Annotated in this window: 55 protein-coding genes (1 of these 55 running past the window's edge); 45 read left to right on the top strand and 10 right to left on the bottom strand. The window is 68.1% G+C overall.

The window, feature by feature from the left end:
* Positions 1-1,335, bottom strand: the 5' portion of a protein-coding gene (locus RLN94_RS09610) for an aldehyde dehydrogenase family protein (RefSeq protein WP_350132419.1). Its footprint begins 153 nt before the window's first position; the window shows 1,335 of its 1,488 coding nt (coding positions 1-1,335); its start codon is at positions 1,333-1,335; its stop codon lies off the left edge, out of view.
* Positions 1,336-1,601: 266 nt separating this feature from the next.
* Between RLN94_RS09610 and RLN94_RS09605 the strand changes: the two genes are divergently transcribed.
* The 27 genes from RLN94_RS09605 (at position 1,602) to RLN94_RS09475 (ending at position 30,706) form a co-directional block, all read left to right on the top strand.
* On the top strand, positions 1,602-2,516 hold the full coding sequence (locus tag RLN94_RS09605; protein ID WP_350132416.1) for a LysR substrate-binding domain-containing protein: 915 nt from the start codon (positions 1,602-1,604) through the stop codon (positions 2,514-2,516).
* Positions 2,517-2,584: 68 nt separating this feature from the next.
* Entirely contained in the window at positions 2,585-4,192 is a 1,608-nt protein-coding gene (locus RLN94_RS09600) for an FAD-dependent oxidoreductase (protein WP_350132413.1), read from the top strand.
* Positions 4,189-5,751 carry an ABC transporter substrate-binding protein gene (locus RLN94_RS09595; protein ID WP_350132410.1) on the top strand — a complete coding sequence of 521 codons (1,563 nt, stop codon included), beginning with the start codon at positions 4,189-4,191 and terminating at the stop codon, positions 5,749-5,751. The genes RLN94_RS09600 and RLN94_RS09595 overlap by 4 nt, the downstream gene beginning before the upstream one ends.
* A gap of 67 nt (positions 5,752-5,818) precedes the next feature.
* Positions 5,819-6,775 (top strand): ABC transporter permease, encoded by a 957-nt coding sequence (locus tag RLN94_RS09590; protein WP_350132407.1) that lies wholly within the window; start codon positions 5,819-5,821, stop codon positions 6,773-6,775.
* Positions 6,776-6,780: 5 nt separating this feature from the next.
* Complete coding sequence (locus RLN94_RS09585) at positions 6,781-7,611, top strand: ABC transporter permease (RefSeq protein WP_350132404.1); 831 nt, start codon at positions 6,781-6,783, stop codon at positions 7,609-7,611.
* Between the two features lie 2 nt (positions 7,612-7,613).
* Positions 7,614-8,609, top strand: a complete 996-nt coding sequence (locus RLN94_RS09580; protein ID WP_350132400.1) for an ABC transporter ATP-binding protein — start codon at positions 7,614-7,616, stop codon at positions 8,607-8,609.
* Positions 8,606-9,556: an ABC transporter ATP-binding protein gene (locus RLN94_RS09575; RefSeq protein ID WP_350132397.1), complete on the top strand. Its 951-nt coding sequence runs from the start codon at positions 8,606-8,608 to the stop codon at positions 9,554-9,556. The genes RLN94_RS09580 and RLN94_RS09575 overlap by 4 nt, the downstream gene beginning before the upstream one ends.
* Positions 9,553-10,299: an SDR family NAD(P)-dependent oxidoreductase gene (locus tag RLN94_RS09570; RefSeq protein WP_350132394.1), complete on the top strand. Its 747-nt coding sequence runs from the start codon at positions 9,553-9,555 to the stop codon at positions 10,297-10,299. Before RLN94_RS09575 ends, RLN94_RS09570 begins: the two co-directional genes overlap by 4 nt.
* 46 nt (positions 10,300-10,345) lie before the next feature.
* Entirely contained in the window at positions 10,346-12,388 is a 2,043-nt protein-coding gene (locus tag RLN94_RS09565) for an oxidoreductase (RefSeq protein WP_350132391.1), read from the top strand.
* A 91-nt stretch (positions 12,389-12,479) separates the two neighbouring features.
* Positions 12,480-13,208 (top strand): haloacid dehalogenase type II, encoded by a 729-nt coding sequence (locus RLN94_RS09560; RefSeq protein ID WP_350132388.1) that lies wholly within the window; start codon positions 12,480-12,482, stop codon positions 13,206-13,208.
* A 131-nt stretch (positions 13,209-13,339) separates the two neighbouring features.
* On the top strand, positions 13,340-13,861 hold the full coding sequence (locus RLN94_RS09555; protein WP_350132385.1) for a MarR family winged helix-turn-helix transcriptional regulator: 522 nt from the start codon (positions 13,340-13,342) through the stop codon (positions 13,859-13,861).
* A gap of 126 nt (positions 13,862-13,987) precedes the next feature.
* Positions 13,988-15,004, top strand: coding sequence for an ABC transporter substrate-binding protein (locus tag RLN94_RS09550; RefSeq protein WP_350132382.1), 1,017 nt, complete (start codon positions 13,988-13,990; stop codon positions 15,002-15,004).
* A 70-nt stretch (positions 15,005-15,074) separates the two neighbouring features.
* A complete protein-coding gene (locus tag RLN94_RS09545) occupies positions 15,075-16,133 on the top strand; it encodes an ABC transporter ATP-binding protein (RefSeq protein ID WP_350132379.1) in 1,059 nt (352 codons plus the stop codon).
* 32 nt (positions 16,134-16,165) lie between these two features.
* Entirely contained in the window at positions 16,166-16,990 is an 825-nt protein-coding gene (locus tag RLN94_RS09540; protein WP_350132376.1) for an ABC transporter permease, read from the top strand.
* Positions 16,987-17,775: an ABC transporter permease gene (locus RLN94_RS09535; RefSeq protein WP_350132373.1), complete on the top strand. Its 789-nt coding sequence runs from the start codon at positions 16,987-16,989 to the stop codon at positions 17,773-17,775. The genes RLN94_RS09540 and RLN94_RS09535 overlap by 4 nt, the downstream gene beginning before the upstream one ends.
* 10 nt (positions 17,776-17,785) lie before the next feature.
* Complete coding sequence (locus RLN94_RS09530; RefSeq protein ID WP_350132370.1) at positions 17,786-18,604, top strand: polysaccharide deacetylase family protein; 819 nt, start codon at positions 17,786-17,788, stop codon at positions 18,602-18,604.
* The gene (locus RLN94_RS09525; RefSeq protein WP_350132367.1) at positions 18,601-19,332 is read left to right on the top strand and encodes an SDR family NAD(P)-dependent oxidoreductase; all 732 of its coding nucleotides are present in this window, start codon (positions 18,601-18,603) and stop codon (positions 19,330-19,332) included. The genes RLN94_RS09530 and RLN94_RS09525 overlap by 4 nt, the downstream gene beginning before the upstream one ends.
* Positions 19,332-20,069 carry an SDR family NAD(P)-dependent oxidoreductase gene (locus RLN94_RS09520; protein ID WP_350132365.1) on the top strand — a complete coding sequence of 246 codons (738 nt, stop codon included), beginning with the start codon at positions 19,332-19,334 and terminating at the stop codon, positions 20,067-20,069. The genes RLN94_RS09525 and RLN94_RS09520 overlap by 1 nt, the downstream gene beginning before the upstream one ends.
* A gap of 17 nt (positions 20,070-20,086) precedes the next feature.
* Positions 20,087-21,481: an amidase gene (locus RLN94_RS09515; protein ID WP_350132362.1), complete on the top strand. Its 1,395-nt coding sequence runs from the start codon at positions 20,087-20,089 to the stop codon at positions 21,479-21,481.
* 322 nt (positions 21,482-21,803) lie between these two features.
* Positions 21,804-23,252, top strand: a complete 1,449-nt coding sequence (locus RLN94_RS09510; RefSeq protein ID WP_350132359.1) for a glycosyltransferase family 2 protein — start codon at positions 21,804-21,806, stop codon at positions 23,250-23,252.
* Positions 23,253-23,263: 11 nt separating this feature from the next.
* The gene (locus tag RLN94_RS09505; RefSeq protein ID WP_350132356.1) at positions 23,264-24,175 is read left to right on the top strand and encodes a glycosyltransferase family 2 protein; all 912 of its coding nucleotides are present in this window, start codon (positions 23,264-23,266) and stop codon (positions 24,173-24,175) included.
* On the top strand, positions 24,172-25,230 hold the full coding sequence (locus RLN94_RS09500; RefSeq protein WP_350132354.1) for a glycosyltransferase family 4 protein: 1,059 nt from the start codon (positions 24,172-24,174) through the stop codon (positions 25,228-25,230). Before RLN94_RS09505 ends, RLN94_RS09500 begins: the two co-directional genes overlap by 4 nt.
* Positions 25,227-27,296, top strand: a complete 2,070-nt coding sequence (locus RLN94_RS09495; protein ID WP_350132351.1) for a catalase — start codon at positions 25,227-25,229, stop codon at positions 27,294-27,296. Before RLN94_RS09500 ends, RLN94_RS09495 begins: the two co-directional genes overlap by 4 nt.
* Entirely contained in the window at positions 27,293-28,321 is a 1,029-nt protein-coding gene (locus RLN94_RS09490) for a glycosyltransferase family 2 protein (RefSeq protein WP_350132348.1), read from the top strand. Before RLN94_RS09495 ends, RLN94_RS09490 begins: the two co-directional genes overlap by 4 nt.
* The gene (locus RLN94_RS09485) at positions 28,318-29,400 is read left to right on the top strand and encodes an acyl-CoA dehydrogenase family protein (protein WP_350132346.1); all 1,083 of its coding nucleotides are present in this window, start codon (positions 28,318-28,320) and stop codon (positions 29,398-29,400) included. Before RLN94_RS09490 ends, RLN94_RS09485 begins: the two co-directional genes overlap by 4 nt.
* On the top strand, positions 29,397-30,122 hold the full coding sequence (locus tag RLN94_RS09480; RefSeq protein WP_350132343.1) for a PIG-L deacetylase family protein: 726 nt from the start codon (positions 29,397-29,399) through the stop codon (positions 30,120-30,122). The genes RLN94_RS09485 and RLN94_RS09480 overlap by 4 nt, the downstream gene beginning before the upstream one ends.
* Positions 30,119-30,706 (top strand): class I SAM-dependent DNA methyltransferase, encoded by a 588-nt coding sequence (locus RLN94_RS09475; protein WP_350132339.1) that lies wholly within the window; start codon positions 30,119-30,121, stop codon positions 30,704-30,706. Before RLN94_RS09480 ends, RLN94_RS09475 begins: the two co-directional genes overlap by 4 nt.
* Here the strand turns inward: RLN94_RS09475 and RLN94_RS09470 are convergent.
* The 7 genes from RLN94_RS09470 to RLN94_RS09440 form a co-directional block, all read right to left on the bottom strand.
* On the bottom strand, positions 30,688-31,494 hold the full coding sequence (locus RLN94_RS09470; protein ID WP_350132336.1) for a Crp/Fnr family transcriptional regulator: 807 nt from the start codon (positions 31,492-31,494) through the stop codon (positions 30,688-30,690). The genes RLN94_RS09475 and RLN94_RS09470 overlap by 19 nt on opposite strands.
* A 12-nt stretch (positions 31,495-31,506) precedes the next feature.
* Entirely contained in the window at positions 31,507-31,695 is a 189-nt protein-coding gene (locus tag RLN94_RS09465) for a hypothetical protein (RefSeq protein ID WP_350132333.1), read from the bottom strand.
* A 221-nt stretch (positions 31,696-31,916) separates the two neighbouring features.
* The gene (gene ligD, locus RLN94_RS09460) at positions 31,917-34,358 is read right to left on the bottom strand and encodes a DNA ligase D (protein ID WP_350132330.1); all 2,442 of its coding nucleotides are present in this window, start codon (positions 34,356-34,358) and stop codon (positions 31,917-31,919) included.
* A complete protein-coding gene (gene ku, locus RLN94_RS09455) occupies positions 34,355-35,221 on the bottom strand; it encodes a non-homologous end joining protein Ku (protein WP_350132328.1) in 867 nt (288 codons plus the stop codon). The genes ligD and ku overlap by 4 nt, the downstream gene beginning before the upstream one ends.
* Positions 35,222-35,480: 259 nt before the next feature.
* Positions 35,481-36,281, bottom strand: coding sequence for a phosphonate ABC transporter, permease protein PhnE (phnE, locus tag RLN94_RS09450; protein ID WP_350132325.1), 801 nt, complete (start codon positions 36,279-36,281; stop codon positions 35,481-35,483).
* Positions 36,274-37,077 (bottom strand): phosphonate ABC transporter ATP-binding protein, encoded by an 804-nt coding sequence (locus tag RLN94_RS09445; protein WP_350158460.1) that lies wholly within the window; start codon positions 37,075-37,077, stop codon positions 36,274-36,276. Before RLN94_RS09445 ends, phnE begins: the two co-directional genes overlap by 8 nt.
* 67 nt (positions 37,078-37,144) lie before the next feature.
* A complete protein-coding gene (locus RLN94_RS09440) occupies positions 37,145-38,002 on the bottom strand; it encodes a PhnD/SsuA/transferrin family substrate-binding protein (protein WP_350132319.1) in 858 nt (285 codons plus the stop codon).
* 105 nt (positions 38,003-38,107) lie between these two features.
* Between RLN94_RS09440 and RLN94_RS09435 the strand changes: the two genes are divergently transcribed.
* Positions 38,108-39,232, top strand: a complete 1,125-nt coding sequence (locus RLN94_RS09435) for an alpha-D-ribose 1-methylphosphonate 5-triphosphate diphosphatase (RefSeq protein WP_350132576.1) — start codon at positions 38,108-38,110, stop codon at positions 39,230-39,232.
* Positions 39,225-40,013, top strand: coding sequence for a GntR family transcriptional regulator (locus RLN94_RS09430; RefSeq protein ID WP_350132317.1), 789 nt, complete (start codon positions 39,225-39,227; stop codon positions 40,011-40,013). The genes RLN94_RS09435 and RLN94_RS09430 overlap by 8 nt, the downstream gene beginning before the upstream one ends.
* A 19-nt stretch (positions 40,014-40,032) precedes the next feature.
* On the opposite strand, the gene RLN94_RS09425 is transcribed toward RLN94_RS09430, so the two are convergent.
* Entirely contained in the window at positions 40,033-40,965 is a 933-nt protein-coding gene (locus RLN94_RS09425; RefSeq protein WP_350158995.1) for a LysR family transcriptional regulator, read from the bottom strand.
* 108 nt (positions 40,966-41,073) lie between these two features.
* On the opposite strand from RLN94_RS09425, the gene RLN94_RS09420 reads away from it, so the two are divergent.
* The 7 genes from RLN94_RS09420 (at position 41,074) to RLN94_RS09390 (ending at position 47,041) form a co-directional block, all read left to right on the top strand.
* On the top strand, positions 41,074-41,544 hold the full coding sequence (locus tag RLN94_RS09420) for a TRAP transporter small permease (RefSeq protein ID WP_350132311.1): 471 nt from the start codon (positions 41,074-41,076) through the stop codon (positions 41,542-41,544).
* Positions 41,541-42,839, top strand: coding sequence for a TRAP transporter large permease (locus tag RLN94_RS09415; protein ID WP_350132308.1), 1,299 nt, complete (start codon positions 41,541-41,543; stop codon positions 42,837-42,839). The genes RLN94_RS09420 and RLN94_RS09415 overlap by 4 nt, the downstream gene beginning before the upstream one ends.
* Positions 42,840-42,872: 33 nt before the next feature.
* Positions 42,873-43,865, top strand: coding sequence for a TRAP transporter substrate-binding protein DctP (gene dctP / locus RLN94_RS09410; RefSeq protein WP_350132305.1), 993 nt, complete (start codon positions 42,873-42,875; stop codon positions 43,863-43,865).
* 61 nt (positions 43,866-43,926) lie between these two features.
* Positions 43,927-45,027 carry an NAD(P)/FAD-dependent oxidoreductase gene (locus RLN94_RS09405; RefSeq protein WP_350132302.1) on the top strand — a complete coding sequence of 367 codons (1,101 nt, stop codon included), beginning with the start codon at positions 43,927-43,929 and terminating at the stop codon, positions 45,025-45,027.
* Positions 45,002-45,310, top strand: a complete 309-nt coding sequence (locus RLN94_RS09400) for a (2Fe-2S)-binding protein (RefSeq protein WP_350132300.1) — start codon at positions 45,002-45,004, stop codon at positions 45,308-45,310. Before RLN94_RS09405 ends, RLN94_RS09400 begins: the two co-directional genes overlap by 26 nt.
* Complete coding sequence (locus RLN94_RS09395) at positions 45,297-46,706, top strand: FAD/NAD(P)-dependent oxidoreductase (protein ID WP_350132297.1); 1,410 nt, start codon at positions 45,297-45,299, stop codon at positions 46,704-46,706. The genes RLN94_RS09400 and RLN94_RS09395 overlap by 14 nt, the downstream gene beginning before the upstream one ends.
* Positions 46,703-47,041, top strand: a complete 339-nt coding sequence (locus RLN94_RS09390; protein ID WP_350132294.1) for a RidA family protein — start codon at positions 46,703-46,705, stop codon at positions 47,039-47,041. The genes RLN94_RS09395 and RLN94_RS09390 overlap by 4 nt, the downstream gene beginning before the upstream one ends.
* A gap of 51 nt (positions 47,042-47,092) precedes the next feature.
* Here RLN94_RS09390 and RLN94_RS09385 read toward each other — a convergent pair whose 3' ends face one another.
* The gene (locus RLN94_RS09385) at positions 47,093-48,022 is read right to left on the bottom strand and encodes a LysR substrate-binding domain-containing protein (RefSeq protein WP_350132291.1); all 930 of its coding nucleotides are present in this window, start codon (positions 48,020-48,022) and stop codon (positions 47,093-47,095) included.
* 99 nt (positions 48,023-48,121) lie between these two features.
* Between RLN94_RS09385 and RLN94_RS09380 the strand changes: the two genes are divergently transcribed.
* The 9 genes from RLN94_RS09380 to RLN94_RS09340 form a co-directional block, all read left to right on the top strand.
* Positions 48,122-49,063, top strand: coding sequence for an SMP-30/gluconolactonase/LRE family protein (locus RLN94_RS09380; RefSeq protein ID WP_350132288.1), 942 nt, complete (start codon positions 48,122-48,124; stop codon positions 49,061-49,063).
* 61 nt (positions 49,064-49,124) lie between these two features.
* Positions 49,125-50,159, top strand: coding sequence for a TRAP transporter substrate-binding protein (locus RLN94_RS09375; protein ID WP_350132286.1), 1,035 nt, complete (start codon positions 49,125-49,127; stop codon positions 50,157-50,159).
* Between the two features lie 99 nt (positions 50,160-50,258).
* Positions 50,259-50,789, top strand: coding sequence for a TRAP transporter small permease (locus RLN94_RS09370; protein WP_350132283.1), 531 nt, complete (start codon positions 50,259-50,261; stop codon positions 50,787-50,789).
* Positions 50,786-52,051, top strand: coding sequence for a TRAP transporter large permease (locus RLN94_RS09365; RefSeq protein WP_350132281.1), 1,266 nt, complete (start codon positions 50,786-50,788; stop codon positions 52,049-52,051). Before RLN94_RS09370 ends, RLN94_RS09365 begins: the two co-directional genes overlap by 4 nt.
* Positions 52,052-52,096: 45 nt before the next feature.
* On the top strand, positions 52,097-53,788 hold the full coding sequence (locus tag RLN94_RS09360) for a thiamine pyrophosphate-binding protein (RefSeq protein ID WP_350132278.1): 1,692 nt from the start codon (positions 52,097-52,099) through the stop codon (positions 53,786-53,788).
* Positions 53,789-53,804: 16 nt separating this feature from the next.
* On the top strand, positions 53,805-54,572 hold the full coding sequence (locus RLN94_RS09355; RefSeq protein WP_350132275.1) for an SDR family NAD(P)-dependent oxidoreductase: 768 nt from the start codon (positions 53,805-53,807) through the stop codon (positions 54,570-54,572).
* Positions 54,569-55,456: an NAD-dependent epimerase/dehydratase family protein gene (locus RLN94_RS09350; protein WP_350132273.1), complete on the top strand. Its 888-nt coding sequence runs from the start codon at positions 54,569-54,571 to the stop codon at positions 55,454-55,456. Before RLN94_RS09355 ends, RLN94_RS09350 begins: the two co-directional genes overlap by 4 nt.
* Positions 55,457-55,599: 143 nt before the next feature.
* Complete coding sequence (locus RLN94_RS09345) at positions 55,600-56,556, top strand: Bug family tripartite tricarboxylate transporter substrate binding protein (protein ID WP_350132270.1); 957 nt, start codon at positions 55,600-55,602, stop codon at positions 56,554-56,556.
* 47 nt (positions 56,557-56,603) lie between these two features.
* A partial coding sequence (locus RLN94_RS09340) for a hypothetical protein (protein ID WP_350168862.1) occupies positions 56,604-56,792 on the top strand: 189 nt, incomplete at its 3' end.

The raw sequence follows: 56,792 nt of genomic DNA, 5'->3' as shown, positions 1-56,792 counted from the left end.
CAGCCGGTGCGCCAGCTTGTGCGCGGTCCCGAGGTGGGTCGAGAACACGCCCGCCGCCAGCCCGTAGGGAGTGGCATTGGCCCGTGCGACCACCTCGTCGATGCTGTCGAAGGGCAGGGCCGAGATCACCGGCCCGAAAATCTCCTCCCGCGCCACGGTCATCTGGTCGGTCACCCCGCCCAGCACCGTCGGCTGGTAGAAATGCCCGCCCTCCAGGCCCGGCCCCTCGGCCCGTGCCCCGCCGGTCAGCACCTGCGCGCCTTCCTGCGGGCCCTTGGACAGGTAGCCGGCGATGCGTTCGGCCTGCCGGGCCGAGATGATCGGGCCGATATCGGTCTCCTCGCTTATGCCATGCCCGATCCGCAGCCCGGCGGCATAATCGGCGACCCGCCTAACAAACTCGTCATGGATTTCCCGCGCCACGAACAGCCGCGAGCCAGCGATGCAAATCTGCCCGGAATTGGCGAATACCGCCATCGCCGCCACCGGAACGGCCTTCTCGATATCGGCATCCCGGCAGACGATCACCGGGGATTTCCCGCCAAGCTCCAGCGACACCCGTTTCAGGTTGCCGGTGGCCGCGCGGGCAATGGCCTGCCCGGTCGCGGTCGAGCCGGTGAAGACGATCTTGTCGACGCCGGGATGCTCGGCCAGCGCCGCGCCCGCCTCATGGCCAAGCCCGGTCACGACGTTCAGCACCCCGTCCGGCAGCCCCGCCTCCTGCATGATCCGCGCGATGATCAACACGGTCAGCGAGGCCTCCTCCGACGGTTTCAGCACCACGGTACACCCGGTCGCAATCGCCGGCGCGATCTTCCAGATCGACCCGGCGATCGGCGCGTTCCACGGGATGATGGCGCCGACCACGCCGACCGGCTCGCGCACGGTCTGGGAATAGATCTCACCGGGGAAGGAGTTGGGGATCGTCGCGCCGTGGATGGCCACGGCCTGCCCGGCATAGAAGCGCAGCATGCCCAGAACCCTGCGGCTGTTGGCCAGCGTCCGCTGGATCGGCATCCCCATGTCCAGCGTGTCCGACAGGCACAGGGTCTCCCATTCCGCCTCGACACGGTCGGCGATGCGCAGCAGAAGGTTCTGCCGCTCGAACGGCGTCCACTTCGCCCAAGGCCCTTCAAAAGCAGCGCGGGCGGCGGTGACGGCGGCGTGGATGTCGGGGGTGGTGGCGCGGGGGACGGTGGCGAGCAGGGAGCCGTCGGCGGGGTTGCGGGCGTCGATGGTTTCGCCGGATTGCGCGTCGCACCACTGGCCGCCGATGAACATCTGGCGGGGGGTGCCGGGATAGAGGGTGGCAGCGGCGGAAGACCAGTCTTTCATGAGGATTTCCCTTTGTTCCGGGCAGGGTCAGCGGCTGTTTACACCGGCGGTTTCGGGAAAGGCCAGCCGAAATTCCGGCCCCGGTTCCGTCCGGCAGGCCCCGCCCATAGGCGCCGATTTGGCACGTCGGTATAACGTCGGTATTTTGTCGGTATCACGTCGGTGCAGGTTCGGTGCCGCCGCCGGGCCGCGCCCCGGTGAAGACGGTATCAATCGGGCGGCGTCGGTCATAGGGTGGCGGGCGGGACAAGGCTGAGGAACGAGACATGCGGTGGCGGCAACTGACGGCATTCCGGGAAACGATGGTGACGGGCACGGCCAGCGGCGCGGCCGAGATCATGGGTATCTCGCAGCCCGCCGTCAGCCGGCTGATCGACGCGCTGGAAGAGTCGCTGAGCATCACGCTGTTCGACCGCCGCACCGGCCGCATGGTCCCCACGCTGGAGGCAGAGTTGTTCTACGCCGAACTGCAGAACGCCTTTGCCGGCTATGACCGGCTGGTTGCCGCGGCCGAGGATATCCGGCTGGGCCGCCGCGGATCGCTGCACATCGCCTCGATGCCGGCGCTGGGGCTGAACTTCCTGCCCGACGCCATCGCCCGCTTCCGAAAGGTCCAGCCGGACGTGAAGATCCGCTACGACCTGCAACTGTCGATGCGGGTCGAGGAATGGGTCTCGTCCCAGCAGGTCGACCTCGGGCTGGCGGAGTTCCCGTTCGAGCGGCCGGGGATCGAGCGCGAGAGCTTCTGCGAAACGCCCTACGTGATGGCGATGCCCGCCGATCACCGGCTGAGCGGCCGCTCGGTCGTGACGCCCGGCGACCTCGAGGGCGAGCGGATGGTCAGCCTGAGCCCCGAGACAGTCGCCCGCCGCCTGCTCGACACGTGCCTCGCCGAAGCCGGTGTCACCCCGCAATTCGTCTGCGAGACCACCTATGCGGCCGGGGTCTGCGCGCTGGTCATGCGCGGGCAGGGAATCGGGCTGACGGACATGTTCACGGCGACCGACTTTGCCGGGACGGGAATCGTCTTCCGGCGGTTCGAGCCCGAGATCGTGTTTCGCGTGGGCGTGCTCTATCCGCGGCACCTTCCGCGGTCGCGCGCGACGGGGGAATTCATGACGACCTTGCGCGCGAAACGGAACGAAATGATGTCCGGGGTCCAGCAATTACTGGCCGTATAACATAACGACATACAGCGTAAACCGGACGTAATTTGATCGGGAGGCATGGCTCTGCAATCCTGCACGGCATGCTTGAACACCGCTCACCCTCCGACCGGATCAGGGCCCTCGACGGGCAGGATTTCGATGTCGTCGTCATCGGCGGCGGCGCCGTCGGATGCAGCGCCGCCCGCGAGGCCGCGGCGGCCGGCTACTCGGTCCTGCTGGTCGAGAAGGGCGATTTCGCCTCCGGCTCGTCCAGCCGGTCGAGCCGCCTTCTGCATTGCGGCCTGCGATATTTCGAGGCGCCGAACCCGGTACGTTACTTCGCCCGCCACCCCGGGCGCCTGCTGACCTCGCTCAGCATGGCCCGGCAGGCGATGCAGGAACGGCGCGAACTGGTCCGGACCTCGCCCGAACGGGTGACGCCGATCGACTTCTTCTTCCCGATCTACGCCGACGGCCCGTATCGCCCCTGGCAGGTCGACATGGCCTTCAAGCTGCTGAAGCGGCTGGCGCCGGATGACGTGCCGCTGGGCTACAACCGGCTGAAGACGCCCGAGGCACTGCAAAAGCCGATGGTCGCGGCGCTGGGCAACCGGGACAGGCTGGAAGGCGCGGCCCAGTTCACCGAGTACCAGTTCAACTGGCCCGAACGCATCTGCCTCGATGCCGTGCTGGATGCCGAGGAGGCGGGCGCGGTGGCGCTCAACTATACCGAGGCCCGGATGGGCGACATGCAGAACGGCACCCGGAAGGTCACGCTTACCGGTCAGGACGGCGCGCGCGCCACCGTGCGGGGCCGCCGGGTGATGGCCATGTCGGGGATCTGGATCGACAAGGTCCTGTCGGGCACCGGAAAGCCCGCCGCGCGCAAGATATTCGGCACCAAGGGCGGCCATATCGTCATCCGGCTGCCCGAGGAATACCGCGGGCAGGGGGTGTCCACGATCAACAGCTGGGGCGAGCCGTTCTATTGCATCCCGTGGCATGACCTGCATTACATCGGGCCGACCGAAACGCCCTACGAGGGCGATCTCGACGATATCCATGTCGACGAGCACGACCTCGAATTCCTGCTCTCCGAGACGGCCTCGCTGTTCCCCGGGCTGAACGTGACGCGGGACAAGGTGATCCGCACCTGGGCGGGGGTCCGGCCGCTGACCTACGATCCCGCCCACCCCAAGGGCAGCCGGGCGCGCGAGTTGCACGACCTGGGCCGCGAGGGGCTGGAAGGCGTCTATGCGATGACGGCCGCCCCGGTGATGAGCCACCGCGACTCGGGCCGGAAGATCACGGAGGTGCTGCGCAAGGCGTTTGCGCCGTCGGGCACGCCGAGCACGCTGTCCTATCGCCCGCGCCTGCCGATCGAGAATTCCAACGCGCAGCCCATCGCCGAGGGCGCCGGCTACACGCTGGCGGATGTCCGGCACGCGGTGCGGCACGAACATGCGCGCACGCTGCTGGACGTGCTGTTCCGGCGCAGCGGCGTCGGCCTGCGGCACTGGTTCGGCGATGCCGAGATCGCCCGCGTGGCCGAGGAGATGGGCGCCGAGCTGGGCTGGTCCGAGGCCGAGCGCCAGACAGAGATCGACCGGTACAAGCGGGAGGTTTCCCGCCTGTACGGCGTTCCGAACCGCCGGGACAAGGCGGATTTCAACGACGATGCAACTATCCAACAAGGAGAAAGAGCATGACACGCTCCACTACGATTTCCCGACGCTCGCTGCTCAAGTCCGGGGCGGCCGCGACGACCGTGGCGATGGTGCCCTTCTGGGCCGGCGCCGCACAGGCCTCGTGTTCCACGCTGCGCGCGGGGATCACCGGCTACAACGTCATCAACACGCTCGATCCGGGCCAGATGACCCTGATCCCCGAGGCCTACATGGTCTGGGGCATCTTCAACTGCCTGCTGAAGTTCGACGAGGAGATGAACATCGTTCCCGACCTTGCCGAAAGCTACGAGTCGGTCAGCCCGACCGTGCTGCGCTTCAAGCTGCGCGAGGGCGTGAAATTCCATGACGGCGAGGAAATGACGTCCGAGGATGTCAAGTTCACCATCGAGCGGCTTCAGGACGAATCGTTCGGCTCGCCGCACCGCTCGAAGTTCAGCGCGATCACCGAGATCCGGACGCCCGACGACTATACCGTCGAGATCGAGACGGCAGAGCCCTTCGCACCGATGCTGAGCTATCTCACCAACACCCGCACGGGCAGCCAGATCGTGCCGAAACACATCCTCGAGAACGGCTCGAACGAGGAGTTCGCCTCGAACCCGGTGGGCACCGGCCCGTTCAAGCTGGTGAGCCACGAGCCGGGCGCCTCGCTCGAACTGGCGGCGCACGGGGAGTATTTCGAGGAAGGCCTGCCCAAGGTGCAGACCGTGGAAGTGCCGCTCATCGCCGAGGAATCCGCCGGCGTGACCGCGCTTCTGGGCGGCAGCATCGACGTGACCAGCACCGCGCCCTTCGCCGACGTGCCCGAGCTCGAGGAGGATGACCGGGTGCAGGTGCTCAAGCAGGCGGGGACGAGCACCCGTTTCGTGAGCCTCAACAACTCGGTCGCGCCGTTCGACGACGTGCATTTCCGCCGGGCGCTGTCCTATGCGTTCGACCGGCAGGCGATGGTCAACGTGGTGCTGTTCGGCGAGGGCCGGGCGGCGAACGGGATCATCCCCAGCTCGATTTCCTGGGCCGCGACGCAGGAGACGCCGGAGCTGGTGACGCTGAACCAGGAGAAGGCGCTGGCCGAGCTGGAGAAATCCAAGTACGGCCCCGGGACCGAGGCAACGGTTCTGACCTGGGGGTCGAGCTGGTGGAAGCGGTTCGCCGAGGTGTTCGTGCTGCAGGTGAACCAGGTGCTGGGCGTAAACTTCAAGGTGGAAGTGTCGGATTCCGGCACGGTCTACCAGCGGATGCAGACCGGCGACGTGCAGGCCTCGATCTGGGGCTGGCTGGGGCTGGTCGATCCGGATGAATATGCCTACGAGGTCTATCACACGGACGGGGCGCGGAATTTCGAGCACTATTCCAACCCCGAGGTGGACCGGCTGCTCGAAGAGGCCCGGCGCGAGACCGACCTCGAGGCGCGCGGCGCGCTCTACCGCGAGGCCGAGGCGCTGGCGATCGAGGATTGCCCGGTGCTGCCGTGCTTCGAGAGCAACGTGCACAACCTGCTGGCGCCTGACGTGGAAGGGTTCGTGCAGCTGCCGTACTCTGCCTTCGGGGCGCAGCTCTCGGCGGTCGGAAACTGCTGAGCCATTCGCCTGACAACGCCCCCCGCGCGATGCTCGCGGGGGGCCGCTGACCGATGGACCAAGCCAGATGCCCTCTAGCCTGAAATATTTCCTTTCCCGCCTGTCGGGGTCGCTCGTCACGATGCTGGTCGGCACGATCGTCGTCTTCCTCGTGATGAAGGCCGCGCCGGGCGACCCGGCGCTGATCGTGCTGGGCGACTACGCGACCGAGGAGACCGTGGCGGAGTTCAACCGCAAACACGGGCTCGACGCGCCGCTGACGACGCAATACCTCGACTGGCTGGGCGGGCTGGTGCAGTTCGATTTCGGCCAGTCGCTGTCGGTCTCGGCGGGCGAGAATATCGGCGAGCTGCTGATCTACCGCCTGCCCAACACGATCTTCGTGGGCGTCTATGCCATCCTGATCGCCGTCACCCTGTCGCTGATCCTGGGCACGCTGGCCGCGCTGAACCGGGGCACGTCGGTCGACACCGGGGCCACGTCGCTGGCGGTGCTGGGCGTGTCGATGCCGGATTTCTGGTTCGGCTACATGCTGATCCTGGGCCTGTCGATCGGGCTGGGCTGGTTCCCCTCCTACGGGTTCACCCAGCCGTCCGAGTCGCTGGCCGGCGCCTTCTACTCGGGCTTCCTGCCGGCGCTGGCCATCGCCGCGCCGATGGCGGCGGTCTTCACCCGCACCTTGCGCACCGCGCTGATCGAGAACCTCGACCGCGAGCACGTGATGGTGGCCAAGGCCATGGGGCATTCCGGGCGGTTCCGCTTCCTGCACCATGTCTTCCGCAATTCGCTGATCCCCTACATCACCGTCGTCGGGCTGCAGATCCGCTACCTGCTGGGCGGCGTGGTCATCATCGAGCGCATCTTCGGCATCAACGGCGTGGGGTCGCTGATGGTCGAGGCGGCCTTCGCCCGCGACTTCTTCGTCGTGCAGGCCTGTGCGGTCGTCTTCCTCGGCATCGTGCTGGCGGTCAACTACGTGGTCGACCTGATCTGCGCCATGCTTGACCCGAGACGCGTGAGGTAATCCCCATGAAACTCAAGCATTTCCTTCACAACCGCACCGCGCTGGCCGGGCTGACGATCACCACGCTGTTCCTGCTGGCGGTGTTCTTCGGGCCGATGCTGTCGAAATGGAGCAGCAACCAGCACGATTTCATGAATGCGCTACAGGCGCCGTCCTGGGCGCATCCGTTCGGCACCGACAGTCTCGGGCGCGACGTGATCACCCGGGTGCTGGAAGGCGCGCGCATCTCGCTTCTGATCAGCGTCTCGGGCGTCTTCGCGGCGATGGTGCTGGGCATCACGGCGGGGCTCTATTCCGGCTTCCACGGCGGCTGGATGGACGTGATCGTGATGCGCGTCGTCGACCTGCTCTTCGCCTTTCCGGCCTTCGTGCTGGCGCTGTTCCTGATGGTGGCCCTTGGCTATGGCGTGACCAACGTGGCGCTGGCGATCATGCTGGTCTACCTGCCCATCTTCGCCCGGATCACCCGCAACATGACCGAGACGGTGCGCAACGACGCCTACGTGCAGGCGGCGCAGGTGATGGGGCAGGGCACCCCGCGCATCCTGTTCCGCGAGATCCTCCCCAACATCTCGGCGCCGATCCTCGTGCAGGCCACCATCGCCGTCGCCTTCGGCATCGTGATCGAAAGCGGCCTGTCCTTCATCGGGCTGGGCGTGCAGCCGCCGACCCCGTCGCTGGGCGTGATCATGGCCGACGGGCAGGAATATTTCCGCCGCTCGCCCTGGGTTCTGACGCTGAGCGGGCTGTCGGTGACGGTGGCGCTGCTGGGGCTCAACCTGCTGGGCGACGGCATCCGCGACCTGTCCGACCCCCGGCTGAAAGTGAGGGAATGACCATGTCCGAGACATTGCTCGAAGTGAACGACCTGAACGTGGCGTTCCGGCTGGCCAGTGCCAACCTGACGGTATCGTCCGACGTGTCCTTCTCGGTCGACCGGGGCAAGGTGCTGGGCCTGATCGGGGAATCCGGCTCGGGCAAGACGGTGACGTCGAAGGCGATCCTGCGCCTGCTGCCCAAGAATGCCAGCCTCGAGGCAAAGGAGATCCGGTTCAAGGGCCGCGATATCAGCACGCTGACCGAGGCCGAGTTCAACCTATTGCGCGGCACCGAGCTGGCGATGATCTTCCAGGACCCGGTGGGCTCGTTCAACCCGGTCAAGACGATCGGCTGGCATTTCCGCACGGTGGGCAAGCTGCATCGCGGCGCCGGCGCCCCGCGCGGCGAGATCATGAAGGATGCCAAGGAGGTGCTGGCCAAGGCCGACATCGCCGACCCCGAGAACGCGCTGCGAAAGTACCCCCACCAGATGAGCGGCGGGATGTTGCAACGCTGCCTGATAGCGCTGGTGATGTTCTCCAAGCCCTCGCTGATCGTGGCGGACGAGCCGACGACCAACCTCGACAACCTCGTCGAGCGCCAGATCCTCGACCTGTTCGACAAGCTGCGGCGCGAGACCGATGCCTCGTTCATCTTCATCACCCATGACATGACCATCGCCGAGATGATCAGCGACAGCGTGATCGTGATGTATGCCGGACAGATCGTCGAGCAGGGCCCGACCGAGGCGCTGATGCGCCGCCCGCAGCACCCCTATACGCAAGGGCTGGTGCGGACGGCGCGCGAGCTCGAGGGCGAGGTCGAGACGCTGACGGAAATCTCGGGCGAGATCGGCACCGGGGTGCACCCGGAGAACCGCTGCCGCTTCGCGCCGCGCTGCCCGCTTTACGAAAAGGCCTGCGACCATGCCATCGCGCTGCGGCCGGTCGAAGGGCACGGGCTGGTCCGTTGCATCAAGGCCGGGCAGGACGCAGAACACGAGGTGACGCCATGAGCGGATTGCTGGATTTCGACGACGTGGTCGTGACGTTCGCGGCCTCTGCCGGGATGATGTCGCGCCTGCGCGGCAGGACGACCAGCTTCAACGCGGTCGACCACGTGAACCTGTCGGTCGCGCGGGGCGAGATCCTTGGCATCGTGGGCGAGTCGGGCAGCGGCAAGACGACGATCTGCAAGGCGGCTCTCGGCTTGCATTCGGTGGCCGGCGGCACGGTGACGCTGGACGGCAAGCCCGCGCGGCTGAGCGACGGGACGATGCAGATGGTGTTCCAGGATCCGCTCTCCTCGCTCAACCCGCGCCAGACGATTGCCGAGGCCATCGCCATCCCCCTGCGCCTGCACGGCCGGGCCGGGCGGGGCAACATGGCCGAGGCGATCGACGGGCTGTTGAAGGACGTCGGCCTTGGCGCGCAGTTCCGGAACCGGTTTCCGCACGAACTCTCCGGCGGGCAGCTTCAGCGAGCGGCCATCGCCCGGGCGCTGGCCACCAACCCCAGGGTGCTGTTCGCCGACGAGGCGGTGTCGAAGCTGGATGTCTCGGTGCGGGCGCAGATCCTCAACCTGCTGAAACGGCTGCGCGACAGCCACGACCTGACCATCGTCTTCGTGACCCATGACCTGCATGTCGCGCGGTTCCTGTGCGACCGGATCGCCATCATGTATTTCGGCAAGCTGCTGGAATTCGGGCCGACACGGGCGGTCTATGCCGATCCGAAACACCCCTATACGCAGGAGCTTCTGGGCACGCTCGACCACGAGCGCAAGAGCGTGGCCAGCACGCGCGACGTGTTCAACCCGCTGACCGACGACCGGCGCGCCTGCCGCTATCTCAACCGCTGTCCGCACGCCATGGCGGCCTGTGCCGAGCGCCACCCGGATTTCCGCAGCACCGGGCCGGGCCATGCCACGGCGTGCTACCTGTATGAAGAGGCCACGATATGACCAAGGGGAAACGTACCGCGCTCATCACCGGGGCCGGCAAGGGGATCGGGGCCGCCATCGCCGCCGAGCTTCGGGCGGCGGGCTGTGCCTGCACCATCACCGGGCGGTCGGCGGAACGGCCCGAGGGGCTTGACGGGTCGATCGGCTACCTGCCGCTCGACTTCCTCGACCCGGCCAGCCGGGCGTCGGCGATCGGGCATGTGGAGACGGTGCTGAAGCCCGATATCCTGATCAACAATGCGGGCATCAACCTGAAGGGGGCGATGACCGAGACGGATGACGACCGGCTGGGGCAGATCCTCGGGACGAACCTCGAGGGGCCCTATGCCCTGACGCGGGCGTGCCTGCCGCACATGATGGCACGGGGATGGGGGCGGATCGTCAACATCACCTCGATCTGGAGCGTGGCGGGCAACCCGCTGAACACCGCCTATTGCGCCTCGAAATTCGGGCTGGACGGGCTGAATGCCGCGCTGGCGGCGGAGGTGGCGGGGAAGGGCATCCTGGTGAACGCGGTGTCGCCCGGCTACACGCTGAGCGAGACGATGCGCGGCAAGTACAGCCAGGAACAGATCGACCAGGCCTCGCAGCATATCCCCGCCGGGCGGCCCGGCCGCCCCGAGGAGGTCGCCAAACTCGTCGCCTTCCTGGCAAGCGACGCCAACAGCTACATCGTCGGCCAGAACATCTGTGTCGACGGCGGCCTGACGCGCACCTCGCACCCGTTCAGCCGGCTTGGGTAGGGCGTTTGAAATCTTGAACAGTACGAATTCTTACATGGAGAGCCACATGCTACAGGGTGATGTACCCGTCGCCGCACGGCGGACCGATCCGCTGCTGACCCCGCTGAAGATCAGGGGGCTGGAACTGCGCAACCGGATCATGTCGACCAGCCACGCCTGCGGGCTGCAGGTCGACGGGTATCCGCAGGACGCCTACCAGGCCTATCACGAGGAAAAGGCGCGGGGCGGCATCGCGCTGTCGATGTTCGGCGGCTCGTCGAACGTGGCGCCGGACAGCCCGAATATCTTCAACCAGCTCAACGTGGGCGTCGACGGGATTATCCCGCACCTGCAGCGCTTCTCCGAGCGGATGCACGCGCAGGGGGCGGCGCTGATGTGCCAGATCACCCATCTCGGGCGCCGGGCGCAGCCCTATGACCAGGACTGGCTGCCTGCCATCGGCCCCTCGCCCCTGCGCGAGACCCTGCACCGGGCCATCCCGCGGGAGATGGACCGCCACGATATCGACCGGGTCGTGAAAGCCTATGCCGCCGCGGCGAAGCGTTGCGAGGAGGGCGGGCTCGACGGGATCGAGACGCTCTCGGGCGGGCACATGATCGGGCAGTTCCTGTCGCCCAAGACCAACCTGCGCACCGACGGGTTCGGCGGGTCGCTGGAAAACCGGATGCGCTTTGCCCTGATGGTCCACGAGGCGATGCGCGAGGCCACGAGCAGCGATTTCATCATCGGCATCCGCTGGGTGGTCGACGAGGGGATCGACGGGGCGCTGACCCCCGAGGAAAGCCTCGAGGCCGCGCGGCGGCTTCAGGAAGCCGGCACGATCGACTTCTTCAACGCCATCTACGGCTCGATGGACACGCTGCGCGCGCTGACCAACGAGAACATGCCGGGCATGGGCACGCCCATCGCGCCCTGGGTCGAGTCGATCGGCCGCTTCAAGCGCGAGGTCAACCTGCCGGTCTTCCACGCCGCGCGGATTTCCGACCTCGCCTCGGCGCGTCACGCGGTGGCCGAGGGGCACATCGACATGGCGGGCATGACCCGCGCCCAGATCGCCGATCCGCACCTGGTGGCGAAGCTCGCCGCCGGGCAGGAGGAGCGCGTGCGCCCCTGCGTCGGCGCCCAGCACTGCCAGTCGCAATACCGGCCGAAATGCCTGCACAACGCCGTGACGGGCCGCGAGACCTTCCTGTCGCACAAGGTGGAACCGGCGGCGAAGAAGCGCCGGGCGGTGGTGGTCGGCGCCGGGCCGGGCGGGCTGGAAGCCGCGCGCGTGCTGGCGCTGCGCGGTCACGAGGTGACGGTGCACGAGGCCGCGCCGCGCGCCGGGGGGCAGGTGATCCTGGCCTCGGAAGGCTGGCGCCGCGACCTCACCGGCATCATCGACTGGCGCCTGGCCGAGCTGGAGCATCACGGCGTCGAGGTCCGCTACAACGAGTTCATGGACGAGGCCGACGTCGCGGCGCTCGATCCCGACCTCGTCATCCTCGCCACCGGCGCGCTGCCGCAGACCGATTTCGGCACCGGCGCCGACCTGGTGGTCAGCGCGTGGGACATCATCGGCCGGCAGACACAACCCGCCGAGACGGTGCTGGTCTGGGACGGCACCGGCCGCCACCCGGCACCGCTGGCTGCGCGCATCGCGAAGGAGGCCGGCGCCGAGGTGACCTTCACGACGATCGACGGCGGGCTGGGTCAGGACCTGACCTATGCCGAAACGACGCGCTGGAAGACCGAGTTCGCCAAGATGGGGATCGAGCCGAAGATCGACCAGCGACTCATTTCCGTGGAGCGCAAGGACAACCGGCTTGCCGTGACGCTTCTCAACGAGCTGACCCGGCAGGAGCTGCACCACGTGGTCGACCAGGTGATCGTCGACATGGGCACGATCCCCGACAACGACATGTTCGAGGCGCTGCGAGACCAGGCGGGCAACGAGGGGGTGACGGATATCGACGCCCTGCTGGCCAGCCGCCCGCAGCCCCGGGCGCGCGAGGGGTACGAACTGCACCGCATCGGCGACGCGCTGACCAGCCGGAATGTCCATGCCGCGATTTACGACGCGTTCCGGCTTTGCCACGTTGCATAGGCCGTCGATCGCGTGCACCGTCGCGCCGACGTGGCAGGAACGCCGGGGCGGCGGTGCCGCGGCCCCACGGCCCGAACAGGAAGGGAAGCACATGAAACTGAGCGATTTCAAGGTATTGACCTTTGATGTCTACGGCACGCTGATCGACTGGGAAAGCGGCATGGTCGAGGGGCTGAAGCCGCTCACCGACAAGGTCAGCCGCCACCTGACGCGCGACGACATCCTCGAGGCGCATGCCTATTACGAGTCGACGACCCAGCGCTGGACGCCCGCCAAGAAATATTACGACCTGCTGGCCGTGGTCTATCGGCGGCTGGCCGAGGAATGGGGGGTCGAGGTCACGTGGGAGGAATGCGCGGCCTATGGCACCTCCGTCCGGCACTGGCCCGCCTTCGACGACAGCCGCGAGGCGCTGGCCTATCTCAAGCAACATTACAAGCTGGTGGTGCTGACCAATACCGACAACCTCAGCTTTTCCGGCTCGAACGCCCGGCTCGGCGTGCATTTCGACGGGGTCTATACCGCCGAGGACGTGGGCAGCTACAAGCCCGCCGACCGGAATTTCGACTACATGCTCGAGACATTGGCCCGGCAGGGGATCGGCAAGGGCGACATCCTGCACACCGCCGAAAGCATGTTCCACGATCACCAGTCGGCGAACAAGTACGGGCTGGCGAATTGCTGGATCTACCGCCGCCACGACAAGGAAGGCTTCGGCGCGACGATGAACCCCGGCGAGATGCCGCATTACGATTTCCGGTTCAACAGCATGATGGACATGGTCCGCGCCCACCAGGCGGAGCAGGCGGGCACCGCCTGAGGGCCTCGAGACGGTTTGAATGGGTGCCGGCCCCCTTGACGTGGGGCCCGGCCGGGCATGACCTTTCGTTCGGGGTCAATCCGGTTTAACTTACCTGAAAGGAAAATTTCTCTTAAAGGTGAGCGACCGGCATGAGCTATCTGGTGGATGACGAACAGGACATTGCGGATGCCGGGATCGGCCTGTGGAACGAGGAACGGCCGGAGATCGACACCTCCGGCAAGGCGATCACCGGCCGCATCCTGCGGCTGAGCGAGATCATCCTCGACCGGATGAACGAGACCACGCAGAAATTCGGCGTCAAGTATTCCACCTACGCCGTCATCGCCACGCTGCGCGCCTCGGGCGAGCCCTACCGGATGACGCCCAAGGCGCTGCAATCGACCATGCTGATCAGCTCGGGCGGGTTGTCGAACCTGATGCGCAAGATCGAGGAGCAGGGCTATATCCGCCGCTCGATCGACCCCAAGGACGGGCGCGGCGTTCTGGTCGAGCTGACGCCCGAGGGGTTCGCGCTGAGCGAGGAGGCGATGCCGGTGCAGGCGGCGACCGAGCGCAACATGGTGCGGATGCTGTCGGAGGAGGAGCAGAAAACCCTTGTCGACCTGCTCCGGCGGATGGTGCTGGTCAACTCGATGGGCACGCGGGGCTAGGGTTTCGTCGGGTAACTCCCTCATTTCGCGCAGAAATCTTTCAGGTATCTTTAATGAAAGAAAAAACTGGACAGGTCCGGTCGAACCGGTCACACTGATGTCATAAATCAACCAACGGGGAATACGATGTCCAAGCTCATGTTCACCACCGCCCTGACCGGCGCCGCGCTTGCCGCGCAGGCCGCGGGCGCCCAGGAGGTCGTCGTCGGGATGTTCGGCGGCAGTTTCGCCGAGGCCGCCGCGGAATGCCACGTGGCGCCCTTCGAGGACCAGTCGGGTGCCAGCGTCATCACCCAGAATTCCAACTCCTCGCAATTCGCGGCCCAGGTCCGCGCCACCGGCGGCGACAGCGATTTCGACGTGGTCTATATCGACAACTCCTTCGCCGAACAGCTTGCCGCCGAGGGGCTGCTGCAACAGCTCGACATGGAGAAACTGTCGAATTCCGGTGACCTGGTGGAGGGCGCCGTGGGCGCCGACGGCCATTACGTGCAGTACCAGTGGGGCGCGACCGCGCTGGCCTACAACCCCGAGGCGTTCGACGAGAAGCCGACAAGCTGGAGCGCCGTGTTCGACGCGGCCAACGCCGGGAAAGTGGCGCTGCCGGATATCTCGGGCACCGCGGGGGTGCATTTCTTGATCGCCGCGGCGCGGCTCAACGGCGGGGATATCGACAACCTCGATCCGGGCTACGAGGCGATCAAGGGGATCACCGACAACGTGGCGGCCTATTACACGCAGGCGGACCAGATCATCTCGATGTTCGAGCGGGGCGAGATCACCATCGCGCCGTGGTATCCCGACCGCGCGGCGGCGGCGGCCGATGCCGGCGTGCCGGTGGCCATCAGCTACCCCGAGGAGGGGGCGATCGGCATCAAGGTCACGATGGTCATCCCCGAGGGCGCCGCGAATTCCGAGGCCGCCTATACCTATATCGACAACGCCCTGTCGGCCGAGGCGCAGACCTGTTTCGCCAACAAGATGTATGCCGGGCCGGTGAACACCACCGTCACGCTGGACGGGGCGGCGGCCGAGGCCGTGCCGCCGGAGATGTACGACACGCTCTACTTCCCCGATCCGGCCGTCATCGCCGAGAACGTGGCCGACTGGCGCCGCCGCTGGCAGCGCGAAGTCACCCGCTGAACCCAACACCGGGTCCGGGGCCCGCGCCGTGCGCGCGGGCTTCGGCCGACCTCCACAGACGGAGTGCGCCGTGTCCTCTCTTGCCATCCGGGACCTGACCAAACGCTATGACGACACCGCCGTGGTGAACGCCGTATCCCTCGACGTGGCCGAGGGGGAGTTCGTCTCGCTGCTCGGGCCGTCGGGCTGCGGCAAGACCACCATCCTGCGCATGATCGCGGGCCTGCTCGAGCCCAGTTCGGGGTCCATCCTGATCGGCGGCGAGGACGTGACCCGCCGGCCGGCGAACCGGCGCAATATCGGGCTGGTCTTCCAGTCCTACGCGCTGTTCCCGCACCTGACCGTGTTCGAGAACGTGGCCTTCGGCCTGCGCCGCCAGGGCGTGCGCGGCGGCGATCTCGACACCCGCGTCAAGGAGGCGCTCGTCCGCGTCCGGCTCGACGCCCATGCCGACCGCTTCCCCCGCCAGCTTTCCGGCGGCCAGCAGCAGCGCGTGGCGCTGGCCCGCTCCATCGCGCCGCGCCCCTCCATCCTTCTTTTCGACGAACCCCTCTCGAACCTCGACGCGCAACTGCGCGAGGAGATGCAGATCGAGCTCAAGCGCCTTCAGGCCGAGCTGGAGCTGACCTCGCTTTTCGTCACCCATGACCAGCACGAGGCGATGTCGCTCTCCGACCGGATCTGCCTTCTGGCCGGCGGCGACATCCAGCAGCTCGGCACCCCGGAAGAGGTCTATTACAACCCGGCCAACGCCTTCGTCGCCGGTTTCATCGGCAGCCCCAACAAGCTCGACGGCACGATGCGGGGCGGGCAGGTCGAGATCGCCGCCAACGTCCTGCTGTCGCCCGGCACGGCCCAGGGCGCCGAAGGCGCGCCGGTCAGCGTCACCCTGCGGCAGGAGGATATCGTGCTCGACCCCGACGCCGCCGACGCGCCCCTGTCGGGCCGCGTCTCGCTGCGGATCTTCGAGGGCGCCTCGGTGCAGTACCTCGTCACTCTCGACACCGGGCTCGAACTGTTGGCGCGGGTGCGTTCGCAGGGGCCGAAGGCCAACCTTCCCGAGGGCACGCGCGTCGGCGTCTCGGTGGCGCCCGAGCATGTCTACCTCGCCCCGCGCGAGGCCGCGTGACGATGCGCGCCCGCCCCGCCGGATATGGCCTGATGACGCCGGTGCTCGCCCTGCTGATCGCGGGCTTCCTTGCGCCGACGGCGATCATGGCGCTGCTGAGCCTGCGCAGCTATTCGGGCATGCAGGGCTTCGGCGACGACTGGACGCTGGCCAACTACATCTTCGTCATCGGCGACCCCTATTACCTGCTGATCATCGGCCGCACGCTGATGCTGGGGCTGATCGTGACCGCGGCCTGCCTCGTGCTGGGCTTCCCGCTGGCGATCTACATCCAGCGGGCGCGGCCCGCGGTTCAGACCATCGCGATCCTGCTGGTGATCTTTCCGCTCCTTTGCAACATCGTCGTGCGCTCCTTTGGCTGGATGGTGCTGCTGGCGCCGCGCGGGCTGATCAACGAGGCGCTGATGGCGGCCGGGCTGATCGCCACGCCGCTGGACCTGATGTACAACCTGACCGGCGTCATCATCGGCCTGACGCAGATCTTCCTGCCCTTCATGGTGCTGCTGCTGATCCCCGCGCTGCAGAACATCCCGGCGGATGTCGAGGCCGCGGCCTATACCCTCAAAAGCTCGCGCCCGCGCGTCTTCATGACCATCACCATGCCGCTGGCGACGCCCGGCATCATCACCGGCTCGATCCTCGTCTTCGTGCTGTCGATCAGCGCACTGGTCACGCCCCGGATGCTGGGCGGGCCGACCTACAAGGTGATGGCGACGCAGATCTACGACGAGTTCATGACCAATCTCGACTGGCCCGCCGGGGCCGCGCTGGCCTTCGTGCTGACGGTGATCGCGCTGACGCTGATCTGGGGCGCCAACCGGATCGCGGCGCATTTCACCAAGGGGTTCGCAGCATGATGGCGCGCAATCCCTCGTGGCTGCTGACGCTGTCGGCGATGGCGATCCTTCTGTTCATGAACGCGCCCACGCTGGTCGTGCTCATCGCCTCCTTCTCGGCCACGGAATACCTCACGATCCCGCCCCAGGGCTGGACGCTCGACTGGTTCGCCAAGGTGCTGTCGGATGACGGCTATATCCGGGCGATCACCACCAGCCTGATCCTGGCCAGCTGCGCGACGGGCCTGTCGCTGATCCTCGGCACGGCGGCCAGCTATGCGCTGCATCACCGCATGGTGCGCGGCGGCGACGCGATCCTGTCGCTGGTCATGGCGCCGCTGGTCTTCCCGGCCGTGGTGATCGGCGTGGCGCTGCTGCAATACGTCTCGCTCCTGGGGCTCCGGGGGCATTTCATCATCCTCGTGCTGGCCCACGTGCTGATCACGCTGCCCTACGTGGTGCGCTCGGCGCTCTCGTCGCTGACCGGGCTCAACCCGCAGGTCGAGGAAGCCGCCCGCGTGCTGGGCGCCGACGGGTTCACCGCCTTCCGGCTGGTGACCCTGCCGCTGCTGAAGCCCGGCCTCGTGGCGGGCGGCATCTTCTCCTTCGTCACCTCGCTCGACAACGTGCCGGTGACGATCTTCCTGCTGACCCCGCGCCAGACGACCCTGCCGGTCAAGATCTTCGCCTCGGTCGAACACGGGGTCGACCCGTCGATCGCGGCCGCCTCCAGCCTGATGATCGCGGGCACCGCGATCGTGCTGATCCTCGCACAGCGCTGGGTCTCCTTCTCACGCTTTTTCTGAGGGCACCGACATGAGCTTTACCACACGGGGCTTCCCCATGATGCTGACCTTCGATCTCGACTGCGAGACGATGTGGACCGCCCGCGACCCCGAGGCGCACAAACGCCCGATCCTGATGTCGCAGGGCGCCTATGGCTGGAAACGCGGCGTCTGGCGGGTGATGGACGTGCTGCGCCGTTACGGGGTGCAATCCACCTTCTTCATCCCCGGACAGGTGGTCGAGGCGCATCCCGAGGTGGTCGAGGCGCTCCTGAAGGACGGGCACGAGATTGCCCATCACAGCCACACCCACCGCTGGATCGTCACCCTGACCCCCGAGGAAGAGCGCGAGGAGATGGAGCGCGGCCAGCAGGCGATCATCGCGGCGACGGGGGCCGCCCCGCGCGGCTGGCGCTCTCCGGCGGCCGAGGTGACGCCGGTGACGATGGACCTGATCAAGGAATACGGGTTCTCCTATTCCTCGAACTTCTTCGACGACGACGCGCCCTACCTGCTGACGATCCGCGACGAGCCGACCGACTGTGTCGAGCTGCCGTTCCGCTACATCAACACCGACAGCCCCTATTTCCAGTTCGCCAAGATCCTGCCGGGCCGGACGATCACCTCGCCGCCCCAGGTGCTCGACACGTGGAGCTGGGAGTTCGACACGCTTTACGCCGAAGACCGGATGATGGTGCTGGCCTGTCACCCCGAGTTCATCGGCCAGCCCTCGGGCGCCATCCTGCTGGCGAGGTTCATCGAGCATGTGCAGGGCCATTCCAGCGTCTGGATCGACCGCTGCGACCGGATCAGCGACGACATGCGCGGGCTGCTGAAGGCCGCGGCATGAGCGATCTGGCGGGGCTGAGGGTTCTGGTCGCCGGCGGCGCCGCCGGGATCGGGCGGGCGACGGCGCTGATGATGCAGGCGCGTGGCGCCGAGGTGGCGGTTCTCGACCGGGCCGGGGGCGGGCCGGACGGCATGGCCCATGCCACGGCGGATCTGCTGGATGACGGGGCGGTGGCCGAGGCGGTGCAGGGCCTGTGCGAGGACATGGGCGGGCTCGACGTGCTGATCAACTCCGCCGGCATCGACCTCGAGGCGCCCTCGGCCGAGGTGACCGACGCGCAGTGGGAGCAGGTGATCGGCGTCAACCTGACCGGCCCCATGCGCACCGCGCGGGCGGCCTTTCCCTATCTCTGCCACTCGGAGCACGGCGCGATCGTCAACGTCTCCTCCGGCGCCGGGCTGCGGCCGATCCCCGACCGGGCGGCCTATTGCGCCTCGAAGGCCGGGGTGGTCATGCTGTCGAAATCGCTCGCCATGGACTGGGCCGGGCATGGCATTCGCGTCAACGCGGTCTGCCCCGGGGCGGTGGAAACCGGACTCTTCCGGCAAAGCTACGAGGGGCATGACGACCCCGACGCGCGTCTCGAACTGATCCGCGCGCGCTATGCGCTGGGCCGGGTCGGGGCGCCGGAGGAATTGGCCGAGGCCATCGTCTTTCTCGCCAGCCCGGCGGCCAGCTACGTCACCGGCGTGGCGCTGGCCGTGGATGGCGGGCGGAGCTTTCACTGATGCGGCGGTTCGCGGGGCGGCACGTGCTGATCACCGGCGGGGCCGGGGGCATCGGCGGCGCGACGGCGCGGCGCTTTGCCGAGGAGGGGGCGCGGGTGTCGGTGCTCGACCTGAACGCCGCCGAGGCGCCGGAGGGGGCCGAGGACCGCTGGCTGTCGCAGGCGCTCGACTGCACCGACCGCGCGGCGCTGGAAGCCGCGATTGAGGCGGCGGAGGCGGCATTCGGACCCGTCGATATCCTCTTCAACAACCTCGGCCAGAGCGGTCGGGAGCGCGCGTCGCTGTTTTGCGAGTCCGAGGAGGACGTCTGGCGCTTCGTCACCGAGATCAGCCTGATGAGCACCCTGCGCACCTCCCGCCTGATCGCGCCGGGCATGAAGGCGCGCGGGCAGGGCCGGATCGTCAACATGTCGAGCGACGCGGCGCTCTCGGGCGACCTGCGCCTTGCCGATTACGCGGCGGCCAAGATGGGGGTAATCGGCTTCACCCGCGCGCTGGCGATGGAGCTGGCGCCGCATGGCGTCACCGTCAACGCCGTCTGCCCCGGCGCCATCGCGACCGAGGCGCATGAGCGCATTCCGCGCGAGACGCTCGACGCGCTGGTGGCGGCCACGCCGGCAGGATTCATCGCCGCGCCCGAGGATGTGGCTGGGCTCGTGGCCTACCTCGCCTCGGACGAGGCGCGTTTCATCACCGGGCAGACAATCGCCATCAATGGCGGCCGCAACCTGTTGTAAAGACGGAGGTTTCCAAAATGACCGACATCGCCGACATGACGGCCACCGCCCTAGCCGCCGCGATCCGCGAGAAAGCGATCTCGCCCGTGGAGGCGGTCGAGGCCGCGCTTGCCCGGATCGAGGCACGGGCGGAGCTGAACGCCTTCGTCACCGTCACCGCCGAGGAGGCCCGCGCGCAGGCCAGGCGCGCCGAGGCGCAGGTGATGGACGGGGCCAAGCTGGGCCCGCTGCACGGCGTGCCCTTTTCGGTCAAGGACCTGATCAACACCGCGGGCGTGCGCACCACGCAGGGCTCGATGATCTTCGAGCACAACGTGCCGGGCGAAGACGGCGTGTCCGTCGCGCGGTCGAAGGCGGCGGGCGGCATCCTGATCGGCAAGACCACGACGCCCGAGTTCGGCCACAAGCCCGAGGCGACATCGCCCGTTTCCGGCCGCACCCTGCACCCGACCCATCCCGACCGCACGCCCGGCGCGTCAAGCTCGGGCTCGGCGGTGGCCGTGGCCGCCGGGATGGGGCCGCTGTCGATCGGGTCGGACGGGGGCGGGTCGATCCGCATTCCCGCCGCCTGCTGCGGGATCGTCGGGCTGAAGGCGACGCTGGGCACCATCCCGCACCTGCAATTGCCCGACCTGTTCGGCGCCAATTCCTATGTCGGGCCGATGGCCCGCGACGTGGCCGACACGCGGCTGTTCTTCGACGCGATGAAAGGCTTCGACCGGCGCGACCCCTTTGGACAGGCCGAGATGCCCCGCCAGCGCCGCGCCGAAAGCTTCGAGGGGTTGCGCCTTGCATGGCTGCCGCGCGCCGGCGCCAGTGTCGACCCGGAGGTCGCCGCCGCGACCGAGGCGGCCCTGCGCGGGATGGAGGCGCAAGGCGCCGTGGTCGAGGAGATCGAGCTTGATTTCAAGGCGTTCGAGGAGACCTTCCTGACCGTCCTGCGCAGCGGCCTTGCCGCGCGCGTGGGCCCGCACATGGACAAGTTCGGCAACGCCGTCGGCGAGACATTGCGCATCCGGATCGCCGAGGGCAGCCGCCTGACCGCCATCGACGCCGCCCGCGCGGCGGCCGACCGCACCCGCATGTTCCGCGATATCCAGCAGGTGCTGGCCCGCACCGATGCCATCGTCTCGCCGACGCTGACCGCGCCGCCGCTGAAGATCGACATCGACACCGCGGGCGATGTCGATGTCGCCGGCAACCGCGGCACGGTGCGCGGCGCGTGGTATCCCTTCACCTATCCGCTGAACCTGACCGGCCACCCGGCGATCTCGCTGCCCTGCGGAATGACGTCGGAGGGCCTGCCCATCGGGCTGCAGATCTTCACCGAATGGTACCAGGAAAGCTTCCTGCTCGATCTCGCCGCGCTGACCGAGGCGTTGCTGACCGACCGCGACGGGCGCGCGGCCTAACCGCGCCGCGCCTGAGTCCGGCGGGGCGCCTGCCGCCCCCGGTACGGCGGATTGACGCCGGTTCCCGGGTTTCCGGCCCCCCGCCGGGGCGTCGCCGCTGCTCTCGACGCACGGCCCGAGGCGGTAATTGCCCGTTCCCGCCTGAAACGGTTCCGCCCAACGCGCTGATAACCCTCGATTCCGCCCGAAGCCATGGCGCGCCGTCCCGCCGGGGCAAGGGCAGCGCCGGAATAACAAATGTTGCCGGAACGATTCCGACCCGGCCGCGGTTCTCCCTTCGTACGGCAGTCAGAGGACCGCCGGCCCTATCGGAGACCCGGCCATGCACAAATTCGACGGGAGAGGTGTATTCCTCTCGCTGATCCTGCTCGGCATCGCCATGCCCTGGCTGGCCCTCATCCCGGTGGCCGCGGCTCTGGTCGCGCAGGGGATTCTCGGCACGTTCAACCTCGCCGCCGCGTTCAGCCGACGCGAAGGCAGCCCGGTCCTGCCGGGCGGTTCGGCGCAGCCGCTCCGCTTCTCCGTTCACCTCGCCATTCACCAGGAGCCCCCGGCGGTGGTCAGCCGGACCCTGCAGGCGCTGGCGGCCCAGGTCGGCGCGCCGGATTACGAGGTCATCGTGCTCGACAACAACACCGCCGACCCGGCCCTCTGGCGCCCGGTCGAGGCGCTGTGCGCCACGCTCGGCCCGGCCTTCCGGTTCTACCACGAGGACGGGGTCGAGGGCGCCAAGGCGGGCGCGCTCAACATCGCGCTCGACCGGACCGACCCGGCGGCGAGCCACGTGATCGTGGTGGATGCCGATTACGTGGTCGAGCCCGATTTCCTGGCCATCGCGGCCCGCGAACTGCGCTCGGGCGGCGAGGATTTCCTGCAATTCCCGCAGGCCTATCGCAACGATGCGGGGCCGGTGGCCGGCCTGTCGCTCGAGCTTGCGGATTACTTCCTGCGCCACGCCCGCAAGGCCCAGGTGGCCGGCGCGATGCTTCTGACCGGCACGCTGAGCGTCATCCGCCGCAGCGCGCTGGAACAGGCCGGCGGCTGGAGCGGGCGGACCATCACCGAGGATGCCGAGCTTGGCCTGCGCCTGCGCCGGCTTGGCTTCCGCGGGCGGTTCGTCGACCGGCCGGTGGGGCGGGGCATCCTGCCGCTCGACCTGGCGGGGCTGTCGCAACAGCGCTATCGCTGGGCGGCGGGCAACCTCGACACGATCCGCTGCGGCTTCAGCGGGCTGTCGCCGCGCACGGCGGTGCAGGTCTTCTCGCAACTGACCGCGTGGAACAACCTTGCGCTGCCGCTGGCGGCGGGGCTGATCGGCGGGGTGCTGGCGATGCTCGCGGGCGGCGCCCCCGAGGCCGCGCTCTGGCTGACCACCCTGTCGGGGCTGGGGCTCGCCATGGTCTACCTGTCGGTCTGCCTGCCGCTGGTGCTGGTGGCGGCGGTGCGCGGGTCGTCGGGCGCGGCCACGGTGCTAAGCGCGCTGGCCTCGCGCATCACCATGATCCTGCCCTCCGCCATCGGCACGGTGGACGCGCTGCTCAACCGGTCCGGCGCCTTCCGGCGGACGGCGAAGGACGCGTCGGAGGCCTGTGACGCGGTCGGCCCGATCCTGCCCCTGCTGGCGGCATTCGGGGGGCTCGCCCTGCTGGCGGTGCCGCAATTGTCCTGGGCCGGGGCGCTCGGGCTGGTCCTCCTGATCCTGCCCTATCCGCTGGCGCTGGGCACCGGCCTGCGCCTTTCCGAATACCGCCGTTCGCTTGCCATTGCATAGGAGATTTTCCGATGACCCCCAGCGTGACCATCGTCATCCCGACCTACAACCGCGCCCGGGTGCTGCCCCAGGCGATCGAGGCCGCGCTGGCGCAGTCGCACCCCGAGACGACCGTGCTGGTGGTCGATGACGGCTCGACGGATGAGACCGGCGAGGTCATCGCCCGCTACGCCGCGCATCCGCGCTTCACCGGCGTCAGGCTGGCCGCCAACGTCGGCACGGCGCAGGCCAAGAACGTGGGCATCGCCCTGTCGGACGCGGAGGCCATCACCTTCCACGATTCCGACGACGTGCCGCACCGCGACAAGGTCATGCGGCAGGCCCGGGTGATCGGCAACGAGACCATCGGCGCGCATCCCTGCCTGAACTGGCGCCTGTCGGGCCGCGAGCCGGAGACGCCGATACAGGTCGGCGCCGTGCTCACCCATCACGAGCTGATCCTGCCGGATGGCGAGCGGGTGGAGATCCGCCGCACGCTCAGCCTTGTCGACGATTTCTTTCCCAACCTGCAGATGGCCGCCGGAGTGCCGGGGGACTGGACGCACGTCAACTCGGGCCTGTTCCACCGGTCGGTCTTCGACCGGCTGGGCGGGTTTTCCGACTGTATCGAGGAGGACCGCGAGTTCCGCAACCGGTTGATCATGGCGGGCGAGGTGCTCTGGGTGATCCCCGAGATCCTGCTCACCAAGATCGAGTCGCCGGACGGGCTGACCATGCAGGGCGAGACCGATTACGACAGCCCGCGCCGCATCGCCGACCGCAAGCGGGTGTGGGACGCGGTGGCGCGCTGGTTCGCCACGCGCGAGGTCGACCCGGTGCCGATCGACCTGTCGATGGTGCGCATCCGGTCCTGCACCAACCCCGCGCTTGTCGATCGCGCCGCGCTGGCGCGGCTTGCGATGCGCCCGGAGCGGGTGGCATGAGCGGCGGCATCACCTTCATCGACCCGATGGCGCCACGGCCCTATAACGGCGCGCCGGGCGGGCTGGCAGGGCTCGGCGGGACCGAGGCGACGCTGGTGAAGATCGCCGAGAGCCTTGCGGGCCATCTGCGCGTGACGGTGCGGCAGGCGGCCCGGCAGGGCGACGGCCTGTCCGGCCGGGTGCGCTATGCGCCGCTAGATCTCGGCCGCCCCTTGCCCGAGGCGCCCGGCATGATCGTGGTGTTGAACTCGTGGAAGGTCGCGCCCAAGCTGGCGCGTCTCAATCCGGGCGCGCGGGTCGTCGTCTGGCAGCATGTCTTCCCGGGGCGCCACAACCGCGCCCTCGCGCCACGGCTGAAGGCGGCCGGGGTCGAGCTGCTCTGCGTCTCGGCCGCGCATGCGGACTGGCTGCGGGGCTTTCTCGGCGCCGATGCGCCCGTCATCGGCCATATCCACAACCCCATCGCCGACGACCTTGCGCCGGACGACACACCGCGGAACCCGGACCTCTTGCTCTTCGCCTCCTCGCCGCACAAGGGGCTGGGGCAGGTCTTTCGCCGGTTCGAGGCGCTCCGCACCGACTTCCCCACGCTCCGCCTTGCCGTGGCCGACCCCGGCTATCTCGCCTGGCCCACCGGGCCGGTGCCCGAGGGGGTGATCCCGCTCGGCCGGCTCGATCAGCCGCGGCTGATCGGCTGGATGCGCCGGGCGCTCTGCCTGTTCTACCCGCAGGACCAGTTCGCCGAGACCTTCGGCCTGGTCATCGCCGAGGCCAATGCCGTGGGCTGCCCGGCGCTGCTGCACCGGGGGCTGGGGGCCAATGACGAGGTCGCCTCGGACCCCGGCCAGTGCCTCGACACCGCCGATCCCCAGGCCATCGCCGCGCGCATCGCCGAATGGCGCCAAACGGTCGGCCAGCGCCCCCTCGCGCAGGCGCAGCCCCGCTTCCGCATGTCCCGCATTGTCGATCTGTGGGCCGGCCAGCTTCCCGAGGCGCCGGCGCGCGATCCCCATGTCCCGATCCACCCAGCCGAAAAAGAGAAAGGCACAGCATGACTGACAAGACGAAGGTCAAGACCGAGAGCAAGCCCGGAAACGGCGGCGAAACTCATCAGGTGGCCGGCGACGGTCACGAAACGATGACCACCCAGGTAGGCATGCCGATCTCCGATGATCAGAACACGCTGAAGATCGGCGATCGCGGCCCGACCCTGGTCGAGGACCAGGTCTTCCGTGAGAAGCTGTTCCACTTCGACCACGAGCGTATCCCCGAACGCGTGGTCCATGCCCGGGGCTACGGCGTGCATGGCACGTTCGAGCTGACCGAGGACCTGTCGGATCTGACCCGTGCAAGAATCCTGACCGAAGTCGGGGAAAAGACTGATGTCTTCGTCCGGTTTTCGACAGTCGCCGGCAACAAGGGCTCGTTCGACCTCGCCCGCGACGTGCGCGGTTTCGCGGTCAAGCTCTACACCAAGGAAGGCAACTGGGACCTCGTCGGCAACAATATCCCCGTCTTCTTCATCCAGGACGCGATCAAGTTCCCCGACCTGATCCACGCCGCCAAGCAGGAGCCCGACCGCGCCTTTCCGCAGGCGCAGACGGCGCATGACAATTTCTGGGATTTCATCTCGCTGATGCCCGAGGCCACGCACATGGCGCTCTGGATCATGTCCGACCGGACGATCCCGCGCTCCTTCCGGTTCATGGAGGGCTTCGGCGTGCATACCTTCCGGCTGGTCAATGCCGAAGGCAAGTCAACCTTCGTCAAGTTCCACTGGAAGCCCCGGCAGGGGATGCAGTCGGTCCTGTGGGACGAGGCGGTCAAGATCAACGGCGCCGACCCGGATTTCCACCGCCGCGACATGTGGAACGCGATCCAGTCGGGGGACTACCCGCAATGGGATCTGGGCCTGCAGATCTTCGACGACGCCTTTGCCGACAGCTTCGATTTCGACGTGCTCGACGCCACCAAGATCATCCCCGAGGAACAGGTGCCGGTGCGCAAGGTCGGCACGCTGACGCTGAACCGGATGCCCGACAACTTCTTCGCCGATACCGAGCAGGTCGCCTTCCAGACCGGCAACATCGTGCCCGGCATCGACCATTCGAACGACCCGCTCCTGCAGGGGCGGAACTTCAGCTACCTGGACACGCAGTTGAAGCGGCTGGGCAGCCCGAACTTCAACCACATCCCCATCAACGCGCCGAAATGCCCCTTTGCCCACCTCCAGCAGGACGGGCACATGGCGATGCACAACCCCGTGGGCCGCGCGAATTACGAACCCAACAGCCATGGCGAGGGGCCGCGCGAAGTCCCCGAGCGCGGCTTCCGCTCCTACCCGGCCGAGGAGGCGGGCACGAAACAGCGCGTCCGCTCGGAAACCTTTGCCGACCACTACAGCCAGGCCCGGCAGTTCTACCTCAGCCAGACCGATGTCGAGAAGGACCACATCGCCGACGCCTTCATCTTCGAGCTCAGCAAGGTCGAGCGGCTGGCGATCCGGCAGCGGATGGTGGGCCATCTCATCCATGTCGACGAGGGGCTGGCCGAGATGGTGGCCGAGGGGTTGGGCCTCGCGGAAATGCCCGAGGCGCCCGAGCCCGCGCGCCCGGTGATCGAGACCGAGCCGTCGCCGGCGCTCAGCATCCTCAAGAACGCGCCCGAAAGCTTCGCGGGCCGCAAGCTGGGCGTGCTGCTGACCGATGGCATCGACGGCGGCCGGTTCGATGCGCTCAAAAAGGCGGCCGAGGCGGCCGGGGCCAAGGTCGAGGTCGTGGCCGAGAAGGTCGGCGGCGTGACCACCGCCCGGGGCAAGACCATCGAGGCCCACGAAAAGCTCGATGGCGCGCCCTCGGTGCTCTACGACGCAGTGGCCGTGATCGCCTCGGAAGAGGGGGCGGCCAAGCTGGGCCGGATGCACGGCGCGCGCGCCTTCCTCGCCGATGCCCACGCCCACAAGAAGTTCATCGCCCTCTCGCCCGAGGCGCGCGAGGGGTTCTGGCCCGCGGCGGTGCCCGCCGATCCGGATGACGGCGTCATGGTGCTGGACGAGGGCGAGGGGGCGACCGCCTTCCTCGAGGCCTGCGCCGCCCTGCGCTTCTGGGAGCGCGAGGCATGAGCCCGCCGCTCCATCATCGGCAGGGGTTCGGGCCGCCGGGGCCATGGCCGGTCGCCGTGACCATCCCCGCCCGGAACGAGGCCGAGCGCATCCTCCCCTGCCTCGACGCCGCCCGTCACGCCCTTCGTGGGCGTGGCGGGATCGTCGTTGCGGTCAACGGATCGCAGGACGGCACGCTGGCCGGGGCCCGCGCATGGTTCGACCGCACCGGCACGCCCGGCCTGCTGCTCGACCTGCCCGACACGCCGGCCGGCGGGGTGGGCGCTGTCCGGCACCTTGCCGTCCGCGCCTGTGCCGCGCGGCTGGCGCCGGGGGCGGCGGTGATGACCACCGATGCCGACAGCACGGTCTTCCCCGACTGGATCGACGCCAATCTCGACGAGCTTCGCCGCGCCGACCTGGTGTGCGGCACCGTCATCGCCGACCCGGGAGAGTTCGCGCGCCTGCCACCGGCCATCGCGCGGCTCGGGGCGGTGGAGGGGGAATACGTGGCGCTGACCCTCGCGGTGCGGCGGCTGATCGACCCGGTGCCGCATGACCCCGATCCCGGCCACATGAACGCGGCCGGGGCGAGCCTTGCCTTCCGCATGCCGCTCTACCGCGACGTGGGCGGTTTCCCGGCGCAGGCGGGGTCCGAGGACCGCGCCCTTGCCGCCGCCGCCGAGGCACGCGGCTGGCGGGTGCGGCACAGCGCGACGGCCCGGGTCAGCACCTCCTGCCGGCTCGAGGGGCGGGCGCCGGGCGGCATGGCCGAGGCGCTGGCCGGGCGGATCACCGGGGCCGACCCGCTGGTCGACGAGGCGCTCGAGCCCGCCGCCGAGACCGTGCTGCGGGCCCGCCTGCACCGGGCCCGGCGGGAGATGCTGGCCCGTGGCGGGCCGGCCGGGGCGCTGGCCCGGATCGACGCGCGGCTCGCCGCGATCGGGCGGGTCCGGATGCGCCTGTCGGACGTGGCCCGCGAGACGCCGCTGCTGGCGCGTGAACTGTCCCGGCTGTCGGGACCGGAGGAAAGGGAAACGGCATGACACTGCACAAGGTGACCCGGGCGGACGCCCCGAGCGAAGACGAGGCCCTGTCGAGCATCGCGGCGCTTGCCGTGCCCGCGGATCAGGACCGGCGCAGCCTCGCCGGCGACATGTACCGGCTCTCGCAATGCGGGCTGCTGGGGGCGCTCAGCCGCGCCGGCGACCCGGTGCAGCAGGCCACGATCCTGCGCCGCATCGGCCGGGCCAGCCTGTCGGTCGGGCGGCTGGCCGAAGGGCACATGAACGCGATGAAGCTGATCCTGCTCTACGGCACGCAGGCGCAGGTCTACCGCTATTCGCTCGAGGCGCGGCAGGGCATGGTCTTCGGTGTCTGGGGCGCCGACGACGACCCGCCGGTGACGGTCGCGGCCGACACCGGCGAAAGGCTCCGGCTGAGCGGGGGCAAGCGGTTTGCCTCGGGCCTCGGCACCGTGTCGCGCGCGGTGGTCACCGCCGGGCAGGCGGAAGGGGTCCGGCTGGCCGTGGCCGATGTCACCGATGCCGGCCGGGCCGATGCCGCGGCATGGGACACGAGCGGGATGCGCGCCACCCGGTCGGGGCGCTACGATTTCGACGGGATCACGGCCGACGCGCTGGGCGCCCCCGGCGATTACCTGCGCGAGCCGCATTTCCAGGGCGGCGTCTGGCGCTATGCCGCGGTCCAGACCGGCGGGCTGGAGGCGCTGGCCGAAGAAGTCCGCCAGGCCGTGCGCGCCGGCGGTGACCCGGGCGAGGCGCGGCTTCACCGGCTGGCGCGGATCGTGTCGCTGGCGCACCGGGCCCGGCTTCTGGTCGAGGATGCCGCCCGGCAGGCCGAGGCGCCCGGCGCGGGCGCTATGGCCGTGGCCCTCTCCCTCGCCGCGCGCGAGGAGGTGGAGACGGCCTGCCTCGAGGGCATCGCGTTGGCCGACCGCGCGCTCGGCACCCGGTCCTTTGCCCGTGGGCACCGGGCCGAGATGATCCGCCGCGATCTCGGCTTCTTCCTCCGGCAGGCCGATCTCGACGGCAAGCTGCGGATGGTCGGCGACACCCTTTGCAAGGCCGATGTGCCTGTCGGCGAGATATGGAGCGGAAGATGAGCCATTTTACCCCGATCGTCGCATCGGCGCGGGTCGCGCCCTATGCGGAACTGGCGGAGCTGACGGGCCCCGGCGACGTGCTGGTACTGGCCCCGCATCCCGATGACGAGTCGCTGGGCATGGGCGGGGCGATTGCCGCGGCGGTAGAGGCCGGGCACGCGGTGCACGTGGCGGTCGTCACCGACGGCTCGCGCTCGCACCCAGGCTCGCACAGCCACCCGCCAAAGGTGCTGAGCGCCCTGCGCAAGGCCGAGGTCACCGCCGCCGTCACCATCCTGACCGGGGGGCGCACCACGCCGATCTGGCTGGGCTATCCCGACCTGTGGGCACCCGAAACCAACGAGGCCTTCGCCGAGGTGGCGGAACGGCTGGCCCCGGTCCTGCCCGGCGTCACCGCGATCTGGACCACCTGGCCCGGCGACCCGCATCCCGATCATCAGCGGGTCTGGCGGCTGGCCCTGTGGTGCGCGGCCGGCGCGGCGCGGCCGCGGGTCTTCGGCTGTCCGGTTTGGGGCCGGGTGCAGAACCCGGTGATTGGCGCCGGCTGCGAGGGTATGCTGCAGTTCCGCACGGGGCCCTACCGCGCGCTCAAGGCGCGGGCGATCGCGGCCCATGCCTCGCAGATGACCGGCCTGATCAGCGACACGCCCGACGCGTTCCGCATGCCGCGCGAGCTTGCCGAGCATTTCGTCTCGACCGACGAGATCTTCATCCCCGCATGACCCGTGACGCCGCCTCCTTCGAACAGCTTTACCGGGACCGGCCCGACCCGTGGGATTACGAGACCAGCTCCTACGAGGCCGAGAAGTACCGCCGCTGCCTGGACCTGCTGCCGCGGGCGCAATACGGGCGCGGGCTCGAGATCGGCTGTTCCATCGGGGTGATGAGCGCGATGATCGCCGCCCGCTGCGACAGCCTGCTCGGGCTCGACGTCGCGCCGACCGCCATAGAACGGGCCCGGGCGCGGGGCATCCCGAACGCCCGGTTCCGCCGGGCCTCGGTGCCCGAGGACTGGCCGGGCGGCACGTGGGACCTGATCGTGTTTTCCGAGGTGCTTTATTACCTCACGGCGGAGGCGCTGGACGAGACGATCTCGCGCGCCGCCCAAAGCCTCGCCCCCGGCGGCACCTGCCTCGTCGCCGGTTATGACGGTCCGACGGAGACGGCGCTCTCCGCGCCCGAGGTGGAGGCGCGGCTGCTGGCCGGCCTTGCCGCCGCCCGGCCGCGCCACCTCGTCCGCCGCGACCGCGAGCCCATGTGGATCGCGGCCAGCTTCCAGTGTCTCGCTCAGTCTTCGGGCAGGTAGAGGTAGGACGGATCGTACCCCGCCAGTTGCCGCAGCCGGCCCCGGTCATGGATCTCGGCATAGCCGTCCCGCACGGTACACAGCCCGCTTTCCCGCAGGTCGCGGATCACCCGGCTGACATGCACCGTCGAAAGGCCGGTGATCTCGGCCAGGTCCGATTGCAGCAGAGGCAGCGGCAGCGCCGCGCCCTCCATCTCGTTCGCGTTGTGCAGGCGCAGATCCATCTCGCAGATGAAATCGGCGACCGAGGCCAGCGCCCGCAGCGGGCTGGTCCGGAACAGCCAGTGGCGATGCACCGAGGCGTCGATCATCGTCAGCCGCCACAGCGCCCGCGCGTCCTTCGGCGAGCCGGCGATGATCTGGTCGAGGCACTCATGCGGAAACATCGCGATACGCACGTCGGTCAGGCTGCAGACATCGTGGTCGAGGGCCTTCATCGGCAGGCCGTGCAGGTCGATGAAATCGCCCGGCACCTGGATCGAGACCATCGCGCGCGAGGACGCGCCGTTGGCCGCGCCACGCACGTAGCGCGCCATGACCCCCTCCAGCAGCAGCGCACTCCTGTCGAGCCGCTCGCCGGCCTCCGACAGGGTCTCGCGCGGGCCCATCGTCCGGATGCCGGAGCAGCAGCGCTGCAATCGCTTCCAGAGCGCGGCATCGAGCTGCCCGACCATCCCGCGCCGATAGCTGTCGGGGAGGGGCGTGAGGGCAGGGGGGGTGTTCGTCTCCTTCGGGTCTGCCGCGGTCCCATGGGACTCGCGGCCATTCTCACTGGCTAGGCGAGACACGGGCCAATTCTCCTATTCTTCATCCATCTCGATAATCGCATCGGCCCGTGCGGCGCCCTCGGCGCCCGCGTGAACCGGGGTCTGGAACGGCGCACCGACCGGGCGGATCCCCGGCGTCATGCAGGCGGGCACGGCCGCGCAGAACAGCGCATCGTGGAAAAGCCGGTCGCGACCGGGAAGCCAGGTCTGTGCAGGTTCCATGCGCGCTTAACGCGCGTGGCGGTGTTTCGTTCCCGTCCCGTCTCGGCCGGGCGCCCCGTTCGCCGTTGCGCGGACACCCACATATTGCGCCCCCGCCCCGGGACGCCGCATTAACCAACGGCTTTGCCGACCCCGACACCGACGCGATACCGACGAAATACCGACGTGATACCGACGTCGAAACCCCAGCAAAACAACGCCGTTAACCATCGAATCGCCGCTCAGCCTGTCGACCACGCCTCCAGCGCCTCGACCACCTTGGCCGTAATGCCCGCCGGTTTCGCCGCCTCCAGCGGGCAGGGCCGGGCCAGCCGCGCCTCCATGTCGTCCACGTGAAACCCGTCCGGCGCCTTCAACCGGTCCAGCTCGTCCCACGTCACCGGCACCGCCACCGCCGCCCCTTCCCGCGCCCTGAGCGAATAGGGCGCAACCGCCGTCGAACCCCGCTCGTTGCGCAGCCAGTCGACAAAGGTCCGCCCCTTGCGCTTCTTCTTCGACATGGTCGCCGTGTAGCGCTCCGGCGCCCGCTCGGTCAGGATGCGGGCGAAGGCCTGCGAGAAAAACTTCACCGTCTCCCACCCCGCCACGCGCCTGAGCGGCACGATCACGTGCACCCCCTTGCCGCCGGTCACCATCGGCGCGCTGTCGAGCCCGCAGGCCGCCAGCCCCTCGCGCACCTCCCGCGCCGCCTTCACCACCTCGGCAAAGCCCAGCCCCTCGTCCGGGTCGAGGTCGAAGACCATCCGGTCGGGCCGCTCGATCCGGTCCCGCGCGGCGCCCCAGACGTGAAACTCCAGCGTTCCCATCTGCGCGGCACCCAGCAGCCCCTCGGCGCTGGTGACATACATGTAATCCTCTGTTCCGCCGTCCTTTTCCTCGATCGGCAGGCTCTTCACCCCCGCCGGAAACCCCTTCCCGGCATGCTTCTGGAAGAAGCACTCGCCCCCCAGCCCGCCGGGACAGCGCAACAGCGACAGCGGCCGGTCGCCGGCATGGGCCAGCATCCGCCCGGCCACCCGTTCGTAATGCCGCGCCACCTCGCCCTTGGTCAGCCCGGCCCCGGGATAGACCACGCGCCCGGGACTGGAAATCCGCACGCCCGCCACGCGGATGTCATCCCCGGCGTCCACATCCGCCTCCGCCGCGGCGCTCACCTCGCCCGCCGCCTTGTCCTCGCGCAGGCCCTTGAACACCCCGTGCCGGATGCGCCCCTCGCCGGTGAACTCGGCATATTCCACCTCGGCCACCATCTCCGGCCGGCACCAGCGCGCCCCCTTCGTCTCGGCGGGCAACTCACCCTCGAACGGCGCCGTCTTGCGCCTCATCGCCTTCAGCCGCGCGCCGACCTCCGCCAGCGCGTCCTCGTCGAACCCGGTGCCCACCCGGCCGCGATAGATCAGCCGGCCTCCCTCGTAACTGCCCAGCAACAGAGAGGAAAACGCCCGCCCGCGCTTGTCGGAAGGCGACCAGCCGCCCACCACGAACTCGGCCCGCCGCAGGCATTTCGACTTGATCCACGCCCGCCCGCGCCCGGCGCGATAGGGCGCATCCAGCCGCTTCGAGATGATCCCTTCGCCCCCCGCATCGCACATCGCCGCCAGCGCGGCATGGCCCTCGCCCTCGATCACCGGGCTCAGCCGCAGCACACCCCTTGGCGGCTGCCCCTTGAACAGCCGTTCCAGCGCCTTGCGTCGCTCGCGCAGGGGTTTGCCGGTCAGGCTCTCGCCGTCCAGCGCAAGGCAGTCGAACACGTAACAGGTCAGCGCCCCGCCTTCAGTCAACGCCCGCTGCAGCGCCGAGAAATCGCCGCCGCCGCCCCCGGCGATCACCTCGCCGTCGATCAATGCCGACTGGCATTTCAACCCCGCCGCCGGGTCGCACAGCGCGCCGAACCGGTCCGACCAGTCCTTGCCGTTCCGGGTGAACAGCCGCACGCCCCCCTTGCCCACGGCAATGAGACAGCGATAGCCGTCGAACTTCGCCTCGTGCTGCCAGTCCTCGCCCTCGGGCGGGGCGTCGCGCAGCGTGGCAAGCTGGACCTTCTGAAACCGGGGCAGGGGCTTTGAGTGTTTCGCCGGCGTCACCCCCTCGCGCCCCCGGGCGATATCGCGCATCGCCCGGCCGGTGGTGACGCTGGTCTTGTACTTGTTGACCAGCGCATCGGCGCTCCGCCCGGCGAAAGCGTCCCGCTCCTTGATCAGCAGCCAGTTCTCGCGTTTTTCGCCCTTCTTCGCCCGCATCCGCACCAGCGCCCAGCCGCCCTTCATCCGGCTGCCATGCACGCGGAAATGCAGCTTGCCCTTCTCCAGCCCTTCCGCCGGATCGTGCAGCGGCTCCCACCAGCCAGCATCCCACAGCATCACCGTGCCGCCGCCATATTCCTTTTCCGGGATCGTTCCCTCGAAGGCGCCATAGGACACCGGGTGATCCTCGGTCCTGACCGCCAGCCGCTTCTCGCCCGGATCGCTCGACGGGCCCCGCGTCACCGCCCAGGACAGCAGCACGCCTTCCCATTCCAGCCGGAAATCGAAATGCAACCGCCGCGCGTCGTGCTTCTGCACCACGAAGGACAGCCGGTCACCCCCCGCCTCGACCAGCTCGGCGCGCGGCTCGGGCGTGACCTCGAAATCGCGCTTGCCGGAATAGGCCTCGAGGCTCCTCATGAGGCCTTCTTCTTGCCCTTGCTGCTGCTACTGCTCTTGCTGCTGCTGCTCTTGCTGCCGGATTTACGGCTGTTGCTTTGCTTCAGGCTCTTCTTCAGCGCATCCATCAGGTCGACCACGTTCTCGCCCTCGGGCCGCTCGTCATCCTGCGAGGACTTGGCGCGCGGGGTCTTCTTCGATTTCATCTTGCGGTCGATCAGGTCGCGCAGCGCGGCGGCGTAGTGATCCTCGAAGGCGGCGGCGTCGAACGGCGCGGTCTTCTTGTCGATCAACTGCGTCGCCACCTCCAGCAACTCCTTGTCCGTCGCCTCGTCCTCGATGCCGGCGAACATCGGCTCGGCTTCGCGGATCTCGTTCTGGTAATGCAGCGTCTCCATCAACAGCCCGTCGCCACAGGGCCGGATGGCGCAGAGATATTCCTTCCCCCGCATCGTCAACTGCCCCAGCCCGGCCTTCTTGGTCTGGCGCAGCGCGTCGCGCACCACGCGATAGGCATCCTCGGCCAGCTCGTCCGACGGCACCACGTAATAGGGCCGGTCGAACCAGATCGGCGCGATCTCCGACACCTCGACGAACTGGCTCAGCTCCAGCGTCTTCTTGGTTTCCAGCTTGATGGCGTCGATCTCGTCGGGCTCCAGCAGGATGTATTCGCCGTCATCCGTCTCGTAGCCCTTCATGATGTCGTCGGATTCCACCGGCCCGACCCCCTGCACCACCTTCTGATAGCGCACGGGCTTGCCGCTGGGCTTGTGTATCTGGCGGAACGACACCTGGCTGCCGGAGTTGCGGGCCGAATGGATTTCCACCGGGATCGAGACCAGCGACAGCCTCAACTGCCCTTTCCAGATTGCACGAGACGCCATCACCTTTTCCTTTCCCATGGGGCAGGCGGGCCGCGCCGGAACGGCCGGCCCCGTTCCCTGTCAACCCGATGGGCGGCGAAAAGTTTCCGTTTCGCCTGCCGGGCGCGGCGGCGGGCCGGGCGCGACGGGTTAAGGAAAAGGTGACGGATTGCGGGTTGGATGGTCGCGACAGGCCGGCCCGGGGCGCATGGCGCGCCCGCCGCGAAATCGCCCCGTCGTTAACCTTCTGGTAACCTCTTCCGGCGCGCCGCCCCGGCGCCTACTGGATCCGGGCGCGCAGCTTGTCGGTGCAGACCTCCATCACCAGCACGATCAGGAAGATCGCAAGGATGATCATCGACGCGTTGCGGTACTGGAAGAGATCGAAGGCCACCTTCAACTCCTGCCCGATGCCCCCCGCCCCGACTAGGCCCAGCACCACCGAGGACCGCACCGCCTTTTCCAGCGCGAACAGCGACGAATTGATCAGCGACGGCATGATATCGGGCAGAATGGCCCCCACCAGGATCGAGCCCTTGCCGGCGCCGATGGCCGACAGCGCCTCCTGCGGCTCTTTCTCGGCGTCTTCCATCGCCTCGGCAAAGAAACGCCCGCAAAACCCTATGGTGTCGACCACGATGGTCATCGTCCCGGCCACGGCACCCAGCCCGATGGAGGCCACGAACAACAGCGCCCAGACAAGGTCGGGCACGGTGCGCAGGAACGACACGAAGGCCTTCACCAGGAAACTGCCCCGCCCGAACGGCGAGACGCCGCGCGCGGCGCACCACGCGATGGGCAGGCTCAGCACGATCCCGATCGCCGCGCCCACCAGCGCGATCTGGAAGGTCTCGAGAATGCGCATCCCGATCCGGGCAAGAAAGGCCGGCTCGGTGTTGGGCGGCAGCATCCGGCCCACGAGGTCGGCCATGCCCGGCACGCCCTCGGCCAGTTGCTGCGGCGACGGGGCGACCTTGCCCATCGAGGCGATGATCACCGCCCCGAGCGCCACCAGAAGCGCGAAGTTGAGGGCGGAAAACCCTTCGAACCGGCCGGGTTGGGGGAAACCGCGCTCAGCCATCGAACACGTCGTGAAGATTGGCCCGGCTGACCTTTCCGGCCGGACGGTCGAAATGCACCCGGCCGCCCTTGAGTGCGACGACCCGGTCGGCATAGTCCGTCGCGTGGGCCATGTCATGCGAGGTGTAAAGCAGCGTGATGTCATGCTCCCGGCACAGGGTCGCGAACAACTCCATGACGTTGCGGCCCGACACCGGGTCAAGGCTGGCGGCCGGCTCGTCGGCGATGAGAAGCCGGGGCTTGCGTACCAGCGCGCGGGCCACGGCGACCCGCTGCTGCTGCCCGCCCGACAGCGTATCCGCGCGCAGCATCGCCTTGTCCGCAAGGTTGACCGCCTCGAGCGCCTCAATCGCCCGGCCGCGCCAGTCCTCGGGTGCCAGGCTGTGACAGAAGGCGCGCCAGCTTCCCGGCTCGCCGAAGAGCCCGTGAATGACGTTCGACAGCACCGAGCGCCGCCGCACGAGGCAGTGTTTCTGGAAGACGAACCCGGTCTGCCGCCGCATCCGCAGGCGCTGGGCCCGGCTTGCCTGCGGGCCCACCGGCTCGCCAAAGCAGGTCAGGTCGCCGCCGGTAATGGGATGCAGCCCGATCAGGCATTTCAGAAGGGTCGATTTCCCGCTGCCGTTCGAGCCGATCAGCGCCACCCGCTCGCCCGCCTCGATGCGCAGGTCGACCCCGTCCAGCACCACGGCGCGCCGGGAATAGGCCTTGCACAGGCCGCGCGCCTCGATCAGCGGCTCGGGCCGGGCCCGGGCGTCCGCTGCGGCTGGCCGGATATCTGTCAGGTGGTCGAGCATGGCGCCCTTTCGGCGGTGGCGGGTCCGGGGGCCTGCCGGCCCCCGGTCGCGTGGTATGCAGCCGGGCTCAGTTGCCGACGAAGGCCTTGGTGTCGACGCCGATCGTCTTGTACATCGCGCGGACATAGTCGTACTCGCTGTCCTCGACCTTGGTGAGGAAGAAGCCGCCCTTGTATTTCTGGTTGTCCTCGCCGGTCAGGATCGCGCTCATCAGCTCGGCGCCATGGTCGACGAAGGCCGCCTTGACGTCGGCGATGGTGGCGTCGTCGAGATCGGACCGCGCGACGAGGATGTCGTTGGGCAGGTCGCGGCCGCGGGCCACCACGGTGAAGGACGTGTCGGGAAACGCCTCGCGGATCCGCGACAGGTGGCCTTCGTTCATGCCCACCGCCTGCACGTCACCGCGGATCAGCGCCTCGACCGCTACGTTACGGGCGATGATCTGGGGCTGGTAGTCGGTGTTGTAGGCAAGCCCGAAATCGGCCAGAACCTGTGCCGGGCCAAGGTGTTGCGAGGTCGAGCCGACCGAGCCGAAGGTCACGGTCTTGCCCTTGAGGTCCTGCACCGACTTGATCGGGCCGTCCGACAGCGTCACGACCTGCGCGAAGTAGTTCGGGCGCTGCCACGCGGTCACGATCTTGGCCTTGGTCAGCTCGTTGATCACCACGTATTCGGCCGGGCCGGTCAGCACCAGGTCGACCTTGTCCTGGTTCAGCGCCTCGACCGCGGCGGTGCGCGAGCTGACGGGGAAAAGCTCGATATCGTGGCCGGTCAGCTCTTCCAGCTTGGTCTCGAACGCGCCGAATTCCTGTTGCAGCGCCTCGAGACCCTCGATGTCGGTCACGGCGAATTTCAGGCTTTCGGCAGTGGCGGGGAAGGAGGCCGCGACGGTCACGGCGGCGGCGGCGAGCAGGGAACGGATCATGGTCCTCTCCTATCTTGTCCAGGGTTGTGTACACAGGAACGTCACACGGCAATGGCATAGGGGATTCGATTGAAGCTTTGATGACATGCGGATGGTGACGTGAAGATGGTGTGTGACTGGACGATCAGCGGCGGCACGGTGCTGGGCCCCGAAGGTTTCGCGGCGACGGAGCTGCACGTGGAAGGCGGGCGCATCGCCGGGGCACGCCCCCCGGGCGCCGCACGCCACGATGCCACCGGCGCCTGGGTGCTTCCGGGGATCGTCGACCTGCATGGCGACGCGTTCGAGGCCATCGCCCAGCCCCGGCCGGGCGTGCACATGCCCTATGACCTGGCCTTTGCCGAGGCCGATGCCCAGATGATCGCCAACGGCATCACCACCGCCTTTCACGGCCTCACCGTGTCGTGGGAGCCGGGGCTGCGCGACATCGGCGTTACCCGCCGCCTGCTCGACGCCCTCGAGGCGGCCGGCCCCTCGCTGACCTGCGACACGCGCCTCAATATCCGCTGGGAGACCTTCGCGCTGGATCATGTCGGCGAGGTGCTGGGCTGGCTCGACCGCCGGCCGGGCGACATCCTGTCGATCAACGATCACACCACGGCCAACCACACGTTCGGGACGGACAGCAACAAGCTCAAGCGCATGGCCGCCCGGATGGGCCTCACGCCGGAGGAGGCCAAGACCGAGATCAACCGGATCTGGGCGCGGCGGGACGAGGTGCCGGCCACGATCGACCGCATCTGCCGCGATGCGCTGGCGATGGGGCGCACCCTCCTGTCGCATGACGACGCCACGGCAGAGGACCGCGCGGCCGGCCGGGCCTGCGGCGTCACGGTGGCCGAGTTCCCGCTCAGCGAGGCGGCCGCCCGGGCGGCACGCGAGGCGGGCGAGCACGTCATCCTCGGGGGGCCGAACGCACTCAGGGGCGAAAGCCACAACGGGGCCCTCTGCGCGACCGGCGCCATCCGGGACGGGCTGTGCACCGTGCTGGCCTCGGATTACTACTACCCCGCGCCGCTGCACGCCGTCCTGCGCCTGCATGATGCGGGCATCCTGCCGCTGGACAAGGGCTGGACGCTGGTCGCCTCCAACCCCGCCGCCGCCGTCGGGCTGGAGGATCGCGGCACGCTTGCCCCGGACCGGCGGGCCGACCTGCTCGTTCTCGATCAGGCAACGCGCAGGGTGAGGGCGGTCTTCGTCAACGGACGGAAGGTGTTCGCCCGTGACTGAGCTCTCGCCCGACCGCGCCGAGGAATTCGGCCTCAAGGCGCTTGCCGCGGAAGAATACGCCCCCCGCGCCACGCGCGCCATCTGGCTGCAGATCTACGACCGGCTTGCACACGCCATCGACCAGCGGCTCGTCGCCCCGGGCAGCCGCCTTCCGGGCGAAGTGCAACTGGCCGGGATGTTCCGGGTCAACCGCGTGACGATGCGCCGGGCGCTGGCGCTGCTTCAGGTCGAGGGCCGGCTTCAGGCGCGCCGCGGTGTCGGGATCATCGTCCGGCACTTGCCCCGCACCTTCGTCATTCGCAACGACATGCGGTTCTCCGATTCCCTCGTGGGCGCGACGGAGGAGGTGACCTCCCGCGTCCTGCACCTTGCCCGCACCACGCCCAGCCCCGAGGCGGCACGGCTTTTCGGGCTTGGCCCCGGCGAGCAGGTGATCGCCCTGCACCGGGTGCGCCTGCTCGATGGCGGGCCGATCTATTTCACTCGCAAGGAACTGCCCGCCGCGCGGTTCCCCGGTTTCGAGCGGGTGTTCGAAGAGACGCAATCGGTCAGCGCCGTCTACAAGGCCGCGGGCATTCCGTGGTTTCGCCGGGCCGAGACGCGGGTGCAGGGCGGCCTTGCCCGGCCCGACGAGGCCGAGATCCTCGGGATCAACGCCAACACCCCGGTGCAATACGTGACGGCGATCAACCGCGCCCCCGATGGCGAGCCCATCGAGCTGGGGCGCGGGTGCTGGCCGATGACGAGCGTGGAGTTCGTGTTCGGCGACACGGACAGGTAGCGCGTTTCTTCGCGGCCGGTCAGATGTCCCACTCTGCCGTAACGTAGGCCTGCATGTCCCGGATGGAGTCGGCCAGGAAGCTGGCGAATTCCCGGGTGAAGCGGGCCTGGCTGACATAGGCCGGGGTGAGAATGGAGATCGCGCTGCTGACACGGGGGCGGAACGGTCGCAGGACCAGGTCGGACGCCCCCGCGCCAAGGCGCAGGTGGCTGTAGGCGGTGATCATGTCGCAGACCATGTAGCAGAACCCTTCCGAGACGAAATGCATGCCCGGGAAGAAGGTTCGCAGCTCGAGCCTCTTGTTCAGCCGCATTCCGGCCGCCACGAAGGCGGCCTCGAGCTGCACCTTGGTCGTATGCTCGTCGAAGAGGATGCCCATCGGCTTGTCGTGCAGGTCCGCGGGCGTGATCAGCGGCAGGTCCGCCAGCGGGTCGTCGGCGCGCATTACGCAGACGCAGTCGAGGTCGAAATCGGTCTGCCGGATCGAGGCGCGCGGCACCGGCGTTTCCGAGAACCCGATGTCGAATTGCTGCGAGGCGATCAGGTCTTCGATCACCACCGACGATCGCATGATCAGGGCAAGCTCGACCTCCGGCCTGTTCTTCACGAAGGACGTCAGGACACTCGGCAGGAAAGAGCCGGAGGCCGCAGGGAAACAGGCGATCCGCAGCTTTCCCTTCTCCAGCGAGCCGATGCGGCCCAGCGTCTCCTTGGTGCGGTCGAGCCGGGCGAGGATCGCCTCGGTCTCCTCGAGGAAATACCGCGCCTCGGGGGTGGGCGACAGCTTGCCGTTCTCGCGCAGGAAAAGTGGAAATCCAAGCTCCTGTTCCAGCGCCGAAATCATGATGCTCACCGCCGGCTGCGTGCGCCCCACGGCCTCGGCCGCCTTCGAGATGGAGCCACTGCGCATGACTTCACGGAACGTCGTCATCTGGCGAATGGACAGGTTCATATGACTATAAATGGGATTAATGGGGTCAGAAATATTACTAAATTGATCTTATACAACTTGTCCAGTCTTCTCTGTGTCAGATTTGTAAACGCGTCCGATAGGGGAGTTATGGACAGCTTTGCGAAATATCTTCTGACGGCGTTGATCGGTATCGTGGCCATCGGCCAGTTCGTTCAGGTGATCACCCGCTACGTGCTTCAGATCCCGGTGATGGGGCTGGAGGAAACCATCCTCTACCCGACTCTGTGGCTCTACATCCTGGGCGCGGTCAATGCCTCCCGCGAGAATTCGCATATCCGCGCCAACGTCCTCGAGATCTTCCTCAAGACCGACCGCCAGCACACGATCCTTGCGATCATCGGCGAAATCATCAGCCTGATCGTCGGCCTCTGGCTGCTGTCATGGGCATGGGACTACACCAGCTATGCGTGGCGCGTCTGGAAGGAAAGCCCGACCCTCTATGTTCCGACCTTCTATTCGGATGTGGCGCTGGTCGTCGGGCTGACCCTGATGATGTTCTATACCGCATGGCACCTGCTCCTGCATGTGCGCTCTCTCCTGAAAGGACCGGCCCTGTGATCGAGATCGCGCTTCTTGCCATCGGCGTTCTGGTGCTGACGCTGACCCTTGGGGTTCCGCTGCCCTACTGTTTCGGCGCCGCGCTGATGCTGATGTATTTCGTCGGCGACGTGACGATGAAGGGGATGATGTTGTGGGGGTTCCAGCAGCTCGGCAATCCCGTCCTGCTGGCCATTCCGCTTTTCGTGCTGGCCGGGACCATCATGTCGGAAAGCGGCATCGCGGCTTCCCTTTTGAGGTTCGTCAACGCCTTCGTCGGCCATGTCCGCGGCGGGCTGGGCGTTGTGGCGGCGGTCACCTGCGCGGTGATCGGGGCAATCTCGGGCTCCGGGCTGACCGGCATCTCGGCCATCGGGCCGCTGCTGATCCCCGAGATGGAGGCCCGCGGCTACCCCCGCGCCTATGCCACGGCGCTGATCGCCAATTCCTCGATCCTCGGGCTTCTGATCCCGCCCTCGGCGTCGATGATCCTGTTCGGCTGGGTCACCGATACCTCGATCGCGGCCTGCTTCCTGGCCACGCTGGGGCCGGGCCTGCTGATCATGGTCAGCTTTTCGCTCATCAATCTGTGGATGTCGCGCAAGTTCAACCTCGTGCTGGACGAGAAGCCGCATTTCAAGGCCTTCTCGGGCGAGATCATGCGCCGCGGCGCACATGCCTTTCCCGCGCTGCTCATGCCCGTGATCATCCTGGGCGGCATCTATGGCGGTGTCATGACCCCGACCGAGGCCGCGGCGGTCGCGGTGATCTACGCGGTGCCGGTGGGCTTCTTCATCTATCGCGGCCTGCGCTGGAACAACATGCTGTCGGCCGGCAAGGAGGCCGGAACGGCGGTGGGGACGATCATGGTCATGATCCTGTTCTCGATGATCCTCGGGCAGATGTTCATCTATGAGGGCATCCCCCAGCAGCTGGTCAGCTCGATCTTCGACATTACCGAGAACAAGGTCGTCCTGCTGATCCTGATCAACATCCTGCTTTTCCTGATCGGGATGGTGGTGAATGACGCGACCGCGATCCTGCTGGTAGCGCCGCTGCTGCTGCCGCTGATGAACGCGATCGGCGTCAGCCCGGTGCAGTTCGCCGCGATCATGGGCGTGAACACCGCGATGGGCGGCGTCACCCCGCCCTATGCCTCGATCCTGTATCTGGGCGCCCGGATCGGCAACGTGAAGGTCACCAAGGTGATCCCGCCGGCGATGACGCTGATTTTGCTGGGCTATGTGCCGGTGGTGTTCCTCACCTCATTCTGGCCCGACCTTTCGCTCTTCCTGCCGGAATACTTCGGCTACTGACACCACCCCCACGTTCAACAGAGGAGAAGACCAATGAAACATTACCTGACAGGTACGGCCGCCGCCGCCCTGATGACGATTGCCGGCATGGCCGGCGCGGCAGATCTGAAAATGAGCCATGTCCGCCCGCAGGACGCCACCATCGACAAGGAGCTGCGCGCCTTTGCCGGCAAGGTCGAAGAGGCCACGGGCGGCAACGTGTCGATCAACATCTTCCCGGCCTCGGCGCTGGGCGACTACACCACCGTGCAGGAGCGCATCAGCGTGGGCGCCATCGACATGGCCACCCAGCCCGTCGCCACCGGCGCGGACCGCCGGATGCAGATCGCCTCTTTCCCCTACCTTGCCAATGACTGGACCGAGGCGCAGGAGATCTACGGCCCCGAGGGCATGTTGCGCGACGTGGTGGCCGAGCTCTACTCGGAACAGGGTATCACCATGCTCGCGGCATACCCTGTCTATTTCGGGGGCATCTCGCTCAACACCGATCCGGTGAACCCCGGTGATCCGAGCCATTCGAACGGCATCAAGGTGCGCGTCCCCGGCATCAAGTCCTTCCAGCTCACCGGCGAGGCGCTGGGCTACATCCCGTCGCCCATTCCGTTTTCCGAGGCGTTCACCGCGATCCAGACCGGCGTGGTCGATGGCGTGATCGGGTCGGGCGCGGAGGGCTACTATGCCTCGTTCCGTGACGTGACCAAGGCCTATATCCCCGCCAACACGCATTTCGAAGTCTGGTACATGATCATCTCGGACGAGGCCCTTGCCGGGCTCGACGCCGATGATCAGGAGGCCCTCAAGGCCGCCGCCAGCGAGTTCGAGGCGACACGCTGGACCGTGGCCGAGGAGGACCAGGGCAAGTGGGAACAGCGGCTTGCCGACGAGCTGGGCACGAATGTTGTCGAGCTGAGCGACGAGCAGCTGGCCGCCATGGCCGCCAAGGTGCGCGAGACCGTGTGGCCCGTCGTCCTCGACGATGTCGGGACCGAATGGGGCCAGGCCATCCTCGACAAGATCGGCAACTGAACGAAAGCTTCGGGGCCGCGCCCGCCGCGGCCCCGGCAAAGGACGCAAACGGACAATCAAGATGGACGCGGATTACGCAATCGTCGGCGGCGGTGTCGTCGGCCTCTCTATTGCCTGGGGCCTGCTGAAGCGCGGCAAGCGCGTCACCGTGATCGACGGCGACGACGGCTCCTTCCGGGCGAGCCGCGGGAATTTCGGCCTGGTCTGGGTGCAATCCAAGGGGATGAAACAGCCGCGCTATGCCCGCTGGTCGCAGCAATCCGCGGCGATCTGGGGCGCGTTCGCGCAGGAATTGGGCGAGAATACCGGGCTTTCCGTCCCGCTCGAGCAGAATGGCGGCTATGACCTGCATTTCTCGGAGGAGAAGCTGGAAGCCACGGTCGCGCAATACGAGATCCTGAAGGAGAAGCTGGGCGGCGACTATCCCTACGAGGTGCTGGGGCGCAACGCGCTGCGCCGCGAAGAGCCGCATATCGGGCCGGCGGTGGTGGGGGCCATCCTGCACCACCAGGACGGGCACGCCAATCCGCTGAAACTGTTGCGGGCGTTGGCCGACGACGTGCGGCGCCTGGGCGGGCGGGTTCTGAACGGGATGACCGTCACCGAGGTCACCAGGCCCGACGGGTTCCGCGTCACGTGCAGCGACGGAACCGAGATCGGCGCGGCGAAAGTGGTGCTGGCGGCCGGGCTCGGCGGTGCCAGGCTGGGCCCGCAGATGGGGTTCAAGGCGCCGGTCCGGCCGCAGCGGGGCCAGGTGCTGATCACCGAGAAACTGCCCCGGATGATCAACCGCCCCTCGCTCATCGCCCGGCAGGTCGACGAGGGCGGCGTTCAGATCGGTGCCACCAACGAAGAGGTGGGCCATGACGACCGGGTGACGCAACCGGGCCTGTCGGACCTCGCCGCCGAGGCCGTTGCGGCCTATCCGGCGCTTGGCAAGGCGCAGCTCGTACGAAGCTGGGGCGCGTTGCGCGTCCTCTCGCCCGACGGGCTGCCGATCTACCAGGAAAGCCGGGAGATGCCCGGCGCCTACCTCGTGACCTGCCACAGCGGCATCACGCTTTCCGCGGCCCACGCTCGCTTTCTGCCGGACTGGCTGGAAGGGACGGCCGAGGCCCCCGACCTGGAGGTGTTCAGTGAAGACCGTTTCGCCCTTTCTTGAGCTCGAAGACGATGACCGTGTGCCGGTTCGCTTTGCGGGCCGGACGCTCGACTTGCCGGATGGCGCCAACCTTGCCGCGGCCCTTCTGGCGGCCGGGGTGCAGGTGTTTCGCCACACGGCCGTATCGGGCGCGCCTAGGGCCCCCTTTTGCATGATGGGCGCCTGTTTCGAGTGTCTGGTCGAGATTGACGGCGTCGTCCGGCAGGCCTGCATGACGGATGTACGCGAGGGGATGGAGATTTCCCGACCGCATGAGTCGGAGGCCGAAGATGCGATCGAGTGAGCTTGTCATAATTGGCGCCGGCCCGGCCGGGATGGCCGCCGCCGCGACGGCCGCGGCGCACGGGCTTTCGGTGACGCTGCTTGACGAGCAGCCGCGCGCGGGCGGGCAGATCTACCGCGATGTGGAACGCGTGGCGGCGAAACGCGGCACGATCCTGGGGCCGGATTACACCTATGGCACGACCCTGGTCGAGGGCATCGGACGGGGCGGGATCACCCATCTGGCGGGCGCCGTGGTCTGGGCGATCGAGGAGGGCTTTCGCATCTCCTATACGCAGGACGGGGTGGCGGCACAGGTGTCGGCGGATCGGGTGCTGCTGGCCACGGGCGCGCTGGAACGCCCGATGCCCATTCCGGGCTGGACGCTTCCGGGGGTGATGACCGCCGGGGCCGGCCAGATCATGATGAAACAGTCGGGCATCCTGCCGCGTCGGGCGGTGCTGGCCGGGGCGGGGCCGTTGCTCTACCTCGTCGCGGCGCAGATGGTCCGGGCGGGCACACCGCCGCTGGCGCTGGTGGAAACGCAGACCCGCGGCGATCTTTTGAAGGCCGCGCGCCACGCGGGCGGCGCGCTGCGCGGCTGGCCCTACCTGGCGAAGGGCATGAAGCTGCTGGCGGAACTGCGCCGGGCGGGGGTGCCGCGTTTTGCCGGTGCGTCCGGTCTTGCCGTGCAGGGGGAGGGCCGCGCAGAGGCCGTCGCCTTCCGCAGGGGCGGCACCGACCACCGCATCGCGTGCGACACGGTGCTGTTGCATCACGGCGTCGTGCCGAACACCCAGGCCGCCCGGTCGCTCGATGTTCCGCATCGCTGGGACGCCGGGCAGGCATGCTTCGTTCCGGTCGTCGATGACTGGGGTCTGACCGGTGTGGACGGGGTTTCCGTCGCCGGTGACGGGGCGGGCATCGGCGGGGCCAAGGCCGCCGAGCTTGCCGGCCGGATCGCCGCGCTGGGGATCGCGCATGCGCTTGGCCGGATCCCGCGCGAAAGGCGGGACGCGCAGGCCGTGCCATTGCGGCGGGCCCTGTCACGGGAACTGGCCGCGCGCCCCTTCATCGATGCCGCGTACCCCCCCTTTGCCGACGCGATTTCGCCGGCCGATGCCACGATCATCTGCCGTTGCGAGGAAGTGACGGCGGGCGACATCCGCGGATATGCCGGGCTGGGCTGCCTGGGGCCGAACCAAGCCAAGGCCTTCGGCCGTTCGGGCATGGGGCCCTGCCAGGGGCGCTACTGCGGGCTCGCGGTGACCAGCCTGCTGGCCGAGGCCAATGGCCGGACGATGGAAGACACCGGATACTATCGCATCCGCCCGCCGCTCAAGCCCGTGACGCTGGGCGAACTGGCGGCGATGGAAACCCCGAAAACAAACACCGAGAAAGTGGAAACAGGAACATGATCGAACGGATCGAAACCAACCAGCGCATGAGCCGGATCGTCAAGCATAACGGGGTGGTCTACCTGTGTGGCCAGGTGGGCGAGGGCGAGACCGTCGCCGACCAGACGCGCGACTGCCTGTCGCGTGTCGAAGCGCTGCTTGAAAAGGCCGGCTCCTCGCCCGAGCGCATCCTGCAGGCGATCGTCTGGCTGACCGACATCAACGATTTCGCCGAAATGAACGAGGTATGGGATGCCTGGGTGCCCGAGGGCCACGCGCCCGCCCGGGCCTGCGGCGAAGCAAGGCTCGCCCGTGCGGACCTGCGGGTGGAGATCATCGTCACGGCGGCTTGCTGAGCGGGGACAGGCGGGTTTTTCGCTTTTGGTTCGCCTGCCCGACGCCGAAATTCAGGGCTTCCTGACGAACAGGTTCTGCGCCTGCGCCGTGTCGAAGAAGCGCTTGCACTGATCGGCAAAGGCCTTCGTGCGGCGGCTGATCCGGTTGCCTGACCGCGTTGCCAGCACGATGTTCGGGCTCTTGCCTGTCTCCTCGAGCGGGCGGCAGGTCACGCTCAGCCCGCTATAGGTCGTGTCATAGGGCGGGCGGATGTTCAGGATCGCAACCCCCAGTTCCGCCGCCGCGGCGCTGCGCACCATCTCGAAGGATTCCAACTTCTGGATCGGCCCTGAGGTGACGCCCGCCTGCTCGAACAGCGACCGCACGTAGTTCCGCGATTGCGGCAGGTTCAGCAGCAGCAGCGACCGGTCGCTCAGGTCGCGCAGCGAGATCACCTGTTTCTTCGCCAGCGGATCGTTCGCGGACAGCACGGCATGCGGCGGCGCATTGGCGAGCGTCTCGTGGCTGAATTCCGGCCACAGACCCGCGTCGTAGGTGATCAGCGCATCTACCGATCCGTCCCGAAGGCTGTGCTGGATCGACATCATGTCGCCCTCGTTCAGGTGCACCGTCAACTCGGGATAGCTGACGCGCAGGTCGCGGATCACCAGCGGCGCGATACTGGGCGAAATCGAGGTGAACGCCCCCACGCGCAATTCGCCCCGCAGGTCCGGCCCCGATCCGCGCAGATCCTCGGCATAGGCCGCCGCCTCGTCCAGAAGCTGGATCGTCTTCGACACCGCCCGCTGCCCCGCCTCGGTCGTGGTCAGCCCCTTGGACCGGCGGCGGACGAATAGCTGGATGTTAAATTCCTCCTCGAAGGCGTCGATGGCCGACAGGATCGAGGACGTGGATATGCTCATCTCGGCCGCCGCCTTGCTGATCGAGCCGTGGCGGGAGGCGGCGATGACATAGTTGAGCTGGCGCAGCGATATCTTCATTTTATGTATCTAGATTTCACATTAAATACATTATGCTGGCGTGGGCCCGTCCGCTAGTCTTTTCCGGAACCGACATGCATTCCTGGGGAGGAGAGAGGCATGGCCCTTGAACGGCAACCCGCCGGCGGCGCCCCGTCGCGCCCGATATCGCGGGACCATTCGCTGAACTGCCTGTGGCGCGGGCCGGCCCGGTTGGGGGAATCCCCGCTCTGGGACACGCGCCGCAACCGCCTCTTCTGGATCGACTGCCTTGGAAAGTCGCTCTGGTCGACCAATGCCGACGGCAGCGATCCGCGCGCCTGGGACATGCCGGACCTCGTCGGCTCCATCGGGTTGTGCGAGGATGGCCGCCTCGTCGTCGGCTTCGCGCGCGGCTTCGCGCTGGTCACGCCGGGGCAGGGCGGGGCGGAGGTCGACTGGATCGGTGATCCCGACCCCGACAATCCCGGCACGCGGCTCAACGACGGCAAGGTCGACCGGCAGGGGCGGTTCTGGTGCGGCACGATGAACATGGATTTCACGGCCACCAACGCCGCCCTGTTCCGGCTCGACCCCGACAGGACATGGGCCCGCATCGATGACGGCTTCACCGTCTCGAACGGCATCGCCTTCTCGCCCGACGGGGCGCGGATGTACTTCTCCGACAGCCGCGTCGATCGCTCCTACCAGTACGATCTGGACAGGGCGACCGGGCAGCTCTCGAACCGCAGGGCCTTCCTCGACACCACCGCCTACGAGGGTCGGGTCGACGGCGCGACAGTGGATGCCGAGGGCTGCTACTGGGCCGCGCTCTTCAGCGGCGGCGCCGTGGCCCGGTTCGACCCCGACGGCACCCTGATGCAGAAGATCGACCTGCCGGTCAGCTGCCCCACCATGTGCAGCTTCGGCGGCCCGGATCTCGACATTCTCTACGTGACCTCGGCGACCTTCGTGCTGGAGGACGACGAACTGGCGCAACAACCGCTGGCCGGGGCGCTCTTCGCCATAGAGGGGCTCGGCGCCCAGGGGCTGGAGGAGCCCCGTTTCGCAATTCCGGGATGACACCCCGGCAAAACGCCGGGCAACCCCGGCACGTCGCAAGACGATCATGGGAGGAAGAAGAATGAAGAAACTGTTTCAAGGCCTGGCGCTCACCCTCGCGGTGACATTCGCCGGGTTCGGTGCAACGGCCCCGGCCAAGGCCGAACCGCGGGTCACCCTGACCTTCGCGCATTGCTGCCCGGCCGAACACACCTACGGCGTCTACGCCCATACCTTCGCCGATCGCGTGGCCGAGAATTCCGGCGGCGAGATCAAGATCGAGGTGCTCGACGGCGGTGTCATGGGCACCGAACAGGCCATCGCACAGAAGGTGCAGCTCGGCACCGTGCAGATGGGCGGGATCACCTCCAACAACGTGGCCCAGCTCGCCCCCTCGCTCAACGTGCTGGTGCTGCCCTATCTCAGCTCCGGCCCCGAGGACCTGACGGGCGAGGGCGGGCTGCTGCGCGCCGGCGCCTTCCGCGACGAGCTCAACGAGCGCGTTAAGGCCGAAAGCGGCACCCTGCGCATTGTCGGCGGCTTCACCAACGCGTTCCGCAGCCTCTTTGCCAAGGACCAGTGCATCGACAGCATCGACGACCTGGAAGGCCTCAAGATCCGCGCGCCCAAGAACCCGGTGATGACGGCCATGTGGGAAAGCTGGGGCGTCTCGACCTATCCCATCGCCTGGGGCGAAACCTTCGGCGCGGTCGCCACCGGCGTGGTCGACAGCTTCGACAGCCCGACCGACGTTGTCCTGAACATGGGCTTCCACGAGCACATCAAGTACATCACCGAGGCCACCTACCTGCCGCTCGCGGCGGTGGTGATCGTCAACGAACCGGCCTTCCAGGCGCTCTCGCCCGAGGATCAGGAGATCATCCTGACATCCGCCGACGAGACCGACGTGCTCCATGCCGAGCACGTGAAGCAGAACCAGGCCAAGGTCCGCGAGGCCCTGACCAACGACCACGGCGTCACCTTCTGCGAACTGGAAGATCCCGAGGTCTGGGCCGAACGCGCCCGCGGCGCCTGGCCCCAGCTCTACGACCTTGTCGGCGGCGGCAAGGAATGGGTCGACATGACGCTGACTTACAAGGAAACCGGCAGCTTCTAGGCTGGCCCTGCCATAGCGCGCCGCCGAGGCACTTCGGCGGCGCGCCCGACACCCGATCCCGGTACGCCGGACGACACGACACCCCCCGCGAGGACTGACATGCAGACTGGATTGATCAAGACGCTCGACAGGTTCGAACTGGTCTTTTCCAACCTGTCGCTGGCCCTGCTGGTGGTGGTGCTCGCCCTGCAGGTGATCTTCCGCTACGTCTTTCAGATCGGCCTGACCTGGAGCGAGGAGATCTCGCGCTTCGCCTTCGTCTGGTTCGTCTACATCTCCGCCAGCCTCGCCGCGCAGCGCGGCACCCATATCCGCGTCACCCTCTTCGTCAACCTGATCCCCGGCGGGCGCAACATCGCCCTCCTGCTGGCCGACGCCATCTGGATCGCGTTCAACCTCTTCGTCGTCGCCGCGGGGGTGATGCTCATTCAGCGCACGCTGGCCTACCCGGTCTATTCCACCGCGCTCTTCCTGCCGCTCGCCTGGCTCTACAGCGTCGTCCCGCTGGCCCATGCGCAGATGATCCTGCGCATCCTCCAGCGGCAATGGGGCTACTGGCGCCACGGCATCCCCGTCATCGCCTCCGAGGCCGCGGCCCACGCCGCCCGCACCGAAGGGCAGGGCGCATGATCTTCGTCGCCGTCTTCCTGCTCTGCCTCGTCCTCGGCGTACCGATCTTCGCCACCCTCGGCGTGCCCTCGCTGATCGAGCTGCTGAGCTCCCCGATCCCGCTGGAATCGCTGGCCCACAGCCTCTTCGACGGGGTCGACAAGTTCCCGCTGCTGGCGATCCCCAACTTCGTGCTCGCCGGCGCCATCATGGCCCGCGCCGGCATCACCCGCGACATCATCGAGGTCATGCGCGCCGTGGTCGGACAGGCCTATGGCGGCCTCGCAATCGTCACCATCCTGTCCTGCATGTTCTTCGCCGCCATCTCCGGCTCTGGCCCCGGCACGGTGGCGGCCATCGGCACCCTGCTGATCCCGGCCATGAAGGAAGACGGCTACCCGGCCGATTTCTCCGCCGCCGTGGCCTCATCTGGCGGAACCTTGGGTATCCTGCTGCCGCCCTCCAACCCGATGATTGTCTACGGCGTACTCGCCTCGGTCTCGATCGGCGACCTGTTCCTCGCGGGGCTGCTGCCGGGCATGCTGATGGGCGCCCTGCTGGTCACGACCACCTGGTTCCTCTCCCGCCGCCACGGCTATCGCGGCAGCCAGGCCCGGTTCGACCGCCGCGCCTTCGCCCTGGCCCTGTGGCGCGGCAAGTTCTCCCTCGCCACGCCATTCATCGTGCTGGGCGGCATCTACGGCGGCGTCTTCACCCCGGTCGAGGCCTCGGTCGTCGCCGTCGGCTACGCCCTGCTCGTCGGCCTCCTGGTCAAGCGCAGCATCGGCCTGCGCGCCACCTGGGAAGCGCTGGGCGAGGCCAGCACCGTCTGCGGCGGGCTCGTTCTGATCATGGGCACGGCGATCTTCTTCGGCGAGTTCCTCGCCCTCAACATGATCCCGCAGAAGATCGCGGCCGCCCTCCTGAACATCACCACCGACCCCACGCTCATGCTGCTGCTCATCGCGCTGATCCTGATCGTGCTGGGCACCTTCATGGAAACCCTGTCGACGGTGATCATCCTCACCCCGATCCTGCTGCCGCTGATCCTGCAGCTTGGCATCGACCTGATCCATTTCGGCATCCTGCTCGTCGTCACCTCCGAGATCGGCTTCCTGACGCCGCCCCTCGGGGTCAACCTCTTCGTCGCCTGCGGCATCTCGAACCTGACGATCGAGGAGGTCTCGCGACGCGTGCTGCCGTTCATCGCCACGATCATCGTGGGGCTGCTGATCCTGCTCTTCTTCCCGCAGATCAGCCTGCTCCTGCCATCCTTCAAGTAACCACCAAGACCGGTGCATCGTCGCCGGACAAGGAGACAAAACAACATGCTCACCAACGAAGGTGTCATCAACACGTTCCTCGAAGCAGGCATCACCCGCGGCTTCACCCTGCCGGGCCTCGGGATCACGTGGTCGCTGCCCGCGTTCCACGACCGCAAGGACGAGTTCGAGGTGGTACTCGCCCGCAGCGAACAAAGCGCCAGCGTGATGGCCCAGGTCGCGGGCAAGATGACCGGCAAGCCGGGCCTCCTGATGGCGCAGGGGCCTTTCTCCACCTCCACCGGCGCCTTCGGCATCCTCGAAGGGTACTTCTCCTCCTCGCCCATGGTCGTGCTGACCGACACCTCCTGCTATGACGGCTTTGCCCAGCATGGCGTCTACCAGACCATGACGGGCGACTACGGCGCGGCCGACGCCTTCGCCGTTCTCAAGACGATGACCAAGTACGCCACCTACGCCACCACGCCGACCGAGGCGGTCTACGGCGCGCAACTGGCGGTCAAGCACGCCTCGACCCCGCGGCAGGGGCCGGCGGCGGTGGTGATGCGCACCAACGTCATCAAGCAGGAGTTGCCGGAAACCTCCCGCGCCCGGCTCTACCCGGTCGAGGGGCACCTGAAATACACCCCCCCGCGCGTCGACACCGACGCCGTCGACCGCATCGCCGCGCTGCTGGCCCAAGCGAAACAGCCCGTCATGATCGTCGGCAACGGCGTCTATGGCAGCCGCTGCGGCCCGGCGCTTCAGGCGCTGGCCGAACGCAACGGCATCGCCATCGCCTCCAGCTACCACGGCAAGGGCACCATCGACGAGGGCTGCGACATCGCCGTCGGCATGATGGGCACCTGGGGCTCCGCCGCCGCCAACCGCGCGGTGCAGGCCTCCGACCTCGTGCTGGTCATGGGCTGCTCTCTCGGGCCGGAATACACCCGCTTCCGCGACGAGAAGATGATCCGCCCCGGCGACCAGACCATCATCCAGGTCGACCAGGACCCGCTCAACGCCGGCTGGGTCGTGCCCGTCGACATGGCGGTCACCGCCGACGTGGCCGAGGTCGCCGCCCTCCTGTCCGACACCGCCCCCCACGACACCGCCCTCGTCGAGCGGCGCAAGGCGGCCATCGCGAAGATCAAGCAGGAGAACGATTACGGCGTCCTGCCCACCTACCAGACCCGCCCCGGCACCATGCATTACGCCGACATCATGCGCGGGCTGCAGGGCTTCCTCGGGGCCGAGGACCTGATCACCATGGATGCCGGCACCAACCGCATCTGGGCCACCTGCCGGCTGCCCCTGCGCCATCCCAACCAGCTTGTCGCGCCGGGCGGGATCGGCGGCATGGGCTGGTCCACCCCGGCGGCCACCGGCGCCAAGATCACCGCGCCCGAAAAGCGTGTCACCGGCGTGATCGGCGACGGCGGTTTCATGATGACCATGGATGCCATCGCCACCGCCGCCGAACAGGGGCTCGACGTGGTCTACGTGGTGGCCAACAACGCCGGCCTCGGCATGGTGCGCGACAATCTCGGCAACCAGAAGATCGCGGTCGACTTCCTCGACCACGACTTCGCCAAGGTGGCCGAGGGGCTGGGCGGCAAGGGCTTGACCGTGACTGAGGGTGACCAGATGGGCGACGCCCTGCGCGAAGCGCATGCCATGGGCGGGCCGGTCGTGATCGACGCCAAGGTCGACCCGGCGGCCAGCCACCGCGACTGTTCCGACTATGCCGAGCTCTGAGCGAAAGGCCCCGCCGATGAGACGTTTCGAGAACCGCACCATCCTCGTCTCCGCCGCCGCCGACGGGCTTGGCCTCGCCATCGCCGAACGGCTCTCGGCTGAGGGTGGCACCGTCGTCGCCCTCGACCGCAGCGACGAGGCGATGACCGCCGCCCGCGCCCGCCCCGAGGCCGACGGCATCCGCTTCGAGAAGGTGGATCTGATGGACCCCGCCGACATCACCGACACCATCGCCCGCCTCGAGGCCGACGGGCTGCGCTTCGACACGCTGGTCAACAATGCCGGCGGCTCGCTGCACACCCCGCGCCCCTTCCTCGAGGAAACCGATGATCACTGGAAGGTGGTGATGGACCTCAACGTCGCCGCCACCGTGCGGCTGACCCGGGCGATCCTGCCGCATATGCTGGAAAAGGGCTTCGGCCGCATCGTCAATCTAGGCTCCAAGGCCGGGCGCTACGGCAGCCTCTTCACCGGCGCCAATTACGTGGCCGCCAAGGGCGCGGTCCAGTCGATGACCCTGCAACTGGCGCAGGAATTCGGCCCCTCCGGCATCACCTGCAACGCGGTCTGCCCCGGCGCGATCCTGACCCCCCGGGTCGAGCGGCTGCTCTCCGAGCGCATGAGCCAGGCCGAACGCGACGCGGCCATCGCCCAGATCCCCATGCGCCGCAACGGCCGGGTCGAGGACGTGGCCAGCGCCGTGGCCTTCTTCGCCGCCGACGAGGCCGGCTTCATCACCGGCCAGATGCTCGACGTGAATGGCGGGCAGGGGATGTGCTCGTGAATAACGATCCCCTCGGCCCGGTCCTGATCACCGGGGGCGGCGGCTTCCTCGGCCGCGCGCTCACCACGCGGCTGCTCGATGCCGGCGAAACGGTGGTCACCCTCGACCTGTCGCCCGCGACGGGCGGCGACCCGCGCGCCACACATCTCGGCGGCGATATCCGCGACGGCGAGGCGCTGCTCGACCTCGCCCGCACCCACGCGATCCGCGCCATCGTCCACCTCGCCGCCCTCGTGATCCCCGACTGCCGCGGCAATCCCTTGCTCGGCGCCGAGGTCAACGTCATCGGCCATCTCAACATGCTCGAGGTGGCCCGCAGCCTCGGCATCCGCCGCTTTCTCTACACCAGCTCCATCGCCGCGCGCCCCCGGCCGCCCTTCGACGCGCCCGTCAACCTCTACGGCGTGTGGAAACGCGCCTGCGAGGACGCCGCCAAGGTCTGGTTCCTCGACCACGGCCTGCCCTCCGTCGGGCTGCGCCCCAACGTGGTCTACGGCCCCGGCCGAGAGAGCGGCGAGACCGCGGCGATCACCCTCGCCATCAGGGCCGCCGCGCAAGGGCTGCCATACGCCATGCCCTTCACCAGCCGCATGTGTTTCCAGCATGTCGACGAGGTGACCGACATCATGGAACGCTGCCTGCGCGTGATCCCCGCCGAACCTGTCGTCAGCGACCTGACTACCGACATCGCCGGCACAGACGACGTCATCGCCGCGATCCGCGCCTGCGCGCCCGACGCCCGCATCACCCCGTCCGACACGGCGCGGCCGTCGCCGCTCGAGCTCGACAACCGCCCGCTCGTCGACCTTATCGGCGACTGGCGCAGGATTTCCCTGGCAGAAGGAGTACGCCAAACGTTCGAACACTACCGGAAGACCGCCTGAGGGCGGACAACACGACCCACCCAGCGCCATGGCGCGACGGGTGGCGCGGAACGACCGCCCGAAGTGGTCCTACTGCGCCGCCCGATTTTGCGTTACGACGGGGGGCAGGGGAGACAGGAATTGACAAGGTTCAGGAGGAAACCATGACTTTCAGGAAAATCGCAAACGGAACACTGGCCGCCGGCGCCATCGCCGTATCACTGCTTCACGCCGGCACCGCCGCCGCGCAGTCGGTCACCATCGTCGTGCCGTTCTCGGCCGGCGGCGGCACCGACATCACCACACGCTCTATGCAGGAGGAGATGGCCAACTCGCTTGGCGCCAACGTGGTGGTCAAGAACACCGCCGGGGCAGGGGGCACCATCGGCGTGGCCGAGGCAGCCCGCGCCCGGCCCGACGGCCGCACCATCGCCATGGCCCCGGTCGGCCCGCTGACCACCCAGACCCACCTGCGCAAGCTGCCCTACTCGGTCGACAGCTTCGAATATATCTGCCTCGCCTACTCGGCCCCCACCGCCATTGCCGTCGGCAAGGATTCCGAGTTCGAAACGCTGGAAGACCTTGTGACTTACGCCAAGGAGAATCCCGGCGACCTCACCTTCGCCGTGCAGGCCATTGGCTCCATCCCCCACGTCGCGGGGCTGGCCCTGGCCGATGCGGCGGGGATCGAGATGACCTTCCTGCCGGTCGACGGCGACGGCCCGGCCCTCAAGGCGCTGCTCGACGGCACGGCCGACCTCTTCATCCCGCATGTCTCGTTCCTCTCCAGCAACGCCGACCAGCTCCGCTCGCTGGCGATCCTCAAGGAGGGGCGGCTCGACACCATGCCGGACGAGGTGACGGCGATGGAGCAGGGCTATGACCTCGATATCCCGATCTGGGGCGGGCTGGTGACACCCAAGGATACCCCGGCGGAACAGGTCACGGCGCTCGAGACGGCCTGCGAGGCGGCGATCTCCTCGGCGCCGTTCCAGGAGCGGATGGAACAGCTTCAGCAACCCTCGGCCTACATGAACGGCGCCGATTTCGAAGCCTTCGTGAAAAAGCAGTACGATCGCAACCGCGGACTGCTGGAAAAGGCGGGCCTGCTGGCCGAGTGATCCACCGCCGCCCCCGGGCGCGGCCTGTACGGTGACAGGAGATGCAGATGAAGACGCATGACACGGATCCGACAGCCCCGTCCGGCGGGCGCGCCATCGCGATCGGCGTGGCCCTGGCGATCCTCGCCCTGGCCGCGCTGCTGTTCTCGCAGACCTTCGCGGAAATCAGTGCCTTCGCCCGCGCCAGCCAGGGCCGGGGGCCGTTCTTCTACCCGCGCTTCATCCTCGCCGCCGTG

This window comes from Roseovarius sp. (genome assembly GCF_040223625.1).
GTDB lineage: Bacteria > Pseudomonadota > Alphaproteobacteria > Rhodobacterales > Rhodobacteraceae > Roseovarius.
The sequence above is the reverse complement of the archived record's forward strand: the minus strand, read 5'-3'. Positions and strand labels throughout refer to the sequence as shown.

Excerpts from the sequence above, each read along its gene's own strand:
- RLN94_RS09605 (WP_350132416.1), top strand. The coding sequence starts at position 1,602 with ATGCGGTGGCGGCAACTGACGGCATTCCGGGAAACGATGGTGACGGGC.
- RLN94_RS09600 (WP_350132413.1), top strand. The coding sequence starts at position 2,585 with ATGCTTGAACACCGCTCACCCTCCGACCGGATCAGGGCCCTCGACGGG.
- RLN94_RS09595 (WP_350132410.1), top strand. The coding sequence starts at position 4,189 with ATGACACGCTCCACTACGATTTCCCGACGCTCGCTGCTCAAGTCCGGG.
- RLN94_RS09590 (WP_350132407.1), top strand. The coding sequence starts at position 5,819 with ATGCCCTCTAGCCTGAAATATTTCCTTTCCCGCCTGTCGGGGTCGCTC.
- RLN94_RS09585 (WP_350132404.1), top strand. The coding sequence starts at position 6,781 with ATGAAACTCAAGCATTTCCTTCACAACCGCACCGCGCTGGCCGGGCTG.
- RLN94_RS09580 (WP_350132400.1), top strand. The coding sequence starts at position 7,614 with ATGTCCGAGACATTGCTCGAAGTGAACGACCTGAACGTGGCGTTCCGG.
- RLN94_RS09575 (WP_350132397.1), top strand. The coding sequence starts at position 8,606 with ATGAGCGGATTGCTGGATTTCGACGACGTGGTCGTGACGTTCGCGGCC.
- RLN94_RS09570 (WP_350132394.1), top strand. The coding sequence starts at position 9,553 with ATGACCAAGGGGAAACGTACCGCGCTCATCACCGGGGCCGGCAAGGGG.
- RLN94_RS09565 (WP_350132391.1), top strand. The coding sequence starts at position 10,346 with ATGCTACAGGGTGATGTACCCGTCGCCGCACGGCGGACCGATCCGCTG.
- RLN94_RS09560 (WP_350132388.1), top strand. The coding sequence starts at position 12,480 with ATGAAACTGAGCGATTTCAAGGTATTGACCTTTGATGTCTACGGCACG.
- RLN94_RS09555 (WP_350132385.1), top strand. The coding sequence starts at position 13,340 with ATGAGCTATCTGGTGGATGACGAACAGGACATTGCGGATGCCGGGATC.
- RLN94_RS09550 (WP_350132382.1), top strand. The coding sequence starts at position 13,988 with ATGTCCAAGCTCATGTTCACCACCGCCCTGACCGGCGCCGCGCTTGCC.
- RLN94_RS09540 (WP_350132376.1), top strand. The coding sequence starts at position 16,166 with ATGACGCCGGTGCTCGCCCTGCTGATCGCGGGCTTCCTTGCGCCGACG.
- RLN94_RS09535 (WP_350132373.1), top strand. The coding sequence starts at position 16,987 with ATGATGGCGCGCAATCCCTCGTGGCTGCTGACGCTGTCGGCGATGGCG.
- RLN94_RS09530 (WP_350132370.1), top strand. The coding sequence starts at position 17,786 with ATGAGCTTTACCACACGGGGCTTCCCCATGATGCTGACCTTCGATCTC.
- RLN94_RS09525 (WP_350132367.1), top strand. The coding sequence starts at position 18,601 with ATGAGCGATCTGGCGGGGCTGAGGGTTCTGGTCGCCGGCGGCGCCGCC.
- RLN94_RS09520 (WP_350132365.1), top strand. The coding sequence starts at position 19,332 with ATGCGGCGGTTCGCGGGGCGGCACGTGCTGATCACCGGCGGGGCCGGG.
- RLN94_RS09515 (WP_350132362.1), top strand. The coding sequence starts at position 20,087 with ATGACCGACATCGCCGACATGACGGCCACCGCCCTAGCCGCCGCGATC.
- RLN94_RS09510 (WP_350132359.1), top strand. The coding sequence starts at position 21,804 with ATGCACAAATTCGACGGGAGAGGTGTATTCCTCTCGCTGATCCTGCTC.
- RLN94_RS09505 (WP_350132356.1), top strand. The coding sequence starts at position 23,264 with ATGACCCCCAGCGTGACCATCGTCATCCCGACCTACAACCGCGCCCGG.
- RLN94_RS09500 (WP_350132354.1), top strand. The coding sequence starts at position 24,172 with ATGAGCGGCGGCATCACCTTCATCGACCCGATGGCGCCACGGCCCTAT.
- RLN94_RS09495 (WP_350132351.1), top strand. The coding sequence starts at position 25,227 with ATGACTGACAAGACGAAGGTCAAGACCGAGAGCAAGCCCGGAAACGGC.
- RLN94_RS09490 (WP_350132348.1), top strand. The coding sequence starts at position 27,293 with ATGAGCCCGCCGCTCCATCATCGGCAGGGGTTCGGGCCGCCGGGGCCA.
- RLN94_RS09485 (WP_350132346.1), top strand. The coding sequence starts at position 28,318 with ATGACACTGCACAAGGTGACCCGGGCGGACGCCCCGAGCGAAGACGAG.
- RLN94_RS09480 (WP_350132343.1), top strand. The coding sequence starts at position 29,397 with ATGAGCCATTTTACCCCGATCGTCGCATCGGCGCGGGTCGCGCCCTAT.
- RLN94_RS09475 (WP_350132339.1), top strand. The coding sequence starts at position 30,119 with ATGACCCGTGACGCCGCCTCCTTCGAACAGCTTTACCGGGACCGGCCC.
- RLN94_RS09465 (WP_350132333.1), bottom strand. The coding sequence starts at position 31,695 with ATGGAACCTGCACAGACCTGGCTTCCCGGTCGCGACCGGCTTTTCCAC.
- ligD (WP_350132330.1), bottom strand. The coding sequence starts at position 34,358 with ATGAGGAGCCTCGAGGCCTATTCCGGCAAGCGCGATTTCGAGGTCACG.
- ku (WP_350132328.1), bottom strand. The coding sequence starts at position 35,221 with ATGGCGTCTCGTGCAATCTGGAAAGGGCAGTTGAGGCTGTCGCTGGTC.
- phnE (WP_350132325.1), bottom strand. The coding sequence starts at position 36,281 with ATGGCTGAGCGCGGTTTCCCCCAACCCGGCCGGTTCGAAGGGTTTTCC.
- RLN94_RS09445 (WP_350158460.1), bottom strand. The coding sequence starts at position 37,077 with ATGCTCGACCACCTGACAGATATCCGGCCAGCCGCAGCGGACGCCCGG.
- RLN94_RS09440 (WP_350132319.1), bottom strand. The coding sequence starts at position 38,002 with ATGATCCGTTCCCTGCTCGCCGCCGCCGCCGTGACCGTCGCGGCCTCC.
- RLN94_RS09435 (WP_350132576.1), top strand. The coding sequence starts at position 38,108 with ATGGTGTGTGACTGGACGATCAGCGGCGGCACGGTGCTGGGCCCCGAA.
- RLN94_RS09425 (WP_350158995.1), bottom strand. The coding sequence starts at position 40,965 with ATGAACCTGTCCATTCGCCAGATGACGACGTTCCGTGAAGTCATGCGC.
- RLN94_RS09420 (WP_350132311.1), top strand. The coding sequence starts at position 41,074 with ATGGACAGCTTTGCGAAATATCTTCTGACGGCGTTGATCGGTATCGTG.
- dctP (WP_350132305.1), top strand. The coding sequence starts at position 42,873 with ATGAAACATTACCTGACAGGTACGGCCGCCGCCGCCCTGATGACGATT.
- RLN94_RS09405 (WP_350132302.1), top strand. The coding sequence starts at position 43,927 with ATGGACGCGGATTACGCAATCGTCGGCGGCGGTGTCGTCGGCCTCTCT.
- RLN94_RS09395 (WP_350132297.1), top strand. The coding sequence starts at position 45,297 with ATGCGATCGAGTGAGCTTGTCATAATTGGCGCCGGCCCGGCCGGGATG.
- RLN94_RS09390 (WP_350132294.1), top strand. The coding sequence starts at position 46,703 with ATGATCGAACGGATCGAAACCAACCAGCGCATGAGCCGGATCGTCAAG.
- RLN94_RS09385 (WP_350132291.1), bottom strand. The coding sequence starts at position 48,022 with ATGAAGATATCGCTGCGCCAGCTCAACTATGTCATCGCCGCCTCCCGC.
- RLN94_RS09380 (WP_350132288.1), top strand. The coding sequence starts at position 48,122 with ATGGCCCTTGAACGGCAACCCGCCGGCGGCGCCCCGTCGCGCCCGATA.
- RLN94_RS09375 (WP_350132286.1), top strand. The coding sequence starts at position 49,125 with ATGAAGAAACTGTTTCAAGGCCTGGCGCTCACCCTCGCGGTGACATTC.
- RLN94_RS09370 (WP_350132283.1), top strand. The coding sequence starts at position 50,259 with ATGCAGACTGGATTGATCAAGACGCTCGACAGGTTCGAACTGGTCTTT.
- RLN94_RS09365 (WP_350132281.1), top strand. The coding sequence starts at position 50,786 with ATGATCTTCGTCGCCGTCTTCCTGCTCTGCCTCGTCCTCGGCGTACCG.
- RLN94_RS09360 (WP_350132278.1), top strand. The coding sequence starts at position 52,097 with ATGCTCACCAACGAAGGTGTCATCAACACGTTCCTCGAAGCAGGCATC.
- RLN94_RS09355 (WP_350132275.1), top strand. The coding sequence starts at position 53,805 with ATGAGACGTTTCGAGAACCGCACCATCCTCGTCTCCGCCGCCGCCGAC.
- RLN94_RS09345 (WP_350132270.1), top strand. The coding sequence starts at position 55,600 with ATGACTTTCAGGAAAATCGCAAACGGAACACTGGCCGCCGGCGCCATC.